We start from the raw sequence: 56,673 nt of genomic DNA, 5'->3' as shown, positions 1-56,673 counted from the left end.
CATGCACATCGACAACCCCGCCTACTCCGAGGCGAAGGTCGGGGTCGCCACCAGCTCCACGCCCTGCGGTCCGTACACCTACCGGGGCAGCTTCCAGCCGCTGGGCAACCAGAGCCGTGACGAGAGCCTCTTCCAGGACACGGACGGGACCGCGTACCTGCTGACCGAGGATCGCGCGCACAGCAGGACGCACATCGAGCGGCTCTCGGCCGACTACCTCACCGTGGCCGCCGACGTCGCCGACGTGGCCGGATACGAGGCTCCGGCGATGATGAAGGCGGGCGGCCGGTACTTCATCCTCGGCTCCAGCCTCACCGGCTGGAGCACCAACGACAACATGTACGCCAGCGCGACCTCGCCGAGCGGGCCGTGGAGCGCGTACAACACCTTCGCTCCGGCGGGCACCTCGACGTACAACTCGCAGACGGCGAACATCATCCAGGTCAGCGGCACGGCGGGCACCACCTGGATCTACGCGGGCGACCGCTGGAACCCCTCCGACCTGGCGAGTTCGCAGCTCATCTGGCTGCCGATCACCGTCTCCGGCAGCACCCTGAACGTCGGGTGGTTCACCTCCTGGTCGCTGGACGTCTCCGCGGGCACCTGGACCGCGAACTCGTCCGTGCCCACCGCTGCCGACCACGTCCTGACCAGCGCCCACGACGGGCAGGCGATCGACGTCAACGCGGCCTCCACCAGCGACGGCGCCGCGATCGTCCAGTGGCCCGCCAACGGCGGCGCCAACCAGAGGTGGAACCTGCGCCGTGCCTACGGCAACGTCTTCAGCCTCGTCAGCGCCGCCTCCGGCAAGTGCCTGGACGTCTCGGGCGCGTCCACCGGCCCGGGCGGGGCGCTCATCCAGTGGCCGTGCTCCGGCGCGGCCAACCAGCTGTGGGCGTTCGACGCGGTCGGCGACTACACCTCCTCGTCCGACGCCTCCTACGTCCTCAGGAGCCTGAACAGCGGCCTGGTCGTCGACGTGCCGGACAGCTCCACCACCGCGGGCACCGCGCTGGAGCAGTGGACGGGCAACGGCGGCCCCAACCAGACCTGGCGCGTCTCCTGACCTCCCGCCCGGGGCGCAGCGCGCCACGGCCTTCCGCACCCACCACCCCCCACGCACAGCGAAGGAGAGCACATGAGCGTCAAACGAGCCGCGATCGTCGCGGCGACGGCAGCCGCGCTCGGCACGGGCGTCACGCTGCCCGCGGCGGCCGGCGCGGCGACGCCCCAGCCGCAGTCAGCCGCGGCGCCCGCGTCACTGCGGGTCATGCCGCTGGGCGACTCGATCACCTGGGGCGTCGGCAGCCCGTCCGGCAACAGCTACCGCGGCTTCCTGTGGAACGAGCTGGCAGCCGAGGGACACGCCCTCGACTTCGTGGGCTCCGGCCGCAACGGACCCATGTCCGACCCCGACAACGAGGGCCACTCCGGCTGGCGGATCGACCAGATAGCGGGCATCGCCGATGCGGTCCTGGCCCAATACCGGCCCAACGTGGTCACCCTGGAGATCGGCACCAACGACCTGAACCAGAACTACCAGGTGCCCACCGCCACCGACCGGCTCAGCGCCCTGATCGACCGGATCACCGCCGACGCCCCCGACGCGACCGTCCTGGTCGGCACCGTGATCGTCTCCACCAACGCCACCGAGGAACCCAACCGCCCGGCGTTCAACGCCGCGCTCCCCGGCATCGTCCAGGCGAAGCAGGCCGCGGGCAAGCACGTCCGGCTGGTCGACATGAGCGCCCTGACCACCGCCGACCTGTCCGACCAGCTGCACCCCAACGACAACGGCTTCAGCAAGATGGCCGACGCCTTCAACGCCGGCATCCAGGCCGCCGACAGCGCCGGGTGGATCAACCCGCCGGTGGCCGTCGGCGGTCCGGTACGGTCCGGCGTCGCCGGAAAGTGCCTGGACGTGAACACCGGCAGCAGCGCCGGCGGCACCGCCGTCCAGATCTGGGGCTGCAACGGCACCGGCGCCCAGTCCTGGACCGCCGTGCCGGACGGGACCCTGCGCGCCCTGGGCAAATGCCTCGACGTCACCGGCGCGGCAACCGCGAACGGCAGCAAGGTCGAGATCTGGGACTGCAACGGCGGCGCCAACCAGCAGTGGCAGCCGTACAACGGCGGCTACCGCAACCCGGTCTCCGGCCGCTGCCTGGACGACCCCAACGCCTCCACCACCGACGGTACGCAGGCCGTGATCTGGGACTGCAACGGCGGCGCCAACCAGAAGTGGACCGCCCCGGGAGCGTGACAGGCCCGACGCTCCCGACCCCTGACCGGCGTCCCCGCCGTCCCGTGACACGTACCGCTTCCGGTCCGGTACCCGTTGCCCATCCCCCCACCAGGAGGTGACGTGCGCCTCGCACGGAAACCACTGACAGCATTCCTCGCCGCGGCCCTCGCCGCGGCAGGAACGACCGCACTCGCCACCGCGCCCGAAGCCCGTGCGGCGGTACCCGACACCATCCCCCTGACCTACACGAACAACTCCGGACGCGCTGAGCAGATCTACATCTACGACCTGGGGACCCAGCTCTCCACGGGCCGCCAGGGCTGGGCCGACGCCGGCGGGACCTTCCACGCCTGGCCGGCCGGCGGCAATCCCCCCACCCCGGCGCCCGACGCGTCGATCGCCGGCCCGGCGAACGGTCGGTCGACCACCATCCGGATACCCAAGTTCTCCGGCCGGATCTACTTCTCCTTCGGCCGGAAACTGGACTTCCGGCTGACCACCGGCGGCCTGGTGCAGCCCGCGGTCCAGAACCCGTCCGACCCGAACCACGACATCCTGTTCGACTGGACCGAGTACACACTCAACGACTCCGGGCTGTGGATCAACAGCACCCAGGTCGACATGTTCTCCGTCCCGTACACCGTGGGCGTCTCGGGTTCCGGCGGCACCAGGACCACCGGCACGCTGAAGCCCGGCGGCTACAGCGCCTTCTTCAACTCCTTGCAGAACCAGCCCGGCGGCTGGTCCGGCCTCGTCCAGAAACGGGCCGACGGCACGGTCCTGCGCGCGGTGAACCCCGGCCACGGCATCGAGTCCGGCGCCCTTCCGGCCGGCGTGATGGACGACTACGTCAACCGCGTGTGGTCGAAGTACAGCACCTCGACGCTGACGGTCACGCCCTTCGCCGACCAGCCCGGCACCAAGTACTACGGGCGGGTCTCCGGCAACACGATGAACTTCACCAACTCCTCGGGCGCGGTCGTCACCAGCTTCCAGAAGCCCGACTCGGACAGCATCTTCGGCTGCTACAAGCTGCTGGACGCCCCCAACGACCTGGTACGGGGCCCGATCTCCCGCACGCTGTGCGCCGGCTTCAACCGCACGACGCTGCTGACCGACCCCGACCAGCCCGACGCGTCCTCCGCAGGCTTCTACCAGGACGCGGACACCAACTTCTACGCCAAGTACCTGCACGCGCAGATGGCCGACGGCAACGCCTACGCCTTCGCCTTCGACGACGTCGGCAACCACGAGTCCCTGGTGCACGACGACAACCCGTCCTCGGCGTCGATCACCCTCGACCCGCTGAACGGGGGCGGGGGGACCACTCCCACCGGGCCCGTCGACACCTCCGCCTGGTACAGGCTGGTGGCCGCCCACTCGGGCAAGTGCGTCGACGCCTCCGGCGGCGGAACGGCCAACGGCACCCCGCTGCTCCAGTGGACCTGCGGGGGCCAGGCCAACCAGCAGTGGCAGTTCACCGCCACCGACAGCGGCTACTACACGATCACCAACCGCAATTCCGCCGCCGCCAACCAGGTCATCGACGACCCGGCGAGCTCCGGCGCGGACGGCACCGCCCTGGACACCTGGGGCCGGGACGGCGGCGCCAACCAGCAGTGGCTGCCGGTGGCCCAGCCGGACGGCCGCTCCCACCTCGTCAACCGGGCCAGCGGCAAATGCCTGGACGTCACCGGCGCCTCCACCGCCGACGGCGCCCTCGTGGAGCAGTGGACCTGCAACGGCGGCGCCAACCAGTCCTTCCAACTCGCCGCCGGCTGAGACGGCACGTGCTCCGCTGCCCGACCCGGTACTCCCTCGGCTGCCGCCACGAGCGACGGCGGCAGCCGGGGGCACCGGGACGGTTGCTCGACCTCCCATCCCCCTAAGACCTCGGCGATCGCCGGACGCCGGACCTCCCGGCCCGACGTCTGACATGCCCTGGTCATCATCCTCGACAGGCGGACAAACATGAGACACCTCCTCCGAAGGGCGGCGGCATCGGCCGTGGCGGCCGGAATCGCCCTCGTGATCCCACCCGCAGCCCACGCAAGTGCCTCCTCCGAGGCCGCGGCGGACGGTCCGGCGACGAGCACACCCGCATCGTGTGCCACGCCTCTGCACCGGGGATCGCCGGTCTGTTTCGCCCGGATACGCACGGACGTCCGCGCGGTGCGCGACAACGCGCTCGCCCCCCTCGCGACGCCCTCCGGGTACGGCCCCGCGGATCTGCGCAGCGCCTACGGCATCGCCTCGGCCGCCGCGGCGAACGGAGCCGGGGCGACCGTGGCCGTCACCGAGCTGGCGGACAACCCCAATCTCGAATCGGACCTGGCCACCTACCGGTCGCAGTACGGGCTCCCCGCCTGCACCACCGCCAACGGGTGCTTCCGCAAGGTCAACGGCAGCGGCCAGCAGGGCAACTACCCGGCGCCGGACTCCGGCTGGGGCACCGAGGCGTCACTCGACATCGACGTCATATCCGCGGTCTGCCCGCTGTGCCACATCCTGGTGGTGGAGTCCGGCAACCTGGACACGGCGCAGAACACCGCGGTCTCGCTCGGCGCGCACTTCATCTCCAACAGCTGGGGCACCGGGGACAGCGCCGGCAACGCCGACTCCTACTACAACCACCCCGGCGTCGTGGAGGTCGCCAGCTCGGGCGACGGCGGCTACGGGACGAGCTTCCCGGCCACCTCCCGGTACGTGCTCGCGGCCGGCGGCACCTCGCTGCGGAAGAGTTCCGGCACCGGGCGGGGCTGGTCGGAGACGGCGTGGTCCGGAGCCGGTTCGGGCTGCTCGTCCTACGAGGCCAAGCCGTCCTGGCAGCACGACACCGGCTGCGGCGGGCGCAGCGTGGCCGACGTCTCGGCGGTCGCCGACCCCGGCACCGGCGTCGCGGTCTACGACACCTACGGGCAGGGGGGCTGGTTCGTCGTCGGCGGCACCAGCGCCTCCTCCCCGCTGATCGCCGCCGTCTACGCCCTGGCCGGAGCCCCCGCCGACCCGGCGGCCTCGGTCCTGTACGCCCACGCCGGAAGCCTCAACGACATCACGTCGGGCTCCAACGGCTCCTGCGCCACGTCCTACCTGTGCACCGCGGGACCGGGCTACGACGGCCCGACCGGCCTGGGAACACCCAACGGCCTGGGGGCCTTCACCGGAGCCGGCAGTGGCGGTACGCCCGGCGGCACGGGCCCGGTGACCTCCGGCATGGCGGGCAAGTGCCTGGACGACTACACGGGGTCCAGCGCCAACGGCACCAAGGCCGATCTGTGGGACTGCAACGGCACCCCCGCCCAGCAGTGGAGCAGCAACGGCAGCACCCTGACCGTCAACGGCAAGTGCCTGGACGTCACGGGAGCCGGTACGGCCAACGGCTCGCTGGTGGAGCTGTGGGACTGCAACGGCGGCGGCAACCAGGTCTGGCAGGCCGGCGCCAACGGCAGCCTCGTCAACCCGGCCTCCGGCAAGTGCCTCGACGACCCCGGCTTCAGCACCACCAACGGCACCCAGCTCGACATCTGGGACTGCAACGCCGGCATCAACCAGCGCTGGAACCTCCCCTAGCGGACCCCGGAGCCCGGACCCACCGGCCCGTCCGCGCGTGTCGCGGGCGGGCCGGTGCGATCGGACCTAGCCCCGCAGCCAGGCGGCCGTGTCCGCGGGCAGGCGGCCCCCCACGAGCGGCCCGCTGGTCAGGAGGATCTCCGTGTGCTCCGGCAGCTCCGCCGGCGCGTCCGCGAGGTTCAGGACGCAGACGAACTCCGCCGAGCGGCGGAACGCCAGGACCGACGGGTCGGACTCCAGCCATGCGAACGTGCCGTCGCCGAGGCCCGGCTCGGCCCGGCGCAGGCGCAGCGCCTCCCGGTAGAGGGAGAGCATGGAGTCCGGGTCCGATCCTTGCGCCTCGGCGGTGCGCGGCGCCCAGCCCGCGGGCTGCGGGAGCCACGGCTCCGCGGTGGAGCCGGCGGGGCTGAAGCCGAAGGGCGGCTCGGAGCCGCTCCACGGCAGCGGCACCCGGCAGCCGTCGCGGCCCGGGTTGGTGTCCTCCGAGCGGAGGTACATCGGGTCCTGGAGCTTGTCCAGCGGGATGTCCTCGACCTCGGGCAGGCCCAGCTCCTCGCCCTGGTAGAGGTAGACCGAGCCGGGCAGCGCGAGCGTGAGCAGGGCCGCGGCGCGGGCGCGGCGGGTGCCGAGCTCCAGGTCGGTCGGGATGCCGAAGGCCTTCGTGGCGAAGTCGAAGCCGGTGTCGGCGCGGCCGTAGCGGGTGACGGTACGCGTCACGTCGTGGTTGCACAGCACCCAGGTGGCGGGCGCGGCGACCGGCGCGTGCGCGGCGAGCGTGACGTCGACGGAGGTGCGCAGCCGGTCGACCTCCCACGGGCAGGACAGGAAGTCGAAGTTGAAGGCGGTGTGCATCTCGTCGGGCCGCAGGTAGCGCGCGAAGCGCTCCGCGTCGGGCAGCCACACCTCGCCGACCAGGATGCGCGCACCCGGGTAGGAGTCGGCGATGGCGCGCCAGCCGCGGTAGACGCCGTGCAGCTCGTCGCGGTCGATGTACGGGTGCGGCGCGCCGGGCTCGTCGGTGAGGTCGGGCAGCTCCGGGTCCTTCATGACCATCGCGGCGGAGTCGATGCGCACACCGCCGGCACCGCGGTCGAACCAGAACCGCAGGATGTCCTCGTGCTCGGCGCGGACCTCGGGGTGGTTCCAGTTGAGGTCGGGCTGCTCGGAGTCGAAGAGGTTGAGGAACCAGTCGCCGGGCGTGCCGTCCGGGTTCGCGGTCCGGGTCCAGGCGGGGCCGCCGAACTGCGAGGGCCAGTTGTTGGGCGGCAGCTCGCCGTTCTCGCCGCGCCCGGGGCGGAACCAGAAGCGCTCGCGCGCGGCCGAGCCGGGCCCGGCCGCCAGCGCCTCGCGGAACCACGGGTGGGCGGCCGAGATGTGGTTGGGCACGATGTCGATGATGGTCCTGATGCCCAGCGCGAGGGCTTCCGAGATGAGCTTCTCGGCCTCCGCGAGGGTCCCGAAGACCGGCTCGACGTCCCGGTAGTCGGCGACGTCGTAGCCGCCGTCGGCCATGGGCGACGGATACCACGGGCAGAACCACAGAGCGTTGACGCCCAGCTCGGCCAGGTACGGCAGCCGGGACCGCACGCCGGCCAGATCACCGGTCCCGTCACCGTTGCTGTCGGCGAAGCTCCGCGGATAGACCTGGTAGATGACCGCGCCGCGCCACCAGTTCTCGTCGGCCTCGGGCTGAGGGGTGTCTGCCACGTCAACGTCCTTTCGGGCAGGTGGGACCCCGCCGCCGGCCCCGGATGGCGGGGATGTGGGCATGAGGGCCGGCGGCGGAGTGCTGTGGGGTGGAGCGTTACGGAAGGCTGGGGCAGCGCCTGTGCGGGCCGGTCAGCCCTTGAGGCTGCCGGCGGTCAGGCCGGACATGATGTTGCGCTGAAAGAGCAGGAAGATCAGCAGGGTCGGCAGCGCCGAGATCGCGAGCGCGGCGATGAGGACGTTCTGCGGGACGCCCTGCGAGAGCGAGTTGATGCCGATGTTGATCGGCTGCTTCGTCGGGTCGGGCTCCACCAGCATCGGCCAGAGGAAGTCCTTCCAGACGTTGACCACCGCGAAGATCGACACGACGCCCAGGATCGGCCGGGACATCGGCAGCACGATGGACATCAGGGTGCGCGTCGGCCCGGCCCCGTCGATGGCCGCGGCGGCCATGAGGTCGTTGGGGATCGAGTCGAAGAACCTCTTGAGCAGGAAGATGTTGAAGCCGTTGGCCACCGTCGGCAGCCAGATCGCCCACGGGTGGTTGATCAGGTTGACGTGCAGCAGCGGCAGGTCGAGCACCGTCATGTACTGCGGGATGATCAGCACGGCCGACGGGATCATCAGCGTGGCGAGCATGCCGCCCAGCACGATGTTGCCCAGGACCGGGCGGAGCTTGGACAGCGCGTAGGCGGCGGCGACGTCGAAGACGAGCTGGAAGGCGAGCGCGCCGAACGCGTAGTAGAAGGTGTTCCACAGCAGCTTGGCGAGCTTCAGCTGCGTCCAGGCCGTCTTGTAGTTCGACGGCTCCGGGTGGTGCGGGAAGAGCGTCGGCGGATTCTGCACCACCTCGTGCACACTCTTGAAGCCGCTGGTGACCATCCAGTACAGCGGGCCGACGAAGACCAGCGTGAAGACCACGATGACGAGCGTCAGCACGGTCCAGTAGATACGCCTGCCGCGCGGCCGGGCGAGCGTGGCGGACGATATCAGCGTCCGGTTCTGCGGAGTGAACTCTGCCATGACCTGTGATCCGTCCTAGTCGCTGTTCCGGTTGAGCCGCGCGTACACACCGGAGAATCCGACGAGTACCAGGAGCAGGAAGAGGCCGAGGGCCGCTGCGCCGCCGAAATTGTTGTAGCGGTAGCCGTACTGGTAGACCATGTAGACGACCGTCATCGTGGAATTCTCCGGGCCGTTGCCGCCGGCCATCAGGTACACGTTGGTGAATTCCTGCATGGTCGCCACGACCTGCAGCAGCAGCATGAGCGAGAGCACCAGCCGGGTCTGCGGGACGGTCACGTGCCAGATCTTGCTCCACAGGCTCGCGCCGTCCAGGTCGGCGGCCTCGTACAGCTCACCGGGGATGTTCTGGAGCGCCGCCAGGTAGATCAGGGTGGCGCTGCCCATGCTCATCCAGGTGGCCGCGATGACCACCGAGATCAGCGCGGTGTTCGACGAGTCCAGCCATTGCGACGTCGGCAGGTGGAAGAAGTGCAGAATGCGGTTGAAGAGACCGTATTCCGGGTTGTAGAAGTATTTGAAGAGCAGCGCTCCGGCCACCGGCGGAAGCATCACCGGGAGATAGACCAGGACCCGCAGGTACGCCCGTGCGTGCCGCAGTTCGTTGAGCAGGATCGCCACGAAGAAGGGCACCGCGAAACCGATGACCAGCGCGTAGAGCGTGAAGAGTCCGGTGTTCTTCCAGGCCGTCCAGAAATACGGGTCGTGGTAGACCGTCTTGATGTTCTGGAAGCCGACCCAGCTGGTCACACCGCGCTTGGTGTGCTGGAAGCTCATGATGAACTCCCGGACCATCGGGTACCAGGAGAACAGCCCGAAGCAGATGATCGCGCCGATCAGGAATCCGTAGGCGCGCAGGTTCTCGCTGACCTTGCGGCCCAGGCCGCCCCGGCCGCCCGCGGAGCGGGGACCGGAGGCCCGCCCGGCGTGGCGCCGTGTTGTCTTGTCGGGGACGGTCGTCGTCGCCGCCATGGGAAGCTCCTCGGCTGGAAGCGTGCGTGGTCGAGGGTGGGAGTCGGGGGCCGGTGGCCCGGTGCGGGGCCGCGCCCGCGGGGCCGGTCGGTGACCGGCCCCGCGGGGGCTGCGGTGTTACTGGCTGGCGGCCAGCAGCTGGTTGGCCTGCGTCTCCGCGGAGGACAGCAGCTTGTCGATGTCGGCGTTCTTGTTGCTGAGGACGCCGGACATCACGGTGTCGAGCACGGTGTAGAGCTTCTGCGCGTTCGGCGGCTCACCCTTCACCGGCACCTGCGCGTCCACGTAGGACTTGTAGTTCTCGACCGGCACCGTGGCGTACTGGGTCTTGTCCGCGGTGTCCGTGGCCTTGGACTGGCCGGTGAAGAAGAAGGGCTGCGGCAGGCCGACGGGGATGCCGTCCGCCTTGTTGCGCGCGTAGTTGAACTGGCCCTTCTTCAGGGTCAGGAACTTGAAGTTGATCCAGGCGATGCCCGCCTTGATCTGGTCCGGGGTGTCCGACTTCTTGAAGAAGTAGTCGTTGCCGCCCATCAGCGAGGTCTTGCCGCCGGGGATCGGCGCCATGCCGAGGTCGTCGAAGTTGGCGCCGTACTGCTGGACCATGAGCTGGATGTCGTCGGGAGCGGCGAGGTACATGCCGATCTGGCCGGCGCCCATCGCCTTCTGGCTCTCGCCCCACTCCTTGCCGGCGCTCTGCGGCATGCTGTTGTCGACCCAGCGCATGTCGTGGATCGTCTGCAGGATCTGCTTGGCCTCGGGGCCGTTGAAGTTCACCTTGGAGCCGCTGTCGTCGACGACGGTGTTGCCGGCGCCGTAGAGGGCCGAGGTGAGGTGCCAGCCGCCCTGGCTGCCGGCGCCGTACTCGAAGAAGCCGTGGACGCCCTTGCTGCCCAGCTTGTCCTGGATCTGCTTGGCGTCGGTGCGGATCTCGTCCCAGGTGGTCGGCGGCTTGTTCGGGTCCAGACCGGCCTCGGTGAAGATCTTGCGGTTGTAGATCAGGCCCATCGAGTAGTTCGTGGTGGGCAGGCCGTACAGGCGGCCGTCGTCCTTGAGGATGTCGAGGACGCCCGGGTCGATGTCCTTGAGGTTCGGCACCGTCTTGTCATTGACGTAGTCGGTGATGTCCGCGGCCTGGCCGGCGTCCAGCACCTGCTGGAGGTCGGTGACGTACGAGTAGAACGCGTCGGTCTCGGACCCGCCCTGCAGCTGCGCGGTGAACTTGTCCGTCTCCTCGCAGGGGAACGCGTCCTTGCTGTTGATCGTCACGTTCGGGTACGTCTTGTGGAACTCGGCGACATCGTCGAGCCACTGCTTGCGCTCGGGCTTCTTGGTGGTCGGCGGCATGCAGTCGACGCTGATCGTCACCTTGGTCTTCGGGTCCAAGGGGGTACCGGCGCTGGAGCTGCTGGTCTTGCTGCCGCCGTCGTTCTTCTTGTCGTTGCTGTCGGAGCATGCGGCGCTCGTCAATCCGATGCCTGCGACCAGCGCGAATGCCACCAGTCTGCGGTAGCGGATTCCGTTCATGATCAAACCCTTCCCCTGAACCACTGCGCGTCGTTGGACTGCGATCGGGACCCCTGCGGCGCATGATGCACATGATGTCCGGCGCAGGTGCAGCGCGACCGTCTCGGGTTGGCTCAACGTACTTAACCCGATAGATGTCCGCAAGATGTCGCGCGAATTTCGCAAAGACACGACTTGGTCACGACGCCTGGTGAGCGGGTTACGCTGCGCAGACGACGGAGCGCGCATCAACCACGCACCGGCCGGCGGTGCGCGGAAGTGCGCGCTCGGTCCTGCGAGGGCCCCGCAAGGCCCGGCGGCTAGGCGTTGGTGCGCGCCTCCGGGTGCGGGATACGGGCGGGGTGCGGGGCCGGTCCGGTGGAACCGCGCACCACCAGTTCCGGTTCGAAGAACAGCTCGTCGTGGTCGACCGAGGCGCCGCTGATCTCGCCCGCCAGCAGGTCCACCGCGGCCCGGCCCATCGCCTCGATCGGCTGGCGTACGGTCGTCAGCGGCGGCTCGGTGCAGTTCATCAGCGACGAGTCGTCGTAGCCGATCACCGAGACGTCCTCGGGCACCGACAGCCGGCGCCGCCGGGCGGCCCTTATCGTGCCCAGCGCCAGCAGGTCGGAGGCGCAGATGAAGGCCGTGATGCCGCGTGCCAGCAGCCTGCTCGCCGCCGCCTGGCCGCCCTCCAGCGTGAAGAGCGCGTGCTCCACCGTGACCGAGGGGTCCACCCGGCGCGCGGCCGCGAGCTTGCGCCGCGACGGCACGTGGTCCGGTGGGCCGAGCACCAGGGCGATGCGCTGGTGGCCCAGCGACATCAGGTGGTTCATCGCCTGCTCGACCGCCACCGCGTCGTCGCAGGAGACGCGCGGGAAGTCGAGATGGTCGATCGCCGCGTTCATCAGCACGGTGGGCAGGTTGCGTTCCGCGAGGCGCGCGTAGTGGTCGTGCGGCGACTCGGCCTGGGCGTAGAGCCCGCCGAAGAAGACCACCCCGGACACGTGCTGCTGGAGCAGCAACTCCACGTAGTCGGCCTCCGAGACGCCGCCCGCTGTCTGGGTGCAGAGCACCGGGGTGAAGCCCTGCTGCGCCAGTGCGCCGCCGACCACCTCCGCGAAAGCGGGGAAGATCGGGTTCTGCAGCTCGGGCATGACCATGCCGACCAGCCGGGCGCGTTCCCCGCGCAGCTGGGTGGGCCGTTCGTAACCGAGCACGTCAAGAGCGGTGAGGACCGCGGCCCGGGTTGCGTCGGAGACGCCGGGCTTCCCGTTCAGCACCCTGCTGACGGTGGCCTCGCTCACTCCGACCTTCTTTGCCACCTCGGCAAGTCGTCGTGTCATGGCGTCGATTCTAGTACAGGTGGCGCAAGTTTCTTGCGGTGATTTTGCGAGATCTCTGCAAGTCATCCAAATTTTGCGAAACCTGGTCGACATATTGCTGTGTCAGATCCGGGTCCCTAGGGTGTCGGACGTCACATGAGCGACTCCCCTCACGAAGGGATCCCCCCACCGCATGGACACCAGACGTCACAGCACCCGGTGGCTCGGCGCCGCCACCGCCGCGGCCCTCGCCGCCGGCGGTCTCGCCTTCGCCACCCTCGCCCCACAGGCCAGTGCCGCGCCCAGCGCCCAGGCGGTGTCACCGTTCGCGGTCAGCGGCGGTGCCACCGTACCGTTCACCGAGTACGAGGCCGAGGCCGCCTCGACCAACGGATCGCAGCTCGGCCCCGACTACACCCAGTCAACGGTCGCCTCCGAGGCGTCCGGGCGGCGCGCGGTGACCCTCGCCGGGCAGGGCAAGTACGTCGAGTTCACCCTCAGCAAGCCCGCCAACGCCGTGGACGCCGCCGTCAACCTGCCGCGCGGCGCCTCCGGCAGCGTCTCCGTCTACGTCAACGGCAGCAAGATCGCCGGCAAGCTCGCCGTCACCTCGCAGTACTCCTACGTCGACACCGGCTGGATCGCCGGCGCCAAGACGCACCACTACTTCGACGACTCCCGGCTGCTGCTCGGCCAGGACGTACCGGCCGGCGGCAAGGTCAAGCTGCAGCTGGACGCCGGGGACACCGGCAGCGCGACGATCGACGTGGCCGACTTCGAGCAGGTCGCGGGCGCCGCCACCCAGCCCGCGAACTCCGTGTCGGTCGTCGCCGACGGCGCCGACGCCTCCGGCGGCGGCGACTCCACGCAGGCCTTCCGGCAGGCGATATCCGACGCCAAGGCGCAGGGCAAGGAGGTCTGGATCCCGCCGGGCACCTTCAAGGTCACCTCGCAGATCCCGGCCGACGGCGTCACCCTGCGCGGCGCCGGGAACTGGTACTCGGTGGTGCGCAGTTCGCACTTCATCGACCAGACCTCGGCGAGCGGCAACACCAAGCTCTACGACTTCGCCGTCTTCGGCGACGTCAGCGTCCGCAACGACAACTCGCCCGACAACTTCGTCACCGGCAGCCTCGGCCCCAACTCCGTGGTCTCCGGCATGTGGATCCAGCGCGAGAAGGTCGGCCTGTGGCTGACCGGCAACAACGACAACCTCGTCGTCCAGAACAGCCGCATCATCGGCACCACCGCCGACGGCCTCAACCTCGACGGCAGCGCCCACAACGTCACCGTCAAGAACAACTTCCTGCGCAACCAGGGCGACGACTCGCTCGCGATGTGGTCCCTCGGCTCGCCCGACACCGGCAACACCTTCACCGGCAACACCATCGTCCAGCCCAACCTCGCCAACGGCATCGCGATCTACGGCGGCAGCGACAACACCGCCTCGAACAACGTGATCGCCGACACCAACGCCCTCGGCAGCGGCATCGCCATCTCCAACCAGGCCTTCCTCCAGCCCTTCAACCCGCTGTCGGGCACGGTCACCGTCTCCGGCAACACCCTCATCCGCACCGGTGCCCTCAACCCCAACTGGGGCCACCCGATGGGCGCGCTGCGCGTGGACTCCTACGACTACGCCATCAGCAACGACATCCGGATCAGCAACACCAGCTTCGTCGACAGCCCGTACAGCGACTTCGAGTTCGTCTCCGGCGGCGGCCACGGCTACACCGTCAGCGGGGTGACGGTCAGCGGCGCCACCGCGACCGGCACCGGCACGGTCGTCGTCCAGGCGGAGACCCCCGGCTCGGCGTCCTTCAGCAACGTCACCGCGACCGGCACCGGCGCCACCGGCGTGTACAACTGCTCCTACCCGGCCAACCTGCCCGCCTTCACGATCGGCAAGGGCTCCGGCAACAGCGGCTGGGACGGCACCTGGGGCGACTGCGCCAGCTGGCCCCAGCCCGGCAGCGGCCCCGGCACCACCACCGGCGGCACCACCACCGGCGGCGGTGACGGCGGTACGACGACCCCGCCGTCGAACGGCAACCTCGCCCTGCACCGCCCGGCGAGCGACACCGGCCACGCCGACGTCTACGGCGCCGGCAACGCGGTCGACGGCAACGCCGACACCTACTGGGAGAGCACCAACAACGCCTTCCCGCAGTCGCTGACCGTCGACCTCGGCTCGGCGCAGAAGGTCGGCCGACTCGTCCTCAAGCTGCCGCCGGCCGCGGCGTGGGCCAGCCGCACCGAGACGCTGGCGGTGCTCGGCTCCACCGACAACTCCTCCTGGAGCACGCTGAAGTCCGCCGCGGGCTACACCTTCTCCCCGGCGAGCGGCAACACCGTGACCGTGACGCTGAACGGGGCGAGCACCCGCTACCTGCGGCTCACCGTCACCGGCAACACCGGCTGGCCCGCGGGCCAGCTGTCCGAGCTGGAGGCCTACACCTCGTAGCCGGACCGTCCGTGCGACGGCGGGCGGCGGCGCTTGGGGGGAGCGCCGCCGTCGCGCAGGTGCAGGGCGCGCAGCGCGATCTCGGTGGCGAAGCGCTCGTCGGGGCGGGTGAGCTGGTCGCCGAAGGCGCGCTCCAGGATGCGCATCCGGTAGCGCACCGTCTGCGGGTGGACGTCGAGCTGCTCGGCGATCTGCGCGGCCGTCCCGCGCGTGGTCAGCCAGATCCGCAACGTCTCGACCAGCCGCGCCTGCTGGGTGGGCGTCAGCGCGGCGAGCGGGGCGAGGAAGCGGGCGGCCATCTGGTCGGCGAGCGCCGGGTCGCCCAGCAGCCACAGCGGCAGCAGATGGTCCTCGCACCGCAGCAGCGGGCCGCCCGGGACGGCCCCCGTCCCGGCCAGCGACAGGGTCTGCCGAGCCCAGCGCAGCGAGTCCGCGGCCTCGCCGAGCCCGGTGGTCAGCCCGACCGCGGCCCGGCAGCCGCCGAGCGCGTCGTCGAGGCACGCGCGGCGGGCCCCGGTCAGCGGCCCCGGCACGAGCAGATGCGGCTCGGGGTCGGCGAAGTCCTGGAGCATGTCCGGGTCCAGCGCCTGGCGGCGCGGGTGGGTGCCCGGGGCGAGCGCCACCATGGTGACCTCGTCCGGCAGCCGCCACCCGCAGTGCTCGGCGAGTTCGGCGAGCGCGCTGCGGGCCACCGCGGTGCCGCCGAGGATGCGCCGCAGTAATCGGCGCCGCCGGTTGTCCGGCTCCTCGCCCAGCTCGGCCAGCGCCTGGACGTAGCCCTCGCGGGAGAGTTCGGCCAGGTCGCCCATGTAGGCGAAGAGCGCGTCGGCGAAGGTCAGCATGAAGGCGGCCGACAGGTTGTAGCGGCGGCTGACGGCACGGACCCGGCGCAGCGCGACCTGGCAGCCGATGCGGTAGGCGGCCTGGAGGTTGTCCAGACTGCGCCCCTCGTACGCCTCGTAGCGCCCGAAGCGCCGGCACAGGTCGTCGCGCTGGGCGGTGGTCGCGGTGGGGGCGGCCACCCGGTCCACGAAGCTGGCGATGCTCTGCTCGATGCCGAACCGGATCACCTTGCTGTTGGGGCCTTCCAGAAGGTGCCCGTATTCAGGGATCGCGGTGACGATTTCAGCAGCCATCTCTTTCAATAGACCCGGGAGTTCCGGGCGCATGATGGCGGCGAACTCCCGGGGTATGGGACCCGTGATCTCCCCTTGATCCGGGACCTGCCGCATGACGGACATGAGCCTCCCCCTCCGTACCGCCTCATCGCGTCGGTGGCCTCGCTGCAACATAGACCAAATGTTCACGCTGCGCAGCCCCGCGGATGCGTAAACGTTGCCGGGCCCGCCGGCGGCGGCCCAGCACCGGGGCAGGCGGGGGAGCGGCACGGGACGGCCGGGCAGGCGGGGAAATACTCACTTCCCGACAAAAACGGCGGGGGTGATGTTGCCCCGGTGACAGAAAATTACCCGACGGTAAGGTTCCGGAAGGAATCTTGGACAGGATTGTTGCGCCCCTCGGTTACCCGTACGTAACGTCCAGCTTTGCAAGGGCGCCCGAGGGAATCGGTGCCCCATGTTCCAGGTAGCAGTCGCAGCCGAATTCCGCCCCCGACGTGCGGTGATGACGCACGTGAGGCGCGCGGTTCCGGTTAATCAGGTACGTCGAACTCCTCGGTTTCACGAAGGGATTCAGCCATGCGCAAGTTCACCAAGGCGTTCACGGGTACGGCGGCGACGGGTGCCGCCATCATCGCCGCGATCGGCCTGGCGGCCGGCCCGGCCTCGGCCGTCACGCCCACCCAGGTGACGATCAGCGGGAGCAACACCGACGGCTCCTTCACCGCCCTCGCGTCGAAGCCGACGCTGAAGGACAACAAGACCGGCGTCGTGCTCAACTGCTCCTCCGCCTCGGCCGCCGGCACCGCCGTGAACGGCACCCACGCCGGCACCCAGGCGGCCACGCTGACGTCCCTGACGTGGGCGTCGTGCAACATCAGCGGTATCCCCTTCGGCGTGACGTCCAACGCCAGTGCGACCGCCCCGTGGTCCCTGAACGCCACCGACGTCACCGACAGCACGGGCAAGACCCTCGGCAACATCACGGGTGTCCACGCGGTCCTGTCCGGTGCGTGCAACGCCACCGTGACCGGCACCGTCACCGGTTACTACACCAACGGCACCCACACGCTGTCGATCAACGCCGGCACCCTGACCGTCTCGGGCGTCAGCGGCCTGTGCCTCGGGCTGATCAACAACGGCGACTCGGTCACCTACACGGCCGACTACGTCACCACCCCGGCCCTCGGGGTCGTCGCGAGCTGACGACGGCGCGGACCCGCACGGCACCGCACCCCACCGCACAACACGGCACAGCACCGCACAGCACCGTCTGCACCGAGCCCCGGCGGGCACCGCTGCCGCCGGGGCTCGCTGTCCCTCCGGGGCGGCCGGTGCTCGCCCGATGACAAGTCCGGGGTTCCGCTTTGTCATCGGTTGACAAGAAAGCGGCCCGCGCGAGAGCCCGTCGAAGTCGGCCTCGTCGATCACTTGTACGGCCTTATTACCCGCCCGTAATGTCCGTGCGTCGCCGACGCGCCAGCCAGGAGGAGTCCGTTGATGCGAGGTGCAGTGAACCCGCGCAGGGTGCTGCTGACGGCCGCCACCGCGTCGGTCGCCGTGCTCGCCGGGATGCTGCCCGGCACCCCCTCCGCCGCCTCCGGCCCCGACGGCGCCGTCGAGATCGCCTACACCTGCGCGTTCACCACCGGCAGCAGCGGAACGGACAGCGCGGACGGCGCGGGCCCGGCCACCGTGACGGAGGACGCCACCGTCACCGTCCAGCAGACCTACCCCGAGAGCGCCGTGGCGGACGAGAGCTTCCGGCCCGGCGCGCTGACCGTCGAGGTCGCCCTCGGCAAGGACGCCGCCGGCGCGGTCCTGCCGGCCGGCAGTACGTCGGCCACCGGCACCGCGTCGCTCACCGCCCGCGTCACGCAGGGGCCGTCCGGCGCGGACGCCCCGTGGCCCGGCCTGCGCGCGGCGGCCGCGCCCGCCACCGACGGGCTGGACCTGACCTTCACCGGTGACGCGACCGAGGTCACGGCCACCGCGCCGGGGACCGTACGCTTCGACGCCGGGCGGCTGGACCTGGCCCTCACCGGCCTGGCCGTCCCCACCGCCCCGCCCTCCGACTCCACGCCCGGCTCCGGGAGCACGGCGGACGGGACGGGATCCGGCGCGGCGGCGGACGCGGCGGACTCGACGAACGCGGCGGACGCGGCGGACGCCGGCTCCACCGTCTCCCCGGCCGCGGGCACGGCCACCGGCGGGACGACCGCGGCCTGCACCCCGAAGGACGGCCAGGCCACCCTGCTCGGCCAGGTCGGGGTGTCCGCCCCGAACGGCTCCGGGCAGTCCGCCACCGGCGCCCCCACGCCCACCGCCACCGGCTCGGCGGCACCGGACCCGTCCTCGGGAACAGCCACCGCCACGGGCCCGGCCAGGACCCCCGCGGCCACCAGCCGCAGGGGCACCCTGGAAGTGGTCGAGCCCCCGCACTCCGGCGTCTCGGACTGCCCGCCGCCACTGGTCGGCGAACCGGACCAGGCGGTCCTGGACGCCGTGCCCCGCCCGGAGGGCGTCACCCCCATCGTGCTCCCACCGGACCAGCGGCAGGCCGAGTGCACCTTCCTGACCGGGCTGTCCAACGTCGGCAAGCTCAAGGGCGCGGCGACCGTCAACGGTCTCGACGACCACCCGGCGATGACCAACGTCACGCAGGTCGGCACCTGGTTCGGCTTCCAGCCGGACGGGTCGATCTTCCTGGAGCTGGACAGCATCGTGACGCTGGACCTGCCGCCGGCCAAGTCGACCTTCCTGACCTTCGGCTTCATGCCCACCACCGCCGTGATGACGATGAAGCAGCTCGCCCCGCTGACGCTGATCATCGCCGGCAGCAGCGGCGACGACTACATCACCTACACCGACGTCTACGGCAAGCTGGACCTGCGGCTGAGCGACATCAAGGTCAACGGCACGCCCCTGGACGTCGGCTCGAACTGCCACACCGTCAAGCCCCTGGATCTCCATCTGGTCGGCACCGACTACACCTACAAGGGCCACGACGGTGTCACCCGGCCCTCGGACTACAACGAGATCGTCGGCGGCCCGCTGCACCAGGACCAGCTCACCATCCCGCCGTTCACCGGCTGCACCGCGCACGGGGACGACGTGGACGCGCTGCTCACCGCGTCGATCTCCGGCCCGGACAACTCGCTCAACTTCGTCCAGGGCGGGCTGTGCATCCCCTCCTCGCGTGACTACAGCCACTGCGACCCCGAGATCCCCTACCCGACCCCGCCGCACCGCTGAGCGGACCCGACATGCCATCCGAACACAACGTCCTGCCGCTGAGCCATTGGAGGAGAGCGGTGCCATGGGAATCGAAGTGACCGTCGAGGGCCTCACCAAGTCCTTCGGCAAGCAGACCGTCTGGCAGGACGTCACGCTCACGCTGCCGCCCGGCGAGGTCAGCGTCATGCTGGGCCCGTCGGGCACCGGCAAGACCGTCTTCCTCAAATCCGTGATCGGCCTGCTCAAACCCGAGCGCGGCCGCGTCCTGGTCAACGGCGTCGACATGGTCAACGGGCCGGAGCGGGACATCTACGCCACCCGCAGGCTCTTCGGCCTGATGTTCCAGGACGGCGCCCTCTTCGGCTCCATGAACCTCTTCGACAACATCGCCTTCCCCTTGCGCGAGCACACCCGCAAGAAGGAGTCGGAGATCCGCCGCGTCGTCATGGAGCGGATGGACATGGTCGGCCTGGTCGGATCCGAGGGCAAGCTGCCCGGTGAGATCTCCGGCGGCATGCGCAAGCGCGCGGGCCTCGCCCGCGCGCTCGTCCTGGACCCGCAGATCATCCTGTGCGACGAGCCGGACTCCGGCCTGGACCCGGTGCGCACCTCGTACATCTCGCAGCTGCTCATCGACCTCAACGCGCAGATCGACGCGACGATGCTGATCGTCACCCACAACCTCGACATCGCCGCGACCGTGCCGGACAACATGGGCATGCTCTTCCGCCGCGAACTCGTCGCGTTCGGGCCCCGCGAGCTGCTGCTGACCAGCGACGTACCCGTCGTACGGCAGTTCCTCAGCGGGCGCCGCGAGGGCCCGATCGGCATGGCGGAGGAGAAGGACGAGGCGACGCTGGCGGCCGAGCAGGGGGCGGGCGGCAGCGCCCTGCCGCCCGCGCCCGGCGTGCTCGCGCCGCAGCTGGAGCCGAGCCCCGGACTGCCGCCGCGGCAGGCCGTGCAGCGGCGCCGGGCGCGGGTGCTGGCGATGTGGGACCAGCTGCCGGCCGCGGCCCGGACCGCCGTGCAGGCGGGCCTGGCGCCGGTGCAGGGGGAGCCGGCATGAGCGCGCCCGTACGGCTGCGCGAGCCGGCCGAGCGCCGGCCCCTCCCCGGCACGGGCGCGCTGCGGCAGACCGGCCAGCTCATGACGCTGGCCGCCACCACGGTCCGGGACACCTTCCGGCGGCCCTTCCAGGTCCGCGAGCTCGTCGAGCAGTTCTGGTTCGTGGCGAGCGTGACGATCCTGCCCGCCGCGCTGGTGTCGATCCCGTTCGGCGCGGTCATCGCGCTCCAGGTCGGCTCGCTCACCCAGCAGCTCGGCGCGCAGTCCTTCACCGGCGGCGCGAGCGTCCTCGCGGTGATCCAGCAGGCCAGCCCGATCATCGTGGCGCTGCTCATCGCGGGCGCGGGCGGCAGCGCGATCTGCGCCGACCTCGGCTCGCGCAAGATCCGCGAGGAGCTGGACGCCATGGAGGTCATGGGCGTCTCACCGGTGCAGCGGCTGGTCGTGCCGCGGGTGCTCGCCACGATGCTCGTCGCGGTGCTGCTCAACGGCCTGGTGTCGGTGGTCGGCACGGCCGGCGGCTACTTCTTCAACGTCATCGTCCAGCACGGCACCCCGGGCGCGTACCTGTCGAGCTTCTCCTCGCTCGCGCAGCTGCCCGACCTCTACATCAGCGAGATCAAGGCGCTGGTCTTCGGCTTCATCGCCGGCATCGTCGCCGCCTACCGGGGCCTGCACCCGCGCGGCGGGCCCAAGGGCGTCGGCGACGCCGTCAACCAGTCCGTGGTCATCACCTTCCTGCTGCTGTTCGTCGTCAACGTCGTGCTGACCGCGATCTACCTGCAGCTCGTCCCGCAGAAGGGGGCCTGACCGATGGCATTCCCGGACCGCCCCCTGCGCTGGCTCGACGAGACCGGCGACCACTTCATCTTCCACGTCCGCGCGGTGCTGTGGATCCCGCGCACCCTGCGCCGCTACCTCAGGGAGGTGCAGCGGCTGCTCGCCGAAGTCGCGTTCGGCAGCGGCGGGCTCGGCGTCATCGGCGGCACCGTCGGCGTGATGATCGGCATGACGCTCGCCACCGGCACCGTCGTCGGCCTCCAGGGCTACGCGGCGATGAACCAGCTCGGCACCGCCGCCTTCACCGGCTTCATCTCCGCCTACTTCAACACCCGCGAGATCGCCCCGCTCGTCGCCGGCCTCGCCCTGTCCGCGACCGTGGGCGCGGGCTTCACCGCCCAGCTCGGCGCGATGCGCATCAACGAGGAGGTCGACGCCCTGGAGGGCATGGGCATCCGCTCCATGCCCTACCTGGTCAGCACCCGCATCATCGCCGGCGTCGTCGCGATCGTGCCGCTGTACGGCATCGGGCTGCTCAGCTCCTACGCGGCCTCGCGCGCGGTGACCGTCTTCTTCAACGGCCAGTCACCGGGCACCTACGACCACTACTTCGGCATCTTCCTGTCGCCCACCGACGTGCTGCTGTCGACCCTGAAGGTGCTGATCTTCAGCGTCATCGTGATCCTCGCGCACTGCTACTACGGCTACACCGCCAAGGGCGGGCCCGCCGGGGTCGGCATCGCGGTCGGCCGGTCGGTGCGCAACGCCATCGTGATCATCGCGGTGACCGACTTCTTCCTGTCGCTGGCGCTGTGGGGCGCCACCACCACCGTGCGGGTCGCCGGATGACCGCCACCGAGACCCGCACCCCCGCCCCCGTGCCGCCGCCCCCCACGGCGACCCGCCGCCGGCGCGGTCCCGGCAGGGCCGGGCGCCGCACCGCCGGGATCGTCTTCCTGCTCGTGCCCGCGCTGCTGGCGTGGCTCGCGGTCGCCGTCTACGACAAGGACTTCAGCGACGACGCGACCGTCACCGTCATGACGAGCAGCGTCGGCAACGAGATGCACCCCGGCGCCGACGTCAAGGTCCGCGGGGTCGTCGTCGGCCGCGTCAGCTCCATCCACGCCGACGGGCAGGGCGCCCGGCTGACGCTGGCCATCGACCGCGACCAGCTGCGCCGCATCCCCGCGGGCGTCACCGCCCAGATGCTGCCCACCACGCTCTTCGGCGCCCGCTACGTCGCGCTCGTACCGCCCGAGGGCGCCCGGTCCGGCGGGCCCTCGCTCCAGGCGAGCAGCACCATCGCGCAGGACCGCTCGAAGGACGCGATCGAGCTGCAGCAGGTGCTGGACAACGTCCTGCCGCTGCTCACCGCCGTCCAGCCGCAGAAGCTCGCCGCGACCCTCAACGCCGTGGCCACCGCCTTGGACGGCCGCGGCGCCCAGCTCGGCAGCACCCTCGTCCAGCTCGACGGCTACCTGCGCAAGCTCAACCCCGAACTGCCCGCGCTCACCGACGACATCAAGCAGCTCGTCACCGTCAGCCACGTCTACGACGACGCGGCCCCCGACCTCGTGCAGGCGCTCACCGACTTCACGAGGACCAGCAGCACCATCGCCGCCGAGCGCGCCAACCTCGACACCCTGTACGGCACCACCACCGGCACCGCGCAGGACGTCACGACCTACCTCCAGCAGAACAGCCCCAACATCATCCGGCTCGCCGCCGACAGCCGCGGCACCCTGGGCCTGCTCGCGAAATACTCCCCGTCCTTCCCGTGCACCTTCCGCACCCTCGCCGACTTCGTCCCCGTCATGGACAAGGCGCTCGGCAAGGGCACCGGCGAGCCCGGCCTGCACGTCAACCTCACGACCGTGGCCTCCCGCGGCAAGTACCTGCCCGGCAAGGACACCCCGGTGTACGGCAAGAGCGGCGGCCCGAAGTGCTACGCCGTCCCCTACACCGGCGGCAGGGGCACCACCCCGCTGGCCAACTCCCCGCAGGAGAACGAGCTGATCAACGAACTCCTCGCGCCGGGCACGCAGACCGCCCCGAGCGCGCTGCCGGACTGGAGCAGCCTGCTGACCGGGCCGGTCTTCCGCGGAGCGGAGGTGACCGTCAAGTGAAGCGCCGCAGTCTGACCGGGCCGATCGTCAAGTCGATCATCTTCATCCTGGTCACCTCGCTGGCCACCGCCGTCCTCGCGATCAGCATCGCGGGGGCGGGCGTCGGCGACACGTACGGCTACAACGCCCTGTTCACCGACACCACCGGCCTGATGTCCGGCGACAGCGTACGGATCGCGGGCGTCAAGGTCGGCACCGTCGACTCGGTGTCGGTGTACAGGCACAACCTGGCCAAGGTGCACTTCTCGGTGCAGCGCGAGCGGACGCTGCCGAAGTCCGCGACGCTGACGATCAAGTACCTCAACCTCGTCGGCCAGCGCTACATCGACCTCGCCCAGGGCACCGGGCCGGTCGGCGAGACACTGGAGCCGGGCCAGACCGTGCAGCTGGACCACACCACCCCGGCGCTCGACCTCACCCAGCTCTTCGCCGGATTCCAGCCGCTGTTCGAGGGCCTGTCACCGCCCGAGGTCAACCAGCTCTCCGGCGAGATCATCCAGGTGCTCCAGGGCGAGGGCGGCACCGTCGACTCGCTCATCGGCTCCATCGGCTCGCTGACGACCACGCTGGCCGCCAAGGACCAGGTGATCGGCCAGGTCATCGACAACCTCAACACCGTGCTGACCACCGTCAACACCCGCGAGGCCAACTTCAACGACCTCGTCGACACCCTCCAGCAGCTCGTCACCGGCTTCTCCGGCGACCGCGAGCCGATCGGCCAGTCCATCACCGCGATCTCGCAGCTCACCAACAGCACCGCCGGGCTGCTCACCCAGGGGCGCGCACCGCTGAAGGAGTCCATCGGGCAGCTCGGCCGGCTGTCGTCCAACCTCGGCGACGCCACCCCGCAGATCCAGAGCTTCCTCACCAACGCCCCGAAGAAATTCCAGGCCCTCGGCCGCGCCGCCTCCTACGGCTCCTGGCTCAACCTCTACCTGTGCCAGGCGACCGTGAACGGCGCGACCACCACCGACGGCAGCACCCCGCCGACCGGGATAGCGATCAGCGAAGCGAGGTGCCGGTCATGAACCGCCCGAGACTGAGGCTCGGACGCGCGCGAGCCGACCGCGGCAGGCCGCTCTTCACGCCGCTGCGCGACCGCAACCCGGTCGCCGTGGGGGCCGTCGGGCTGCTCGTGCTCGCCCTCGTCGGACTGCTCGCCTACAATGCCGACGCGCTGCCGTACATCGGCGGCGGCACCAGCTACTCCGCCGACTTCACCGAGGCCGCCGGGCTGCGCGCGGGCAACGAGGTGCGCGTCGCGGGCGTCAAGGTCGGCAAGGTCACCGGGGTCTCGCTGGACGGCGCGAAGGTCAAGGTCACCTTCAAGGTCCGGCACACCTGGATCGGCGACGCCAGCACCGCCGCCATCGGCATCAAGACGCTGCTCGGCGAGAAGTACCTCGCCGTCGACCCGCTCGGCAGCCGCAAGCAGGACCCGCACCAGCGCATCCCCAAGAGCCGCACCACCTCGCCGTACGACGTCACGCAGGCCTTCGAGGGGCTCGGCAGGACGCTCGGGGCCATCGACACGCAGCAGCTCGCCACCAGCTTCCAGACGATCTCCGACACCTTCAAGGACACCCCCGGCTCGGTGCACAGCGCCGCCACCGGGCTGTCCGCGCTGTCGCAGACCATCTCCAGCCGGGACGCCCAGCTCGCCCAGCTGCTCACCGGCAGCAAGCAGCTCACCCAGACGCTCGCCGACCAGAACGGGCACTTCCAGACCCTCATCTCGGACGGCGACCTGCTGCTCGGCGAGATCGAGAAGCGGCGCACCGCCATCCACGGCCTGCTCACCGGCACCCAGGACCTGAGCACCCAGCTCAGCGGCCTGGTGGCCGACAACAACAAGCAGCTCGGTCCGACCCTCGACGCGCTGGACCGGGTGACGGCCGTGCTGCTCACCAACCAGACCAGCCTCGACCAGGCCCTCGCGCTGGCCGGCCCCTACTACCGGGTCATCGGCAACACCATCGGCAACGGGCACTGGTTCGACAACTACCTGTGCGGGCTGCTGCCCGACAGCTACCTGCCGGCAGGCACGCCGCCGCCCACCGACGGCTGCATCCCGCCCAAGGCGACGGGAGGAGCGCAATGAGGATCCCGCGCCCGCGGCTGACACTCCCCGAGGGGAGGCGGCTCCGGCTGCCCCGGCGGGTGATCGTGACCGTGCTCGTCCTCGCGGTCGTCGCCGCCGGGGCCGTGACAGCGGGCTTCGCCGCCTTCGGAGGGCCCGGCGGCAAGCACGTCACCGCCTACTTCGACCGTACGGTGGGTGTCTACAAGGGCTCCGACCTGCGCATCCTCGGGGTGAAGGTCGGTACGGTCGAGGCGGTGCGGCCCAAGGGCAAGCAGGTCGAGGTCAGCCTGCGGCTCGACCGGGGCGTCAAGGTGCCCGCGGACGCCGGGGCGGTCATCGTCGCGCCCAGCGTCGTCGCCGACCGCTACGTCCAGCTCACGCCCGCCTGGACCGGTGGCCCGCAGCTCGCCGACCACGCCGTCATCACGGCCGCGCACACCGCGACGCCCGTCGAGATCGACCAGCTCTACACCAGCGTCACCCAGCTCAGCGACGCCCTCGGCCCGAACGGCGCCAACACCACCGGGGCGCTGTCCGAGCTGCTGAACGTCGGCGCCGACAACCTCGACGGCAACGGCAAGGCGATCGGCGACAGCATCACCCAGCTCGGGCAGGCCTCCAAGACGCTCAACAGCCACAGCGGCGACCTGTTCTCGACGCTGGCCTACCTCCAGTCCTTCACCACGATGCTGAAGAACAACGACGGCAAGGTGAAGGCGGCCGCCGACCAACTGTCCACCGTCACCGGCTTCCTGGCCGCCGACAAGCAGGACCTCGGCGCCGCGCTCCAGCAACTGGCCACCGCCCTGGGGCAGGTGAAGAGCTTCATCGACACCAACCGCGGCCGCCTCAAGACCAGCATCGACCAGCTCCAGCCCCTCACCCAGACGCTCGTCGACCAGCGGGCCTCGCTCGCCGAACTCCTCGACACCGCACCGCTCGCGGCCGACAACCTGCTGGGCGCCTACAACCCGGCCACCCACACCATCGACGGCCGCACCGACATCAACGAGCTGAGCCTGAGCGGCGGTTCGACCACAGCGAAGTCCGGGGCCGCGAAGCCGGGGGCCACGTCCCCCGTCGCCGACCTCCCGCTGCCCTTCCCCGCCACCGGCAAGTCCACGACCCAGGGGGCGGCGCGATGAGCCGACGCCGTACGACGCGCGGCGCCGCGGCCGCCGCGCTGCTCGGGCTGGCCCTGACCGGCTGCTCCGTGGGCGGGGTGCAGAGCCTGCCGCTGCCCGGCGGGGCGAACCTCGGCAGCCACCCCTACACCGTCAAGGCGCAGTTCGCCGACGTCCTGGACCTGGTGCCGCAGGCGTCGGTACGCGTCAACGACGTCGCCGTGGGCCGCGTCACCTCCGTCAAGGTCGCCTCCGACGGCTGGTCCGCGCTGGTCACCATGAAGGTCAACGGCAAGGTGGACCTGCCCGCGAACGCGTACGCGCACCTGGAGCAGTCCAGCCTGCTCGGCGAGAAGTACATCCAGCTCTCCGCGCCGCCCGCGAACGAGGCCGCCACCGGCACACTGCGCGGCGGACCGGTCATCCCGGTGTCGCACACCAACCGCAACCCGGAGATCGAGGAGGTCTTCGGCGCCCTGTCCCTGGTGCTCAACGGCGGCGGGGTGCAGCAGCTCAAGACCATCAACACCGAGCTGGGCAAGGCGCTCACCGGCAACGAGCCGCAGGTCCGCGACATGCTCACCCAGGTGGACACGCTGGTGGGCGACCTCGACGCGCACAAGGCCGACATCACCGCCGCGCTCGACGGGGTCAACCAGCTCTCCGCCACCCTCGCCGCCCGCGACACCAAGATCGGCACCGTGCTGGACGGCCTCAGCCCCGGTCTGAAGGTGCTGGACGAGCAGCGCGGCTCCCTCGTGACGATGCTCCAGGCCCTCGACACCCTCTCCGGCGTCGCCGTCGACACCGTCAACCGCAGCAAGGACGACATGGTCGCCGACCTCAAGGCCCTCGCGCCCACCCTGCAACGGCTCGCCGACTCCGGCCAGGACCTGCCCGACTCCCTCCAGGTGATGCTCACCTACCCCTTCACCGACGAGGTGCTCAACGGCGTCAAGGGCGACTACCTCAACGTCTACCTCGACCTCACCGCCGCCCCCGGCACCTCGCTCACCCCGATCCTGGAGGAGAAGGACAACTCCTACCCGCCGACGTACCCGCCGACCGCCGACCCCGCGAAGGGCGCGGCGAAACTGCCGCTGCCGCTGCCCTCGGTCACCACCACGACGAGGGGGCGCTGATGCTCACCAAGGCCACCGTCACCAAGAACATCGCCTTCCTCGTCGTCGCCGTCCTCGTGCTCGGCTACCTCGGCGTCAACTACGCCGACCTCGGGCGCTACGTCGGAATGCGCGGCTACTACACCGTGACCGTCGAACTCCCCGCGACCGGCGGCCTGTTCGAGCACTCCGACGTCACCTACCGGGGCGTGTCGGTGGGCCGGGTCGGGCCCATCTCGCTCACCTCGGACGGCGTCGAGGCGAAGCTGCGGATCAACAAGAGCGCGCCGCACATCCCGCAGCAGCTCAAGGCCGTCGTCGCGAGCCTGTCGGCCGTCGGTGAGCAGTACATCGACCTCCAGCCCAGCACCGACGACGGCCCCTACCTGCACGACGGCTCGCGCGTCGACCAGGCGAACGCCGAGATCCCGGCGCCCGTCACCAACCTGCTCACCAGCGTCAACGACCTCGCCGCCTCGGTGCCGCTGGAATCGCTGCGCACCGTCGTCGACGAATTCGGGCTGGCCTTCAACGGGCAGGCCGACAACCTCCAGTCGCTGCTGGACACCAGCGGGCAGTTCATCGACGCGGCCGACACCAACCTGCCCACCGACACCCAGCTCGTCGTGGACGGGCAGACCGTGCTGAAGACGCAGGCCGACGAGGGCGACGCCATCCGCTCCTTCGCGGACAGCGCCAACCAGCTCGCCGCCCAGCTCAACACCTCCGACGCCGACCTGCGCCGCCTCATCACGACCGCACCGGAGGCCGCCACGCAGGTCAGCGCGCTGCTGCGGGACGTCGGACCGCAGCTCAGCGTGGTGCTCGCCAACCTGCTCACCACCTCCGACATCGCCGTCACCCGGCAGCGCGGCATCGAGGAGTACCTGGTGACCGTGCCCGCGGTGGTCGCCGCCGGATCGTCGTCCGTCGACGCGAGCGGGATGCACTTCGGGCAGGCGGTCACCTTCTTCTCGCCGCTGCCCTGCACCTCCGGCTACGGCGGTACGACGTACCGCACCGGGCTGGACACCGGCACCCCGAAGACCGCCTTCAACACCGCCGCCCGCTGCACCGCGCCCGCCTCCAGCGGCATCGACGTCCGCGGCTCGGCGCACGCGCCCCAGGGCGGCGCGCTCCCCAAGCCCGCCGAGCCCGGCTCGGTGCTGCCGACGAGCGGTACGTCGGACGGCACGCTCGTGCCCGCGGCCGCACCGACCGTGGGGCCGCAGCTGCCGGGGGCGCTGGCGCTGCCCGCGCTGCCCGCGGGCGGGCCGACGACGATGGCCGGGCTGCTGGGGGTGACGGGATGACGCAGGCACCGGAGGAGGAGAAGCCGGTGCAGGAGCCTGCCGAGGCTTCGGACAGGGGGCCGTACGTGCTCGTGCTGCCCTCCCCGCGGGGGCTGCTGCGGGCGCTGCGCCGACAGCCGCGGCGTCTCGCGTGGGCGGCGGCCTGGACGGTCGCGGCCGTGGTGTGCGCGCTGGGGGTGTGGTCGTACGCGGACACCAGCGGGGACGGCGCGCTGAGCTACGGCAAGGCGCGGGACGCCGCCCTCGCGGACGGCACACGCGACATCGCTCGGCTCAACACGGTGGACGCCGCGCACGCCGCCGACGACCTCGACCAGTGGCTCACGGCGACGACCGGCCCGCTGCACGACCGGCTGAGCAGCACGCACACCGCCGACACCACGACCGTCAAGCAGTCGGGCACCTCCACGCGGGGCAAGGTCACCGACGCGGCGGTCACCGAGCTGGACACCCGGGCCGGTACGGCGAAGCTCATCGCGACCGTGGAGGTCCAGGTCACCCCGGCGTCGGGCACGGCCACCACCGACCGCAAGCGTTTCGAGGCGGGCCTGTCGCGCACCGGGGACGGCTGGAAGCTCACCGCGCTCACCGCGGTGCCGGTCGGGGCGAGTTGAGAGCGGAGGACGAGGCAGAGGTGACGACGACCGAGCAGAAGGCCGCGCAGGACGCGGCACCGGATTCCGCCGAGCCGGAGACGGAGCCTGAGCCGCTGGACGCGCCGGACGAGGACGCGGCTCCGGACGCGGAAGCGGGTACGGACGCGGGGGACGGCTCCGGCGACCGGGCCGCCCCCCGGTGGCGCGCCCGGCTGCGGCTGCCCGGCTTCGTACGGCGGGACCCGCGCCGTACCGCCGCCGTGGCCGTGATCGCCGCCCTGCTGCTCACCGGCGGCGGATTCGGCTGGGCCGCCCAGCAGTTGAAGTCCCCGGCCGCGGCCCGCAACCACGCCCTCACCGACACCGACGCGACCAGCAGGCTCACCGGCGAGATCAGCAGCGTGCTCGGCCGCGTCTTCGCGTACACACCCGACGACACGCAGTCCACCGAGCAGGCCGCGCACGACAGCCTGGAGGGCGCGGCGGCCGGGCAGTACGAGAAGCTCTTCGCGCAGATCCGCGACCAGGTCGCCAGCCAGCAACTGACCCTGAGCACACGGGTGGTGCGGGCGGCGGTCGTCTCGCTCACCGGCGACCGCGCCCGGCTGCTGGTCTTCCTCGACCAGACCGCCCAGCGCGCGGGCGCCGAGCCGACCACCGCGGCGGCCCAACTGTCGGTGTCCGCCCATCTGGTGGGCAGCCACTGGAAGATCGACAACCTCACGGCCCGGTAGGAGAAGCCCCGATGGCACGCACGCCGCAGTCCTCCCGTACCGAGTCCGGCACGCCGGGCACCCCGCCCGGCGGCAGGGCCGGTACGGGCCGCCGCCCGCTGCTCGCGGTCGCGCTCGCCCTCGCGGTGGCCGCGGCCGTGGCCGCCGCGCTCAGCGGCTGGTCCTGGTACGGCGCCGCGCACGACGACGACGCCTCCTTCGCGCGCACCCGCGACACCGTCCTGGCCGCGGCCGAGCAGGCGGTGCAGAACCTCAACACCCTGGACCACAGCGACCTCGACCACGGCCTGGACATCTGGGAGTCCTCCACCACGGGCGACCTGCACACCCAACTCACCCAAGGGCGGGCCGACTTCGCCAAGCAGGTGCAGCAGGCGCAGACGACGACCACCGCGAAGGTGCTCTCCGGCGCCGTCACCGAGCTGGACACCAGGACGGGCAAGGCGAGCGTGATGGTCGCGCTGCGGATCACCGTCCAGGCACCGAAGCAGCAGCCCGCGGTCAAGGAGTCGAGGATGCTCGGCGAGCTGACGCGTACGGCCTCCGGCTGGAAGCTCAGCGCGCTCGGCCAGGCGCCGACCGGCGAGAGCGACTCCGGCACCGTTCCCTCCGGCACGGCCACCCCGGCCCCGACGGCCACCACCCCGAAGCCCACCGCAAGCCACTGACGGCCGTACGTGAGAGGACCGACGCGCCATGTCGACCACCCGTCATCTGATCAACCGGCAGCGCAGGCTGGCAGCGGTGTCCGCGGCGGCGGAGGAGCGTGCGGCGGACCGCGAGGCCGAGCCCGCGGGCGCCGTCCGCACCCAGCAGGCCGCCCGCGCCCGCACCCGTACGGCCGTACGGCCCCGTCCCGACGAGCCGGAGCGCGAGCCCGCGGCGAAACGCCCGCCGAAGACCTCGCCCAGGACCTCGCCGAAGGCCTCGGCGAAGAAGGCGCCCCACCGGCCCTTCCCTCTCGCGCTCGCGCTGCTCGCCGCCGCGACCGTGCTGCTCGGCGGCTTCGCCGCCTTCGCCGCGAGCCGGGCGTCCGGGCTGCACGACTCGGTGGCCGCGCACAACACCGCGCTCACCGACACCGCGCGCACCAGCGAGGTCAAGGGGCAGGTCGCGGCCGCGGTCAACGCCGTCTTCTCGTACGACTACGCCGACCCGGCCCGTACCGACGACGCCGCCAAGCGGCTGCTCACGGGCAAGGCCGTCCAGCAGTACGCGACGATGCTCGCGCAGGTGCGCGCGCAGGCGCCGACCCAGAAGCTCGTGCTGACCACGACCGTCACCGACACCGGCGTCGACACGATCGACGGCGACCGCGCCCACCTGCTCGTCTACGCCGACCAGCGCAACACCAGCACCGCGAAGGCGGGGGCGGGCAGCACGTACGCCCCGGCCATGTTCGCGGTGGACGCCGTCCGTACCGGCGGCACCTGGAAGATCGCCGCGATCGACACCTTCGGATGAGGGCGGGGGAGTAGGGGCGCGGGCCTCGCAACCGGCACTATGGACAGTGAGCCGTCCCTGCAACGCACCAGAAACGGTGTGATGCAATGCTCATGATCCCCCGCCCGGACCAGGCGGGGGAGCGGTGCCTGACCGGCGAGGATGGATGGATATGGATAAGCAGCAGGAGTTCGTGCTCCGGACCCTGGAGGAGCGGGACATCCGCTTCGTGCGGCTGTGGTTCACCGACGTGCTGGGCTATCTGAAGTCGGTCGCCGTCGCCCCCGCCGAGCTCGAACAGGCCTTCGACGAGGGGATCGGCTTCGACGGCTCCGCGATCGAGGGCTTCGCCCGGGTCTACGAGTCCGACATGATCGCCAAGCCCGACCCCGGCACCTTCCAGATCCTGCCCTGGCGCGCCGACGGCCCCGGCACCGCCCGGATGTTCTGCGACATCCTCATGCCGGACGGCTCGCCGTCCTACGCCGACCCGCGCTACGTCCTCAAGCGCGCCCTCGCCAAGACCTCCGACCTCGGCTTCACCTTCTACACGCACCCCGAGATCGAGTTCTACCTGCTCAAGGACAAGCCGCTGGACGGCACCAGCCCCACCCCCGCCGACAACTCCGGCTACTTCGACCACACTCCGCAGGCCGTCGGCATGGACTTCCGCCGCCAGGCCATCACGATGCTCGAATCCATGGGCATCTCCGTGGAGTTCTCGCACCACGAGGGCGCCCCCGGCCAGCAGGAGATCGACCTGCGGTACGCCGACGCGCTGTCCACCGCGGACAACGTGATGACCTTCCGGCTGGTGATGAAGCAAGTCGCCCTGGAGCAGGGCGTGCACGCCACCTTCATGCCCAAGCCCTTCTCGGAGTACCCGGGTTCGGGCATGCACACCCACCTCTCGCTCTTCGAGGGCGACCGCAACGCCTTCTACGAGTCCGGCGCCGAATTCCAGCTCTCCAAGGTGGGCCGGTCGTTCATCGCGGGCCTGCTGCGGCACGCGGGCGAGATCTCCGCGGTCACCAACCAGTGGGTCAACTCCTACAAGCGCATCTGGGGCGGCTCCCAGCGCACCGCGGGTGCGGGCGGCGAGGCCCCCTCGTACATCTGCTGGGGCCACAACAACCGCTCCGCCCTCATCCGGGTGCCGATGTACAAGCCCGGCAAGACCGGCTCCACCCGCGTCGAGGTCCGCTCCCTCGACTCCGGCGCCAACCCCTACCTCGCCTACGCCGTCCTCCTCGCGGCCGGCATGAAGGGCATCCAGGAGGGCTACGAACTCCCGGCCGGCGCCGACGACGACGTGTGGGCCCTCACCGACGCCGAACGCCGCGCCCTCGGCATCCAGCCCCTCCCGCAGAACCTCGGCGAGGCCATCGACCTCATGCAGCACAGCGAACTGGTCGCCGAGACCCTCGGTGAGCACGTCTTCGAGTTCTTCCTGCGCAACAAGAAGCAGGAGTGGGAGGAATACCGCTCCCAGGTCACGGCCTTCGAGCTGATGAAGAACCTGCCCAACCTGTAGGCCCGCCAGGCCGGTCGCACCGACCGCACCCGGCCCGGTCCTCGCGACCGGGCGGGGCGCGGTGCGGCGGTGTGCCCGCCCTGTCAGGTTTTGGTCACAGCTCGCCCGGAACGGGAGCTTCCTCCTGCAACGGACCTACGCTGGCAGGTATGACCATGGGGGACGAACTGCTCCTGCTGGCGATCACGCCGGGCAGGCTGCACAGGGGGTTGCGGATCCGGTCGCCGCAGCGGCTGCGGCTGGCGTTACGGGCCGCGGAGCTCGCGGAGCTGGTGCTCGCCGGGCGGGTCGACGTGGGGGCGCGGCGGATCGCCGTACGGGACCGCGCGCCGGTCGACGCGCCCCGGCTCAGCGGCGTGCTGCGCGTCCTCGCCGGTACGGAGCCGGCGCCCACGCTGGAGGAGTGGCTGCGCGCCGCACCCCGCTCGCTCGTGCCGGAGTACGTCTCCCGGCTCCAGGACCGCAAGGTGATACGCGTCCGGCGGTGGCGCGGCCGGGACGGGCGCACCCGCAACGACATCCTGTCCGCCGACCTGCCGCGCCGCCGCGAGCTGGTGGCCCGGGTGGGCGCGGCGGTCCGCGCCGCGCCGGGCTCCGCGGACGGCGACCCGGATCTCGCGTACGGCCTCGCGCTGGCCGTGCTCGCCCGCAGCGCGGGCCTCGCCTCCGCCGTCCACCCGGGCCCGCGCGGCTGGGCGGCCCGGCGCAGGCTGGCCGCGCTCACGGCGGATCCCGGGGCGCTGGGCGGCGCGGTGGCGGCCGCGTACGCCGCGGAGGCGGCCGCCGCGCGCATCTCCGCCTCCTACGCCGACCGCGGTGGGCTGGGCGGCGGCGGGATGGGCGACATGAACCTGCTCGAAGGAGGCACCCCGGGCGGCGGCACCTGGTGACCCGCCGCAGGCCCGCCCCGTACGCCAACTGCCCTGGTGCGCAAGGCCAGTAGAGTGGGCGCGGCCGGCACCGGCCGGCTCCTTGGGGGAGGAAACAGGGATGAGCATGTCCGAACGGCTGCGGCTCAACCAGCTGGTCATCGACGAATTCCGGTCCGCCGCAGGTGTGGTCGGCGGCGACTGGGCGGGCGTCCCGCTGCTGCTGCTCACCACCACCGGCCTGCGCAGCGGCGAGCCGCGCACCGCGCCGACGACGTATCTCGCGGACGGCGAACGGCTCGTCGTCTTCGCCGCGAACGGCGGGCGCCCCGCGCACCCGGCGTGGTACCGCAACCTGCTGGCCGACCCCGCCGTGCGCGTCGAGGTCGGCGAGCAGTCGTACGAGGCGACCGCCGCCACCGCGGACGGCGCGGAACGCACCCGGCTGTGGCAGCTCCAGCTCGCGGCGGCCCCGTATTTCGCGGGCTTCCAGGAGCGCGCCGGGGACCGCCTCATCCCGGTCGTGGTCCTCACCCGCGCCGCGGGCTGAGGCGGCGGGCCCCCGTCAGCAGGCCCCCGCCCGGCGGCCCCCGTCAGCAGGCCCCCGCCCGGCGGCCCTGAAGCAGCCCTGTCAGGCCGCGGCCGGCTCGGACGCGTCCGCCGGGGCGACGTCCCCGGCGGCGGGCCGCGGGCGGCGCGACGGGATGAAGGACGCGAGCAGCAGGGCCAGCAGCGCGGTGCCCGCGCCGATCGCCATGACCGTGCGGAAGCCGTTCTGCGACGGGACGTGGAGCGGCCCGTACGCGATCGTCATCTGGGCCAGCACCACACCGGCGACCGCGCTGGACACCGAGGTGCCCACGGCCCGCATGAGGGAGTTGAGGCTGTTGGCCGCGGCCGTGTCGGACACCGGCACCGCGCCCATCACCAGCGCGGGCATCGCGCCGTAGCCGAGGCCCACACCCGCGCCGATGATGCAGGACACCAGCACGAGCTGCCACACCGCGGACATCAGCAGGATGTTCACGACGTAGCCCGCGGCGACCGTGGCCGCGCCCAGCATCAGCGTCGTCTTGGGGCCGCGGGCCTGGGTGATGCGGGCGGAGAAGGGTGCCACGACCATCATGACGAGCCCCTGCGGGGCCAGCACCAGCCCGGTGACCAGCAGCGACTTGCCGAGCCCGTAACCGGTGTCCTTCGGGAGCTGGAGCAGCTGCGGCAGCACGAGCGACATCGCGAACATCGAGAAGCCGTACGCCACGGACGCCAGGTTGGTGAAGAGCACCTGCGGGCGCGCGGCGATCCGCAGATTCACCAGGGCGTACGGCAGCCGCAGCTGGAAGGCGCCCCACACCAGCAGGACGAGCACGCCGCCGCCGAACAGGCCCAGCGTGGTGCCGCTCGCCCAGCCCCACGCGGCGCCCTTCGACACGCCCAGCAGCAGGCACACCAGGGCGGCGGAAAGACCGAGCGCCCCGGGTATGTCGAAGCGCCCGCCGGTGCGCACCTCGGACTCCGGCACCAGCACCGTGACCAGGGCGGTCGCCACCAGGCCCGCGGCGGCGGACACCCAGAAGAGCATGTGCCAGTCGAAGTGGTCGGCCACCAGCGCGGCCAGCGGCAGGCCGAGCGCGCCGCCGACGCCGAGGGAGGCGCTCATCACGGCGGTCGCGGAGGCGAGCTTCTCGGTGGGCAGCTCGTCGCGCATGATGCTGATGCCCAGCGGGATCACCCCGGACGACACGCCCTGGAGGGCGCGCCCCACGATCATCGGGCCCAGCGAGTCGGACAGCGCGCACACGACCGACCCGGCCGTCAGCAGCACCAGGCTGGCCAGCAGCATCCGCCGCTTGCCGTGCATGTCGCCGAGCCGCCCGAAGACGGGTGTGGCGACGGCGGAGGCGAGCAGGGTCGCGGTGACGGCCCAGGTGGCGTCGGAGGGCGAGGCGTTCAGGAGGTCGGGCAGCTCCGGGACCAGCGGGATGACCAGCGTCTGCATCAGGGAGACGACGATCCCGGCGAAGGCCAGCACGACGACGACGGCGTCGGCGCGGCCGGAGGCGACCTTCCCGGGAGGTGCGGGGGTCTCGGACATGGCGGCTCAGGCCTCCGGTCTGGACAGCGGGTGCGCGGGCGGATAATTTAAATAAACCGATTGATTTAAATGTAGGGAGCGGTGTCCGGCCCGTCAAGCGACCGCAGGTCGGGCGGGGTACGCGGGTCCGCGCTCGGTAAGGTCGTAGCCATGCCAGCCAGGAGCGTCCGCGCGGAGAAGGTCGAGGCGACGCGGGAGGCGATCCTCGCGGCGGCCGAGCAGCTCTTCGCCGAGCACGGCGTCTACAACATCTCCAACCGGCAGATCAGCAACGCCGCGGGGCAGGGCAACACCGCCGCCGTCAACTACCACTTCGGCAACAAGACCGACCTCGTACGGGCCATCGCGCGCCGCCACACCGAACAGATCGAGCGCAACCGCGCCCGCCTCATCGCCCGCACCGAGGGCTCGACCGAACTGCGCGACTGGGTGGGCTGCATGGTCCGCCCGCTCACCGAGCACCTCGACGCGCTCGGCAGCCCCACGTGGTACGCGCGCTTCAACGCCCAGGTCTCCGCCGACCCGGCCCTCTACGAGGCGGTCGTCCCGGAGATCGCCGCGTCCCCCACCCTGCGCACCCTCCTCGACGGCCTCAACGCGTGCCTGCCCGGCCTCCCCGACGACGTCAAGGCCGACCGCGGCGTCATGGCCCGCCACCTCATCGTCCAGATGTGCGTGGAGCGCGAACGCGCCCTGGCGACCGGCACCCCGCTGGCCCACCCCACCTGGTCCGACCTGGCCGCCAGCCTGGTCGACGCCCTGACCGGCCTCTGGCACGCCCCGGTCACCCGCTGAGCGGCCGCCGTCTATCCTGGGCGCGCACCGCCCGGCGCCGGCCGCCACCGCCCCGGAGACGCCCCTTCTTTCCGGCGCGCCGCGCCGCCCTGACGAAAGGCCCCCGGGTCCCCTCATGCGCACCTCCAGAGCCGGCGCCCCTGCCCTGCTCCTCGTCCTGTCCGCAGCAGCCCTGTTCGCCACCGGCGCCTGCGGCAAGGCCGGTTCGGGATCCTCCTCCGGCGGATCGCAGCTCCCGGCGGCGACCACGCTCGCCGGGGCCGACCAGCAGCTGCACGCCTATCTGGAGAGCGCGATGCCGGTCGGCGGCGGCGAACCCGGCGTCCGCGCCGGCGCCGTCCTGCCCAGCTCGCTGGCCCGTACCCACACCCCCTGCGACGCGGGGCAGGCCACCCATCTGGTCACCGAGGTCGTCGTCGGCGCGAGCGACGGCTACGCCACGAAAGTCCTCGGCACACTGCGCACCCGCGGCTGGCTCCTCCCCGACTGGAGTTCCGACGCCCCGACCCCCGGCACCCGCTTCACCTCCGGCACCAAGTCCGGCTACCGCATCCAGGTCGAGGAGCAGGGGGACACGGTCACCCTCACCGCCGAGACGCCCTGCCTCACCGGCGCGCCCGCGCCCCGGCGCTCGGACTTCCCCCTCGACCCTCCCGGCGACGACGCCTGACAGCCCGTCACCCGTATCGCCGCTGGTCAGAGCCGGTGGACGGCAGGCCGTGCGGGCTTCCGCACCCGCGTGTGAGTTTTTCATGCCGCGGGGAGGGCGGACTCACGCGGGACTGGTGACTGTGGGACTGTCGCGGGGTTCGGGCGAGTCCGCATCCTGGGGTGGGTCCGGCCGGTGTGCCGGAAACGGTTGCCGGTGACGGCTGTTGACTGCGGGGTGATGGGTGTGTATCAGGCTCAGCGGGGACGGAGCGGCGCTCACGAGACGGTGGTCGAGCAGACCGCCGAGGGGGGGTACTGCTCCGGGTTCGACGCGCTGGGTGGGCACCGGCCACGGCGGCTCATGACGGGGCTGCGGTCCTGCCGGGCGTGCGGTGACCGCGTGGGAGTGTCCTTACGGGCGCTGCCGCGTCTGTACGCCGCGTGCGAGCACGCGCTGGGGCCGGTCACGAGCGGCTTCCGGCAGCGGGTCAGCGGGAGCAAGAACGTGGGCATGGCGCTCAACGAGCGCGCGATGGAGGCCCGCAGCGAGATGGTGGGCGTGCTGGCGTCCTGGGCCGACATGGTGGTGGGCGAGCGGAGCGCGTCCGCGCCGCGCGGGCGGACGGTACGGGACCTCGCGGGATTCGTCGCCGGCCATCTGGACTGGCTGCTCGCGCACCCGGCCGTCGACGACTTCGTGAGCGAGATCGTGATGGTCGAGGAGGCCGCGCTGCGCGCCGTCGAGGGCGGCCGGACCTCCCGCGAGCTGGGACGCTGTCTCGAACCCGGGTGCGACAGCGCGGTGCAGTCGGGCGTGCTCCCGGGCGGGGACTTCGCGGTGAGCTGCGGCACCGGCCATGTGCTCACCCCGCAGCAGTGGCTGCTGCTGGGCCGCCGGGCGGCGTCATGAACAGGGCCCGCAAGGTGCCGCCGCGCGTCGTGCCGACGGAACTCGCCGCGCTGGCCCTCGGGGTGCCGCCCGCGACGATCCGCAAATGGGCCAGCCGGGGGAAGCTGACCCGCTACGGGCGGCCCGGACGGGCGGAGTACGACCTCGACGAGCTGTTCGCGCTGGCCGAGGCGCGTACGGGCGCCGCGGGCGCGCGCGGCGCGAGCGGCGGCCCGCAGGAGGCGGGCGCCGCCGCGGAGTCCGGGTGAGCCGCACGGCCCCACCACGACAGCGCGCCACCGGCCGCGGCGGTCCGGCCGCCGCGGCCGGTGGCGCGCCTGCCGTGCCCGGCGCCGGGCCGGAGCACCCCGCGCGCGGCGCCGCGTCAGATGATCCAGCCGGTGTCGTGGGCGATACGGATCGCGTCGATGCGGTTGCGCGCGTTGAGCTTGGTGACGCTGGTGGTGAGGTAGTTGCGGACGGTGCCGAGCGAGAGGCAGAGCATGTCGGATATCTCGTGCGGCTCGGCACCGGTCGCCGCGAGTTGCAGGACGCTGAGTTCGCGGTCGGAGAGCGGACACTCCCCGGCGTCCCACGCGGCGAGGGCGAGTTCGGGGTCGATGGTGCGCTGCCCGGTGGCCACCCGGCGCACGCTCTCCGCGAGCTGGTCGGGCGGCGAGTCCTTGAGCATGAAGCCGGTGACGCGCGCGTTGAGCGCGCGGCGCAGCGTGCCGGGCCGCCCGAGGCTGGTGAGGATGAGGGTCCGGCAGGTGGGAAGCCGCTGCTGGAGCTGGGTGACGGCGCTGAGCCCGTCGAGCCCGGGGAGGTCGATGTCGATGACGGCCACGTCCGGGTTGTGGTGAAGGGCTGTCGGGAGGATCTCGTCGCCACGGCCGATGTCGGCCACGATGGTCAGGTCGTCCTCGAGTTCGAGAAGGGCGACGAGCGCTCCGCGGACCATCGTCACGTCTTCGGCTAAAAGAATTCTGAGCTGCCTCATTGCCGCCCCCATAGATCGACAGTGTCCGGTGTCCAGCCGTGCAGTGGTCAGGTTCTGCGGCCTTTACAGCGGTCGTGGCGTTTACGCGGAGCGCCGGTGCCCGACGCTGTTCCGCAGGACGGATACGACGAGATGGAAACGGCCGTCCTCCGCGATTCTGGTCGTGACGGTGCCGCCCACGGAGGACACCCTGCGTTCGATGCTCTCCAGCCCCGTACCGCGCCGCGCGGGGACGAGGGTGGGCAGCCGCAGCCCGTCGTTGACCAGTTCCAGCCGGACGGTGCGGCCGTTGTCGACGGCCGAGATCTCGCATGCGCGGACATCCCCGTGGCGCAGCATGTTGGTGACTCCCTCGCGCAGCGCGCTGGCCAGGACGGTGTCCTGGGCCTGGGGCAGCGGCCCGCACTCGTTGGACACGGTCGTCTTGATGTCGGCCGCGGTGAGCAGCGCCTGGGCGGCGGTGGTCTCCTCCGCGAGCGACAGGTCGCGGTAGCCCTGCGCGATGGTGCGGACGTCGGTGATCGCCTGGCGGGTGATGTCCAGGACGGAGTCGATCTCGGTGAGCGCGCGGTCGGGATGGCGGGTGACGAGGCGACCGGCGAGTTCGCATTTGAGGGCGATCGCGGAAAGGCTGTAGCCGAGCAGGTCGTGGAGGTCCGAGGCGATGCGCAGCCGCTCCTCGGTGACGGCCTTGCGGGCGGCCTCGCGCTGCGTGGTGCCGCCCTGGCCGCGGGCGGCCAGATGCGCCAGGCGGGCCAGCGCGTAGACGGCGAGGCCGGTCAGGACGGTGGTGGCGGTGTGGGCCGCGGTGGTCGGCCACGGCGTGCGGGCGTACAGGCCGCCGGTGAGCACCAGCGCGGCCGGCAGGGCCGACATCGCCCAGGCGGCCGGGCCGGAGAAGAGCAGCAGACAGGATCCGGCCAGGAACCCGGCGTCGGGGTTCCAGGCGTGGCCGGAGACGGCAACCGGAATCAGGACGCACAGCCCCTGGGCGCTCAGGGACAGGAGCTTGCGGACCCGGCCCCAGTGGGCGGCGCGGGGCGAGGAGTGCAGGTGCTGGGTGGCGAAGACGCCCGCGGCGGAGAGGGCGGCGGCGGCCACCTGGGCGCCGGTGGACTGCCCGGCACACACGGTGACCAGGAAGATGAGCAGCCAGCAGGCGAGCACCGTGGACGTGATCGCGCGGACCTGGCAGGCCGGGGCGTCCGCCGGGGATGAGCCGGGGCCGGGTGACGGGCCGCCGTCACGGTCTGCGGCGAAGAGCATCACAACCTCCGGGAGCGGTGGGTACAGGCGCGGATGCGGAACGGCTCGTGACCGGGCTTGTCGCTGTTCTTCCGGCAGGTCCGGCAGGTCTGCCGGGAGGGGACGGGGGAGCCCCGGACCCTGTTGTCCGGGTGGGGCGCAAAGCTGCCAGCGGGTCGCCGGTGAGGCGCGGAGCAGACGGCGGATCGCCGGGTGGGGCGCGGAGCTGCCGGCGGGGACGCCGGTGGGGCACGGAGACGGCGGCGGGGACGCCGGTGGCGCACGAGCGGGCGGTGCCGCGTCGCCCGTCCCCCCGCGGTGGCGCGGCGGGCCGGGTGCGGACGATCTGCTCGCCCGCTGTCGCGGCCTTCCGGGACGACGGTCTCTCCACGTTTGATTGTCCGCAGTATGCGTGAGGCTCCCGCCCTACGGTAGTCGGGTTCTCGCATACGGACAGCTATTCGAGGCCTTCCGCGGCGTGTCGCGGAACGCCCCGGAAGGTGACGTGGCAGGTCAGCCCGCGCGATTCCGGATGCCTCGCGCACCGGAGCGCGGAGCGGGCGAATCCCGCCCGGCCCGCGGCGATTTCCCCCCACCGTCCCCACCAATCCCAACACTCGCACCAGCCCCGCGCGGCGCCGGTGCGGCCCGGTGCCGGCGCCGCCTCCGTCGCCGGGGCCGGAACCGCAGGTCCGGCTTCTCCGGATTGCGGTGGCGGTGGGATAGGTGGTGCGGCGGTGGGCGGGAGGAGTGTGCATGGGCGGGTTTCCTGGAAGAACCCAGTTGTCGATACACGAATCCGGTACGGTCCCCGCGGCCCGCCGGGCCTTACCAGGGAGCAGCCATGACCACTGGTCCGATTCTCGACCCGCGAGTCCTCGGCCGTGCCGAGACGGCCCACCGGGCGCTGATGGAAGCCGTCCTGGGGGAGGCCGGGGCGTCGCACCACCAGTGGATCGCGCTCAACATCAGCACGCTAGGCCAGGCCGAACTCGACCGGGACCGGCTGGTGGCGCGGCTGTCCATCGCGACCAAGACCGACCGCCACGCGGCCGGCGCCGTGGTGGCCGAGATGCTCGCGGCCGGGCTGCTGGTGGCGCTGCCGGGGGCGAGCTGCCCGGTGCGGGCGACCGCCGAGGGGCTGGCGCTGCAGCGCCGGATCCGGGAGGTGTTCGACGAGGCGATAGACCGGCTCTACCTGGGAATTCCCGCGGAGGACCTGAGCGTCACGAGCCGCACCCTGGTGGAGGTGACCGCCCGGATCGACGCCGAGCTCATGGAGCGCCCGGCCGCCCCGCGGTCGTACCGGCGCTTCCCGCGGGGCGGCCGGCCCGTCCCGCCGGGGGGCCCGTCATGAGGGCCGCCGCGGCGCCCGCGGTGCGGGCCGGGCCCCGAACGGCAGGGTGCCGGGCGGGGATTGACGCCGCGTTCCGGCGCGTGTCACGATTCCGGCGGCGCCAGATCTGTGTCCTGACCCCGGATCGGCCCACTCCTCCCGAACACTCCCGACCGGCCGTGCGGCCGGTGTGACGGCGTGTCCGAGCACTGCCGCGGCGCTCCTCGCGCCGCTTTTTTCATGCCCTGGCGCAGGGGGAGTTGACATGGTTCGTCCGGCTATGTCACGCTACTTCCGGCGGTCGAGCTGTGCCCGGAAACAGACCGGGCAGCTCCCGCCGATTCCCTCACTGCCCAGCCCGTCGCCCCGGCCCTTTTCCTCCGGCCGGGGCGCGGGCATTTCGTGTTCCCGCTGCCGAAAGGAATCCGCCGTGAGTTCCATTGCCGGAACCTGGGACGTGACCGTGAAATCGCCGGTGGGTGATCTGGCGGTCGTCTACATCTTCACCGACTCGGCGGGCACGGTGGCCGGTACGGCCTCCAGCGAGGCCGAGACGGTGCCGCTGGCGAATGTCGTCAGCAAGGACACCGCGGAAGGCCGGCGGCTCACCTGGAAGCAGTCGGTCACCAAACCCGCGAAGCTCAACCTCGAATTCGACGTCACCTTCACCGGAGACACCCTCTCCGGGCATTCGAAGGTCAGCCGGCTGCTGCCGAAGATCGGCGTGACCGGATCGCGGCGCGCCTGAGCGGCATGGACGTGACGAGTGTGGACACGGACGTCGTCGTGGTCGGCGCCGGCCCGGTCGGCCTGATGCTCGCGTGCGAGCTGCGGCTGGGCGGGGCCCGGGTGACCGTCCTGGAGCGCCTCGCGGCGCCGACGACCGAATCGCGCGCGTCGACCCTGCACGCGCGGACGATGGAGTTCTTCGACCAGCGCGGCCTGCTGGAGCAGCTGGGCTCGCCGCCCATCCAGCGCTCGGGCCACTTCGGCGGCATCCCGCTGGACTTCAGCACGCTGCCGACCCGCTTCCCGGGGCAGTACAAGGTGCTCCAGGCGCAGGTCGAACAGATCCTGGCCCGGCGCGCCACCGAGCTGGGCGCCGACATCCGCCGCGAGCACGAGGTGTGCGCGCTGGAGGACGTCCCCGGCACCACCGGCCGCGACGCCATCGGCCCGGACGCCCCCGGCGCCGGGGCGGTGCGGGTCCACGCCCGGACCCCCGCCGGCCAGGTGCGGGTGACGGGCCGCTACGTCGTCGGCTGCGACGGCGAGGACAGCACCGTCCGGGTGCTGTCCGGTATCGACTTCCCCGGCACCGCCGGCACCCACGAGCTGCTGCGCGCGGACGTGGCGGGTGTCGACATCGCGGAGCGGCGGTTCGAGCGGCTGCCCGACGGGCTCGCGATCTCCTCGCGGCTGCCGAACGGCGCCACGCGGGTGATGGTCTCGGTCTTCGGCGCCCCGGTCGGACCGCGGCCGGGGCCGCCGGAGTTCGACGAGATCTGCGCGGTGTGGGAGAAGGTCACCGGCGAGAGCCTGCGGCACGGCACACCGGTGTGGCGCAACGCCTTCGACGACACCAGCCGGCTCGCCCGGCGGCTGCGCGCGGGACGGGTACTGCTGGCCGGCGACGCCGCGCACGTCCAGATGCCCTCGGGCGGCCAGGCGATCAACCTCGGCCTCCAGGACGCGGCCAACCTCGGCTGGAAGCTCGCCGCGGTCGCGACCGGCACGGCCCCGCGGTCGCTGCTGGACACCTACCACGACGAGCGGCACGAGGTCGCCCGGCGCGTCCTGGGCAACATCCGGGCGCAGGGCCTGCTGCTGCTGGGCGGCCCGGAGGTCGACGCCACCCGCACCGTACTGCGCGAGCTGATCGGCCACCAGGAGGTCAACGACCGCCTGGCGGCCATGATCGCCGGTGTCGACATCCGCTACCCCGTCCCCGACGACCCCGCGCCACCCCCCGAATCCCGCCACCGTCCCGACGGCGCCTCCCCGTACCGTCCGGACGGCGACGGCGGCGGCGACGGTGGCGGCGGCTCCCGCCCGGCGGGGGCCGCCGTCCCGCACGCGGCCCTGACCGTGGACGGCGCGGTGACGAGCACGACCGCCCTGCTGCGGCGCGGCCGCGGGGTGCTGCTCGACCTGGCCGCATGCGCCGGCCGGCACGACTGGCTGTCCGGCCGGACGGCCCCGTTCGCGCAGCGGGTGGACCTGGTGGCGGCCACGGCGCCGCCCGGCGGTCCGCTGGACGGGCCGGAGACGCTGCTCCTCCGCCCGGACGGCTACGTGGCCTGGGCCGGTGACCGCTACAGCGATCCCGGGCCCGCGGTCGCCCGCTGGTTCGGCGCCGCATCCCCCGCGGTGGCCGGTGCCATCCCCGTACGAACCCAAGTCTGACGATGGGAGAATCTCATGGCGACCAAAGCCCCGCCGCCGGCTGCCTCAGGAGCGGACCTCAGCAAGGCGCAGCACTGTGACGTGTTCGTGCTGGGTTCCGGCCTGGCCGGCTCGACGATCGCCACGGTCCTCGCCGCGCAGGGCGCCAAGGTGGTGCTCGTCGACGCGGCCCAGCACCCCCGGATGGCGATCGGCGAGTCCCAGACCCCGCAGCTGGCCGAGTGGCTGCACATCCTGGCCGAGCGCTACGGGGTGCCCGAGCTGGCGTCCCTGGCCAAGGTGGGCGTCACCAACAAGGTGGTCGGCCCGACCCACGGGGTGAAGGTCCACTTCGGGTTCGTCCGCCACGAGGCGGGCAAGGAGCCGAACCCGGCGGAGTCCACGCAGTTCGCGATCCCGCGGCTGCTGGCGCAGAACAGCCACATGTTCCGCCAGGACACCGACTCGTGGATGTTCCACGTCGCGGTCAAGTACGGCGTGCAGGTCCGCCAGATGTGGCGGGCCGCCGACATGGACTTCGACGACGACGGCGTCACGATCAGCGGCACCAACGGCGACGTCTACCGCGCCCGCTACCTGGTCGACGCCAGCGGTTTCCGCTCGCTGCTGGCCGAGAAGTTCGACCTGCGCGAGAAGCCGGCCCGCTTCAAGCACCACTCGCGGTCGCTGTTCAACCACTTCATCGGGATCAAGCCGTTCGACGACGTCGTCGACTTCCCCGCGGAGCACCGCCCGCCCATCAAGTGGCACAAGGGCACCATGCACCACATGATCGACCGCGGCTGGCTGTGGATCATCCCGTTCAACAACTACCGCAAGTCCAAGAACCCGCTCGTGAGCGTCGGCCTCCAGCTGGACGAGCGGGTCTACCCCAAGCCGAAGGACCTGACCCCGCAGCAGGAGTTCGACGCCTTCCTGAACAAGTACCCGGCGATCAAGCGGCAGTTCGACGGCGCCCGCCCGGTCCGCGAGTGGGTCTCCACCGACCGGCTGCAGTATTCGTCGCGCAAGTCGGTCGGCCCGCGCTGGTGCCTGATGTCGCACGCGGCCGGCTTCATCGACCCGCTGTTCTCCCGCGGCCTGTCCAACACCATGGAGGTCGTGGACGCGCTGGCCTCCCGGGTCCTGGCGGCGCTCAAGGACAACGACTTCTCCGAGGAGCGCTTCTCCTACGTCGAGCAGCTGGAAGCCGGTCTGCTCGACTTCAACGACGAGCTGGTCAACAGCGCGGTGATCTCGTTCTCGCACTTCCGGCTGTGGAACGCGGTCTTCCGGGTGTGGGGCTGCTTCATCACCCCCGGTGTCATGCGCCTGACCGGTGCCCGGCTGCGCTACGTCGTCGACAACGACGACTCGCACTTCACGTCGCTGGAGAAGACCGAGAACCCCGGCCTGTGGTGGCCGGAGAGCAAGACCTTCCAGCGCATCCTGGAGGTCACCGCGGAGACCTGCGAGAAGTTCGAGGTCGGCGAGCTGACCGGGGACCAGGCCGCGGACATCATCCTGAAGGTCGTCCAGGACAGCCCGGAGGTCAACCCGACCTTCGGCTGGAAGGACCCTGCGACCCGCTTCGTGGCGCCCAGCACCTGGGACCTGGCCAAGTTCGTGCGGTGGGGCCTGATGTCGGCCGGACCCGACATGCGCAAGCTGACCCGCTTCGTGGTCTCCGGCGGGCTCAAGGCCGGGCCGCGCGCGCGAAAGCTGATGTAGCGGTGCCGGCGGCGGACACCGCACGCCCCGGCGGGCACCTCGACCCGCCCGGGCCCACGCACCAGGTCTTCCCGGTCGACGGCCGGTCCCTGCGGACGGTGAGCGGGCTGTTCGTCACCGGTGTCACCGTCATCTCCACCGGGGACGGCGAGCAGGGCGACGGCACCACCGTGAACTCCTTCACCTCCGTCTCCCTGGATCCCCCGCTGATCCTGTTCTGCATCCACCGCGACTCCCGGCTGCGCGACGAACTGGCGCGCACCGGGCGCTTCGCGGTCAACCTGCTGGCCCGACGGCACGAGCAGCTGGCGACGACCTTCGCCGGCCGGCAGGTGCCGGCCAGCGAGCGGGTGTTCTCCGGCCGCAGCCGGCGGGGCGTGCCGGTGCTCAGCGAGTCGCTGGCCTACATGGACTGCGACATCCGGGCGGAGCACCCCGGCGGCGACCACGTCATCGTGCTGGGCGAGGTGGCCGAACTGGGGGTGCACCGCCAGCGGCAGGAACCGCTGACGTTCTTCGAGGGGTCCTTCGGGCGCCTGGAGGAGGAGCTGCGAGCAGCGTACGCACGGTGGGACGGCTGAGCCAAGGGGACGCGCGCCGGCTGGCGGGAAAGCGCCGCCCGGACCACCCCCGGTGGGACCGTTGGGCTCCCGCCACTGTCACCCACACCCCTGCCTCCGGGAGGAGCACCCATGACACTCGGCCGCGGATGGGCGCGTTTCAACAAGTCCGTGGGCAACCGCATCGCGGGCCCGCTCTTCGGGCGGATGCCGGGCTTCGGCCTGGTCCTGCACCGCGGGCGCAAGTCCGGACGGGAGTACCGCACCCCGGTGAAGGTCTTCCGCCACCAGGGCACTTACGTCATCACCCTGCCGTACGGCCCGCAGACCGACTGGGTCCGCAACGTACGCGCGGCCGGCGGCTGCGACCTGCTGGTACGCCGCCGCCGGCTGCACATGGCCGACCCCGTGGTGGTCACCGACGACAAGTCGGTGCGCATCCGCTGGGGCCTGCGGCTGGCGCTCTCGGCGCTGCGGGTCACCGAGTTCCTCGTCCTGGTCCCCACGACCGAACCCGTGACATCTCCGACGAAAGACGCACGACCGACCTCACAAGCGAAGGGAAACTGACATGCCCGCTCTCGGCGGAATACACCACGTGAAGTTCGCGGTCAGCGACATCCAGCGGTCCATCGACTGGTACGGCCGGGTCTTCGGCTTCACCACCACGATGGAGTTCAAGGACGACGAGGGCATCGTGCGCGGCTCGGTGGGCAAGCTCACCGGCCTCGACAACACGCTGCTGGCCTTCCGCGAGAACGCGGAGCTGTCCGAGTCGCTGTCCGGGTTCGACCCGGTCAGCTTCGCGGTCCAGGGCAAGGCCGAGGTCCAGTCCTGGGTCGACCACCTCAACGCCGAGGGGGTCGAGAACTCCGGCCTGCGCATCGCGGCCATCGGCTACATCGTCTTCTTCCACGACCCGGACGGCATCAAGCTGCACGTCTACTCCTTCGACACCCCGGCCCCCGACGAGATCGAGGCCTGACCCGCCTGCGGCGCCGCCGGCCGCGGCACCACCGTGCCGCGGCCGGCGGCGGGCCCGCCCCGCGTCACCCGGCGGCCACCTGTTATGCACCTTGACGGTTACCTGGGTGTGCGGTTAGGCAAATCATTAGTTGTTGGGGTTGATGGTTGTCGGTGTTTCCCGTAGTGTGGACACCGGAGAGAGGAGCTGTCCCATGAGCGGCGAGTACAAGCTCGACATGACGATGATGCTGACCATCCACGACGCCTTCCGCCGTGAGCTGGACCGCATCGCCAAGGTGGCCGACGGCGTCAGCGACGACCCCCGGACCGTGATGCGGACCGCGCTGGGCTGGAAGCTGTTCAAGACCTATCTGCACATCCACCACACCTCCGAGGACGACACGGTGTGGGGCCTGATGGAGGAGCGGCTGGCCGACGCCCCCGACCTCGCGCTGCTGCACGCGATGGAGGCCGAGCACGCCGCCATCGACCCGCTGCTGGCGAGCATCGACGAGGCGCTGGCCGACCCCGAGAAGGGTGCGGAGCGGCTCGGCGGCCTGGTCGGCGACCTCAACAGCAGCCTGCGCGGGCACCTCAAGCACGAGGAGGCCGAGGGCCTGTCCCTGGTCGACTCCACGCTGACGCAGGAGGAGTGGAGCCGCTTCGCGGCCGTCCACCTCAAGAAGGTCGGCGAGGACATCGGCACGTACATGCCCTGGCTGCTGGACGACGCCGCCGCGGACTGGGTCGAGACCGTGCTGGGCCGGCTGCCGGGCTGGGGCCGCGTCAAGTACGAGGGCGAGTGGAAGGCCGCGTACGACCAGCTCTCTCTCTGGACGCCGGCAGCCGGCACCGCCGGCTGATCTTCGAGCTCATCCCGGGAGGACCCCCGACATGTCACAGTACGAAGGAGCCACGGCCGATCCGCCGGTGGACGCCCCCGCGCCGGCCCCGGAGGCGGGTGCCCGGCTCGGCGTCGCCACCATGGTCATCGCCCTGGCGCGGTTCATGGTCGTGCTCGACGGCACGATCATGATCGTTGCTCTCCCGAGCATCCAGAAGGCGCTGAAGATCTCCCCGGGAAACCTGAACTGGGTGATCAACGGGTACTCGCTGACGTTCGGCGGTCTGCTGCTGGTCGCCGGGCGGGTGGGCGACGTCTACGGCCGCAAGAAGGTCTTCACCACCGGACTGGTGCTGTTCGGCGCGGCCTCGCTGGCCGGCGGCCTGGCACCCAACGGCGGCTCGCTGATCGCCTTCCGCCTCGTCCAGGGCGTCGGGGCCGCGGTCGCGACCCCCGGCGCGCTGTCGCTGCTGGTCGCGACCTTCCCCGAGGGCAAACCGCGCACCAAGGCCCTGGGGATCTACGGCGGGGTGACCGGCCTGGCGTCGGTCATGGGCCTGGTCCTGGGCGGCGTGCTGACCACGTACGCCAGCTGGCGCTGGGTCCTGCTGGTGAACGTCCCCGTCGTGGTCGCCATCATCCTCGGCGTCAACGCGCTCAACGAGGGCGAGCCCGCCCGGCGGACCAGGATCGACATCCCCGGGGCGATCACCGCGACCCTCGGCGCCGGCTCGCTGGTCTTCGGCGTCAACCGGGTCAGCGACCACAGCTGGAGCGACGGCACGGTCATCGCCTGCCTGATCGCCGCGGGCGTCCTGCTGGCCGCCTTCGCCTTCATCCAGCGCACCGCCGCCGAGCCGATGATCCCGCGCGAGGTGCTCAGCGACGGCGGCCGTACCGGAGCGAACGTCGTCACCCTGCTGATGTCGACGGGCAGCTTCGCCACCTACTACTTCCTGACCCTCTTCATGCAGCAGGTGCTGGGCTACTCCGCGCTGCGGACCGGCCTGATGTACCTGCCGCTCGCGGTGGGCTTCGGTATCGCCGCCGGCGGTGTCGGACCGGTGCTGATGGCGCGCGCCCCGGAGCGGATCGCGCTGTCCCTGGCGCTGGCGATCGCCGCCGCGGGCTCCGGCTGGTTCACCTTCCTGACCAAGGACTCCAACGTCTGGGCCATGGTGATGCCGGCGTCGCTGATCACCGGTATCGGCCTGGGCGCCACCACGGTCGTCGCCACCACGATCGGCGTCCGCGGCATCGACAGCTCCGAGGCCGGCATCGGCTCGTCGCTGCTGACGGCCAGCAGCCAGATCGGCGGCGCCCTCGGCCTCGCCGGGCTGGCCACGGTCGCGGCGACCACCACCCGGCACGCCGCGGCGGGCACGGCCCTGCCGGACGCGCTGGTCAACGGCTACACCGCGGGCTTCAAGGTCGCCGTCGCCCTCTACGTGGTCGGCATCCTGGTCGCCCTGGTCACCGTCAAGCCGTTCAAGGGCGGCGGGGAGGCATCGGCACAGAAGGCCTGAGCGCGCGAAGAACTCGGCGGCACCATCGGCACTGGGAGCGGACATGACCGGACTGACGTACACCGACGCCATGAGCGGGGCGCTCGACCGGCTCCGGAGCATCGGCTACGAGCACGGCACGATGCTCGTCAACCACGCGCCGATGGCCGCCGAGGCCATGGCCACCCTGGGCTACGCCGACGACGTCGCGACCTGGGTCGAGGACAACCTCGCCCACCGCCGCTACAAGGACCTGCCCACCCCCCGCTTCCCGCTGTCCGCGCTGGACGAGAGCGACTGGCGGCCCGCCCTCGGCGACTTCGACCGGGTCACCGACTGGTGGGAGCTGTTCGACCGCGAGCTGGCCGACAAGCCCTGGCAGGAGGTGCTGAACCTCTGGTGGCCGCGGCTGGTCTCGGGTATGTCCGGCGTCATGACGCACGGGGTGATCCGCACCGCCCACGCGGTGCGGGCCATCGCGCAGGCGAGCGACGCCGACAACGCCCTCTACCGCAAGGAACTCGCCCACGGCCTGGGCTACTGGGCGGCCCGCTACTCGCTCAGCGACGCCCAGGCCATCGACGCCGAGCTGCGGGGGGCCACCCCCGCGGCCCGGCCCGAGGGCGCCGCCTTCACCGCCCTGGACGAACTGGTCGCGGACGCCTGCGGCCACTACGCGACCGTGCAGACCGGCCACCCCGTACCGCTGATCCACGCGATCACCGGCCCGGCGGCCGTCCGCCTGGTCCTGCCGCACCTGCCCGCCGAACAGCAGTGGACCTCCTTCCTGGCGGCCCGCCACTGCAGCGACGGTATCCGCGGCTACTACAGCTCCTCCCGCGGCCCCGCCACCGCCCCCGCCGCGGCGGTGCCGCGGGAGGACCAGCTCATCGCCGAAGCCGTCGAACTCGGCGACGAGCACGCGATCAAACTCGCCGAGGTCGCCGTACGCCACCAGGCGCTGCTGCCCGACGACCGGTACGCTGCCGCGGCCAACGCGGCGACGACACGACTGCGGAAGTTCCTCACCTCGCACTCGTTCTATGATTGATCACGCAGCCCGGACCGGCCGGAAGGAGGCGCACGCTCATGGCGGAGCCGCACGGCCACGGGCGAGGGTCCGCCGAGCTGGTCGGCGCGAAACTGGCCCCGGAGCTCACGCGCTACCTGCCCTATCTGATGCGCCGGGCGTTCGCCCATGTCGCGGCCGGCGCCGACCGGAGCACCCAGGCGCGTGACTACGCGGTCCTTGCGGCCCTGGCCGCCGGGCACGGCACCTCCCAGCAGGCACTCGCCGAGCGGCTGGAGATCAACCGGACGATCATGGTCAAGCTGATCGACCGGCTGCAGGGCGCCGGGTACGTCACCCGCACCCGCAACCCCGACAACCGCCGCTCCTACCTGCTCGCGCTCACCGACGCCGGCCGCGGCGAGCTGGCCCGTATGCAGCCCGCGGTCCTGGAGCGCGACCGGACGCTGACGGCGAACCTGACCGACGCCGAGCGGGTACGGCTCAACGAGCTGCTGCGCACCGTGCTCGGCGAGCCGCCCGGCACCCCCAGCGGCCTGAGCACCGAGTATCTGATCACCCAGGTCTTCTACCTGCTGCGGCGGCGCGGCGACGCCCTGGTGGCGGACGAGGGCCTGCGGGTGCGCGACTTCGGCGCGCTGTCCGCGATCGGCAAGCTCGGGCCGTGCCCGCAGCAGCAGTTCGCGCGCTATCTCGCGCTCACCGAGCCCGCCGCGGCCCTGATCGTCGACGAGCTGGTCGAGAAGGGCCTGGTCACCCGGGGTCAGGACCCCGACGACCGGCGCCGCTACGCCCTGGAGCTGACCGGCCTCGGCCGGGAGCGGCTGGCGTATCTGGCCGACGCGGTCGAGCGCATGCAGGCGGAGATCGTCCGGACCATCGGCGGCGAGCAGGCCGAGACCGAGCTGCACACGCTGATCCACAAGATGCTCGCCGCACCTGTGGCCGCCGGAGCCGACCGGACGGGCTGACCACCCGGTCCCCACCCCTTTCGCACCTTTTCCCGACCTTTTCCTGACCCTTTTCACGCAGGCGGTTCGCCCCCTTTCCCGGGGGCGGGCCGCCTTTGTGCTGCCCACGCCCACCCACGACAGCTGCAGAAAGTAGGGAAGTCATGTCCCAAGTCGTCGACGCGCCGGTCGGCCTGTGGGCCGGCACGGTCTTCTACGGCACGACGGTCGAGGAGTTCACCGTCAACCTGGAGAGCGACGGGTCCGCCCAGCTCAAGACCGCGGAGACCGGCGGTGAGGGCACCTGGCAGCGGACCGGTGAGGACACCTTCGTCTTCACCATCACCGAACGCCTCGACGAGGGCGACTCGGGTGTCTCCGGTGACACCGAGGTCACCGGCATCGACCACCTGATCATCAACATCGACGCGAAGCTCTTCGACACCGCCTTCCTGGGCACCGGCACCGCCGAGGTCTTCGACGCCGCCGGGAACGTGATCTTCTCCATCGCCGCCGAGACCCGGGCGCAGCTCTCACCGGCCACGTGACGACTTCGACGAGCCCGACAAGAGAGGTACCCATGAATACGGATGTGATCGTGGTCGGCGCCGGACCGGCCGGGTTGATGCTGGCCGGCGAGCTGCGCCTGGCCGGTGTCGAGGTGGTCGTGCTGGAGCGGCTGGAGCAGCCGACCGGCGAGTCGCGCGGCCTGGGCTTCACCGCCCGGACCATGGAGGTCTTCGACCAGCGCGGGCTGCTGCCGCGGCTGCCGCACTTCGAGCTCAGCAACGTCGGCCACTTCGGCGGCCTGCCGCTGGACTTCGGCCAGGTGGAGGGCGCGCACTTCGCGGGCAAGACGCTGCCGCAGTCCGACACCGAGGCGATGCTCGCCGGCTGGGCGCCCGGCCCCGGCGTCACCTTCCGCCGCGGCTGGGAGTGCGTCGCGCTGGCCGCGGACGACGACGGCGTGACCGCCGAGATCCAGGGTCCCGAAGGCCGCCGGGAGGAGCTGCGGGCGAAGTACCTTGTCGGCTGCGACGGCGGGCGCAGCACCGTCCGCAAGGCCGCCGGGTTCGACTTCCCCGGCACGGCTGCGTCGATGGAGATGTTCCTCGCCGACCTGCGCGGCACCAATGTGCGGCCGCGGATGATCGGCGAGTCGTACCCCGGCGGCATGGTCATGGCCACCCCGCCCACCAACGGCGTGCAGCGCTTCATCGTGTGCGAGCGCGGCACGCTGCCCAAGCGGCGCACCACGCCGATCGAGTTCGCCGAGATCTCCGACGCCTGGAAGCGCCTGACCGGCGAGGACATCAGCCACGCGGAGCCGGTGTGGCTCAGCTCGTTCGGCAACGCGACGCGGCAGGCCACCGAATACCGGCGCGGCCGGGTCCTGCTGGCCGGCGACGCCGCCCACATCCACCTGCCGGCCGGCGGGCTCGGCATGAACACCAGCATCCAGGACGCCGTCAACCTCGGCTGGAAGCTCGCCGCGCAGGTCCACGGCTGGGCCCCCGAGGGGCTGCTGGACAGCTACCACGGCGAGCGCCACCGGATCGGGCAGCGGCTGCTGATGAACACCCAGGCCCAGGGCCTGCTGTTCCTCAGCGGCGACGAGGTCCAGCCGATGCGCGACCTGTTCACCGAGCTGCTCGGCTACGACGTCGTCGCCGAGCACCTGATCGCCATGATCAGCGGCCTGGAGATCCGCTACGACGTCGGCGCGGGCGACCACCCGCTGCTCGGCAAGCGGATGCCCAACCGGAAGGTGGCCACCGCGACCGGCCCGCGCCCGCTCTTCGAGCTGATGCACACCGCCCGCCCGCTCCTGCTGGACACCACCGGCGACGCGGAGATCCAGCGTACGGCGGCGCCCTGGACCGACCGGGTCGACGTGGTCAGCGCCCCCTTCACCGGCCTGGCCGGCGACGACCCGCTGACCGGCACCACGGCCGCGCTGGTCCGCCCCGACGGCTACATCGCCTGGACCGCGCCGGGCTCGGCCGCGGGCCTGGAGGACGCCCTGCGCCAGTGGTTCGGCGCACCGCAGCCGGCCGCCGGGGCCCGGCCGTGACGGCGCTGGACCTGTCGCTGCCGGCCGAGGCCGTCGCCGCGCTGCGCCGGCTGACCGACCGCGCGGACCTCGCCGACCTCGCCGACCGCTACCTGCGCGCCCTGGACGGCGGTGAGTTCGACCAGACGTGGGCGCGCTCGGTCTTCACCGGCGACGTCGAGCTGGACTTCCCGCCGGGCAGCCACCAGGGCATCGACGGGGTCGCGGACTTCACCCGCGGCTTCATGGGCCACTGGGACCGCACCCACCACAACGTCTCGCACTACGCCATCGAGCCGGACGGCGACCGGGCGACCGTCGCCTGGAACGTCGTCGCCATCCACGTCCACCCCGGCTCGCCGCCGCCGCCCGCCTCCGCGCCGCACTTCTACCTCGGCGGCCGGTTCGAGGGCGTGGCGCGGCGCACCGCCGAGGGCTGGCGGCTGTGCCGGCTGGAACTGCGCGTGGTGTGGACCACCGGGCCGGGCATCCGTGAGATCGCCCAGGTCATGACCGGTACCGACGGAGAACAGGTAATCACCACATGGAAGGACGGGACAGCATGACGAAGGAGATTCCCAGTGTCGAGAGGCAGCGGGAGATCATCGACATCGTCTACAACAAGGGCCTCAACGACGGCGACCTGTCGGTGGCGGACCGCTACCTGACCGCCGACTACCAGAGCCACGGCAGCTACGACGACTCGGTGCGCGGCCCGGCCTCGTTCAAGATGACGATCGAGATGCAGCACCGGTCGTTCTCCGACATCAGGTACGAGGTCCTCGACGTCGTCTCCGAGGGCGACCGCTCCGCGATCCGCTGGGTCATGAAGGGCAAGCACACCGGGCCCTTCCTCGGCATCCCGGCGACCAACAGCGAGGTCGAGCACCACGCGCTGCTCATCCTGCGGTTCGAGGACGACCGGATCGCCGAGCGGTGGGGCATCGTCGACAACTTCACGCTGATGCGCACCCTCCAGGGCATCACCGGCGCGCTCGGCGGCCCCGGCGGCCGTCCCGGCGGCCCGGGTGGCCCCGGGGGTCCCGGCGGGCGTCCGATGGGCGGCCCGCCGATGGGCGGCCCCCCGGCCGGCGGCCCGCCCGCCGGCGGGCGCCCGCAGCCCGCGGGTTCCCCCTCCTGACCCACTCCCGGGGCCGCGGCCGCGCCTGTGACGGGCGCGGCCGCGGCCCCGGGTCCCCGCTGGTCCCGAGTGAGGGGAGGAGCCCCCGTGTCCACCGCACCGATCCGGGTCGTGGTCGTCGTCGGAAGCACCCGTGCCGGACGCCTGGCGCCGCAGGTGGCGCAGTGGTTCGTCGGGCAGACCGGGCAGCGCGCCGACCTGCTGACCGACGTGGTCGACCTCGTCGACCACCCGATGCCCGACGACCTGGACGACACCGCGCCCGCGGTGGTCGCGCTGCGGCCGGTCCTGGCCGCGGCCGACGCCTTCGTCTTCGTCGTCCCCGAGTACAACCGCGGCATTCCCGGGCCGCTCAAGACGCTCATCGACAACTACAACGCGGAGTGGGAAGCCAAGCCCGTCGGGTTCGTGACGTACGGCCTGAGCATGGCCGGCGGCGTGCGGGCGGTGGAGCACCTGCGGCAGATCTTCGCGGAGTTCCACTCCGTCGGCATGAAGGACATCGCGATCTTCCCGCGGATCCTCAGCCACTTCGACACGGCCGGCGCGTTCGCCCCCGAGCTGGAGGGCTGCAACGCCGCGGCCAAGCTCATGCTCGACCAGCTCGTCTGGTGGGCCGACGCGCTGCGCACCGCGAAGGCCAAGCGCCCCTACCACTCCTGAGCACCCCTGAGCACTCCCGAGCACCCCGAGCTCTCCCGAGCCGGACCGACCGCACCCCCGTGGAGGACGAATCATGGACGAGACCGGCAAGGAGCTGGCCGACGACACGTACGACGTGGCGATCCTCGGCGCCGGCATGGCCGGCGGCATGCTCGGCGCGGTGCTGGCCCGCAACGACGTCAAGGTGCTGCTGATGGACGCCGGCACCCACCCGCGCTTCGCGGTGGGGGAGTCGACGATCCCCTACACCTCGTCGATGACGAAGATCATCGCCGAGCGCTACGACGTCCCCGAGATCGCCCCGCTGGCCAGCTTTCGCGGCGTCAACGAGAAGGTCAGCCCCATGTCGGGACGGAAGTCGAACTTCGGGTTCGTCTACCACGAGCAGGGCAAGCCCCAGCAGCCCGACCAGATCAACCAGCTCGTGATCCCCGAGTGGCAGCGCACCGAGTGCCACCTCTTCCGGCAGGACTCCGACGCGTACCTGTTCAACCTGGCCGTGCAGTACGGCGCCGAGCCGTGCCTGGACACCCGCATCACCAGCATCGACATCGACCCGGGCAGCGGCGTCGTGCTGCGCTCCGCGCAGGGCACCGAATACCGCGCCAAATACCTCGTGGACGGCGGCGGCTACCGCTCCCCGACCGCCGAGGCGTTCGGGCTGCGCGACGACCCGCCGCGGGCCCGGCACCACTCGCGCAGCATGTTCACCCACATGGTGGGCGTGACGCCGTTCGACGACGCCTCCGCCGCGCAGGCGCACAAGAACCCCAGCCCCTGGCACCACGGCACGCTGCACCACGTCTTCGACGGCGGCTGGCTGTGGGTCATCCCGTTCGACAACCACGAGGGCGCCCTGAGCACCCTGTGCAGCGTCGGGCT

At 71.6% G+C, this 56,673-nt stretch carries 53 protein-coding genes and 1 pseudogene (2 of these 54 running past the window's edge); 45 read left to right on the top strand and 9 right to left on the bottom strand.

All coding sequences use genetic code 11. The annotated features are described in order from the left end of the window. From ACH4SL_RS33355 to ACH4SL_RS33335, 5 genes and pseudogenes are all read left to right on the top strand, one after another. Positions 1-1,066, top strand: partial view of an RICIN domain-containing protein gene (locus ACH4SL_RS33355; RefSeq protein WP_398452879.1) — the 3' portion only. The gene continues 413 nt to the left of window position 1, outside the view; 1,066 of the gene's 1,479 nt are visible here — the last part of the coding sequence; its start codon lies beyond the left edge, outside the window; it ends in the stop codon at positions 1,064-1,066. 72 nt (positions 1,067-1,138) lie between these two features. Then, positions 1,139-2,263 (top strand): ricin-type beta-trefoil lectin domain protein, encoded by a 1,125-nt coding sequence (locus tag ACH4SL_RS33350; RefSeq protein WP_398452877.1) that lies wholly within the window; start codon positions 1,139-1,141, stop codon positions 2,261-2,263. A 102-nt stretch (positions 2,264-2,365) separates the two neighbouring features. After that, positions 2,366-3,556, top strand: a pseudogene (locus tag ACH4SL_RS33345) (glycoside hydrolase family 64 protein); the annotation flags it as partial. Further along, the gene (locus ACH4SL_RS33340) at positions 3,536-4,027 is read left to right on the top strand and encodes an RICIN domain-containing protein (protein ID WP_398453177.1); all 492 of its coding nucleotides are present in this window, start codon (positions 3,536-3,538) and stop codon (positions 4,025-4,027) included. The pseudogene ACH4SL_RS33345 and the gene ACH4SL_RS33340, both read left to right, overlap by 21 nt. 390 nt (positions 4,028-4,417) lie before the next feature. Then, positions 4,418-5,815 carry a ricin-type beta-trefoil lectin domain protein gene (locus tag ACH4SL_RS33335; RefSeq protein WP_398452875.1) on the top strand — a complete coding sequence of 466 codons (1,398 nt, stop codon included), beginning with the start codon at positions 4,418-4,420 and terminating at the stop codon, positions 5,813-5,815. 66 nt (positions 5,816-5,881) lie between these two features. Here the strand turns inward: ACH4SL_RS33335 and ACH4SL_RS33330 are convergent, their stop codons facing one another. From ACH4SL_RS33330 to ACH4SL_RS33310, 5 genes are all read right to left on the bottom strand, one after another. Beyond that, a complete protein-coding gene (locus ACH4SL_RS33330) occupies positions 5,882-7,522 on the bottom strand; it encodes a glycoside hydrolase family 13 protein (RefSeq protein WP_398452873.1) in 1,641 nt (546 codons plus the stop codon). Positions 7,523-7,654: 132 nt separating this feature from the next. Next, the gene (locus ACH4SL_RS33325) at positions 7,655-8,545 is read right to left on the bottom strand and encodes a carbohydrate ABC transporter permease (RefSeq protein ID WP_398452870.1); all 891 of its coding nucleotides are present in this window, start codon (positions 8,543-8,545) and stop codon (positions 7,655-7,657) included. Between the two features lie 15 nt (positions 8,546-8,560). Further along, positions 8,561-9,517: a carbohydrate ABC transporter permease gene (locus ACH4SL_RS33320; protein ID WP_398452868.1), complete on the bottom strand. Its 957-nt coding sequence runs from the start codon at positions 9,515-9,517 to the stop codon at positions 8,561-8,563. 117 nt (positions 9,518-9,634) lie between these two features. Next, positions 9,635-11,041, bottom strand: coding sequence for an ABC transporter substrate-binding protein (locus ACH4SL_RS33315; protein ID WP_398452865.1), 1,407 nt, complete (start codon positions 11,039-11,041; stop codon positions 9,635-9,637). A gap of 299 nt (positions 11,042-11,340) precedes the next feature. Further along, on the bottom strand, positions 11,341-12,366 hold the full coding sequence (locus ACH4SL_RS33310) for a LacI family DNA-binding transcriptional regulator (protein ID WP_031518284.1): 1,026 nt from the start codon (positions 12,364-12,366) through the stop codon (positions 11,341-11,343). Between the two features lie 172 nt (positions 12,367-12,538). Between ACH4SL_RS33310 and ACH4SL_RS33305 the strand changes: the two genes are divergently transcribed. Next, positions 12,539-14,809 carry a discoidin domain-containing protein gene (locus ACH4SL_RS33305; protein WP_398452863.1) on the top strand — a complete coding sequence of 757 codons (2,271 nt, stop codon included), beginning with the start codon at positions 12,539-12,541 and terminating at the stop codon, positions 14,807-14,809. On the opposite strand, the gene ACH4SL_RS33300 is transcribed toward ACH4SL_RS33305, so the two are convergent. Continuing rightward, positions 14,797-16,050: a helix-turn-helix domain-containing protein gene (locus tag ACH4SL_RS33300; protein ID WP_398452861.1), complete on the bottom strand. Its 1,254-nt coding sequence runs from the start codon at positions 16,048-16,050 to the stop codon at positions 14,797-14,799. The two genes, ACH4SL_RS33305 and ACH4SL_RS33300, sit on opposite strands and share 13 nt — an antisense overlap. 456 nt (positions 16,051-16,506) lie before the next feature. Between ACH4SL_RS33300 and ACH4SL_RS33295 the strand changes: the two genes are divergently transcribed. From ACH4SL_RS33295 to ACH4SL_RS33210, 18 genes are all read left to right on the top strand, one after another. Then, a complete protein-coding gene (locus ACH4SL_RS33295) occupies positions 16,507-17,133 on the top strand; it encodes a hypothetical protein (protein WP_398452859.1) in 627 nt (208 codons plus the stop codon). A 294-nt stretch (positions 17,134-17,427) separates the two neighbouring features. After that, positions 17,428-19,182, top strand: a complete 1,755-nt coding sequence (locus ACH4SL_RS33290) for a DUF6801 domain-containing protein (protein WP_398452856.1) — start codon at positions 17,428-17,430, stop codon at positions 19,180-19,182. 64 nt (positions 19,183-19,246) lie between these two features. Then, a complete protein-coding gene (locus tag ACH4SL_RS33285; RefSeq protein WP_398452854.1) occupies positions 19,247-20,230 on the top strand; it encodes an ABC transporter ATP-binding protein in 984 nt (327 codons plus the stop codon). Continuing rightward, positions 20,227-21,039, top strand: coding sequence for an MlaE family ABC transporter permease (locus ACH4SL_RS33280; protein WP_398452852.1), 813 nt, complete (start codon positions 20,227-20,229; stop codon positions 21,037-21,039). The genes ACH4SL_RS33285 and ACH4SL_RS33280 overlap by 4 nt, the downstream gene beginning before the upstream one ends. A 3-nt stretch (positions 21,040-21,042) precedes the next feature. Beyond that, positions 21,043-21,858, top strand: coding sequence for an MlaE family ABC transporter permease (locus ACH4SL_RS33275; RefSeq protein ID WP_398452850.1), 816 nt, complete (start codon positions 21,043-21,045; stop codon positions 21,856-21,858). Beyond that, complete coding sequence (locus tag ACH4SL_RS33270) at positions 21,855-23,135, top strand: MCE family protein (RefSeq protein ID WP_398452847.1); 1,281 nt, start codon at positions 21,855-21,857, stop codon at positions 23,133-23,135. Before ACH4SL_RS33275 ends, ACH4SL_RS33270 begins: the two co-directional genes overlap by 4 nt. Next, positions 23,132-24,163, top strand: a complete 1,032-nt coding sequence (locus tag ACH4SL_RS33265; protein ID WP_398452845.1) for an MCE family protein — start codon at positions 23,132-23,134, stop codon at positions 24,161-24,163. Before ACH4SL_RS33270 ends, ACH4SL_RS33265 begins: the two co-directional genes overlap by 4 nt. Further along, a complete protein-coding gene (locus tag ACH4SL_RS33260) occupies positions 24,160-25,236 on the top strand; it encodes an MCE family protein (protein ID WP_398452842.1) in 1,077 nt (358 codons plus the stop codon). The genes ACH4SL_RS33265 and ACH4SL_RS33260 overlap by 4 nt, the downstream gene beginning before the upstream one ends. Next, the gene (locus tag ACH4SL_RS33255; RefSeq protein WP_398452840.1) at positions 25,233-26,363 is read left to right on the top strand and encodes an MCE family protein; all 1,131 of its coding nucleotides are present in this window, start codon (positions 25,233-25,235) and stop codon (positions 26,361-26,363) included. Before ACH4SL_RS33260 ends, ACH4SL_RS33255 begins: the two co-directional genes overlap by 4 nt. Further along, positions 26,360-27,484, top strand: coding sequence for an MCE family protein (locus ACH4SL_RS33250; RefSeq protein ID WP_398452838.1), 1,125 nt, complete (start codon positions 26,360-26,362; stop codon positions 27,482-27,484). The genes ACH4SL_RS33255 and ACH4SL_RS33250 overlap by 4 nt, the downstream gene beginning before the upstream one ends. After that, positions 27,484-28,776, top strand: a complete 1,293-nt coding sequence (locus ACH4SL_RS33245; RefSeq protein WP_398452835.1) for an MCE family protein — start codon at positions 27,484-27,486, stop codon at positions 28,774-28,776. The genes ACH4SL_RS33250 and ACH4SL_RS33245 overlap by 1 nt, the downstream gene beginning before the upstream one ends. Then, on the top strand, positions 28,773-29,390 hold the full coding sequence (locus ACH4SL_RS33240) for a hypothetical protein (protein ID WP_398452833.1): 618 nt from the start codon (positions 28,773-28,775) through the stop codon (positions 29,388-29,390). The genes ACH4SL_RS33245 and ACH4SL_RS33240 overlap by 4 nt, the downstream gene beginning before the upstream one ends. Before the next feature lie 20 nt (positions 29,391-29,410). Beyond that, a complete protein-coding gene (locus ACH4SL_RS33235) occupies positions 29,411-30,106 on the top strand; it encodes a hypothetical protein (RefSeq protein WP_398452830.1) in 696 nt (231 codons plus the stop codon). Positions 30,107-30,117: 11 nt separating this feature from the next. Then, positions 30,118-30,774, top strand: a complete 657-nt coding sequence (locus ACH4SL_RS33230; RefSeq protein ID WP_398452827.1) for a hypothetical protein — start codon at positions 30,118-30,120, stop codon at positions 30,772-30,774. A 28-nt stretch (positions 30,775-30,802) separates the two neighbouring features. Next, a complete protein-coding gene (locus ACH4SL_RS33225; RefSeq protein WP_398452824.1) occupies positions 30,803-31,570 on the top strand; it encodes a hypothetical protein in 768 nt (255 codons plus the stop codon). A gap of 151 nt (positions 31,571-31,721) precedes the next feature. Next, positions 31,722-33,083, top strand: coding sequence for a type I glutamate--ammonia ligase (gene glnA, locus ACH4SL_RS33220; RefSeq protein ID WP_398452822.1), 1,362 nt, complete (start codon positions 31,722-31,724; stop codon positions 33,081-33,083). A 149-nt stretch (positions 33,084-33,232) separates the two neighbouring features. Beyond that, positions 33,233-33,973 (top strand): GPP34 family phosphoprotein, encoded by a 741-nt coding sequence (locus ACH4SL_RS33215; protein WP_398452820.1) that lies wholly within the window; start codon positions 33,233-33,235, stop codon positions 33,971-33,973. A gap of 100 nt (positions 33,974-34,073) precedes the next feature. Further along, a complete protein-coding gene (locus ACH4SL_RS33210; RefSeq protein ID WP_398452818.1) occupies positions 34,074-34,502 on the top strand; it encodes a nitroreductase/quinone reductase family protein in 429 nt (142 codons plus the stop codon). A gap of 81 nt (positions 34,503-34,583) precedes the next feature. On the opposite strand, the gene ACH4SL_RS33205 is transcribed toward ACH4SL_RS33210, so the two are convergent. Beyond that, a complete protein-coding gene (locus ACH4SL_RS33205; RefSeq protein WP_398452814.1) occupies positions 34,584-36,047 on the bottom strand; it encodes an MFS transporter in 1,464 nt (487 codons plus the stop codon). 150 nt (positions 36,048-36,197) lie between these two features. Here ACH4SL_RS33205 and ACH4SL_RS33200 point away from each other — a divergent pair, with 150 nt between their 5' ends. The 4 genes from ACH4SL_RS33200 (at position 36,198) to ACH4SL_RS33185 (ending at position 38,651) form a co-directional block, all read left to right on the top strand. Further along, the gene (locus ACH4SL_RS33200) at positions 36,198-36,842 is read left to right on the top strand and encodes a TetR/AcrR family transcriptional regulator (RefSeq protein ID WP_398452811.1); all 645 of its coding nucleotides are present in this window, start codon (positions 36,198-36,200) and stop codon (positions 36,840-36,842) included. 115 nt (positions 36,843-36,957) lie between these two features. Then, the gene (locus ACH4SL_RS33195; protein ID WP_398452809.1) at positions 36,958-37,512 is read left to right on the top strand and encodes a hypothetical protein; all 555 of its coding nucleotides are present in this window, start codon (positions 36,958-36,960) and stop codon (positions 37,510-37,512) included. Positions 37,513-37,893: 381 nt separating this feature from the next. After that, positions 37,894-38,403, top strand: coding sequence for an OvmZ protein (locus tag ACH4SL_RS33190; protein ID WP_398452806.1), 510 nt, complete (start codon positions 37,894-37,896; stop codon positions 38,401-38,403). Continuing rightward, positions 38,400-38,651, top strand: coding sequence for a MerR family transcriptional regulator (locus tag ACH4SL_RS33185; RefSeq protein ID WP_398452803.1), 252 nt, complete (start codon positions 38,400-38,402; stop codon positions 38,649-38,651). Before ACH4SL_RS33190 ends, ACH4SL_RS33185 begins: the two co-directional genes overlap by 4 nt. A 116-nt stretch (positions 38,652-38,767) precedes the next feature. On the opposite strand, the gene ACH4SL_RS33180 is transcribed toward ACH4SL_RS33185, so the two are convergent. Both ACH4SL_RS33180 and ACH4SL_RS33175 read right to left on the bottom strand, forming a co-directional pair. Further along, positions 38,768-39,382 carry a DNA-binding response regulator gene (locus ACH4SL_RS33180; RefSeq protein WP_398187981.1) on the bottom strand — a complete coding sequence of 205 codons (615 nt, stop codon included), beginning with the start codon at positions 39,380-39,382 and terminating at the stop codon, positions 38,768-38,770. An 81-nt stretch (positions 39,383-39,463) separates the two neighbouring features. Further along, the gene (locus ACH4SL_RS33175) at positions 39,464-40,648 is read right to left on the bottom strand and encodes a sensor histidine kinase (protein WP_398452800.1); all 1,185 of its coding nucleotides are present in this window, start codon (positions 40,646-40,648) and stop codon (positions 39,464-39,466) included. A gap of 823 nt (positions 40,649-41,471) precedes the next feature. On the opposite strand from ACH4SL_RS33175, the gene ACH4SL_RS33170 reads away from it, so the two are divergent. From ACH4SL_RS33170 to ACH4SL_RS33090, 17 genes are all read left to right on the top strand, one after another. Further along, complete coding sequence (locus tag ACH4SL_RS33170; protein WP_398452798.1) at positions 41,472-41,984, top strand: MarR family transcriptional regulator; 513 nt, start codon at positions 41,472-41,474, stop codon at positions 41,982-41,984. A gap of 409 nt (positions 41,985-42,393) precedes the next feature. Beyond that, positions 42,394-42,711, top strand: coding sequence for a hypothetical protein (locus ACH4SL_RS33165; protein WP_398452795.1), 318 nt, complete (start codon positions 42,394-42,396; stop codon positions 42,709-42,711). A 5-nt stretch (positions 42,712-42,716) separates the two neighbouring features. Beyond that, positions 42,717-44,369, top strand: coding sequence for an FAD-dependent monooxygenase (locus ACH4SL_RS33160; protein ID WP_398452791.1), 1,653 nt, complete (start codon positions 42,717-42,719; stop codon positions 44,367-44,369). A 15-nt stretch (positions 44,370-44,384) separates the two neighbouring features. Next, positions 44,385-46,079, top strand: a complete 1,695-nt coding sequence (locus ACH4SL_RS33155) for an NAD(P)/FAD-dependent oxidoreductase (protein ID WP_398452789.1) — start codon at positions 44,385-44,387, stop codon at positions 46,077-46,079. 2 nt (positions 46,080-46,081) lie between these two features. Continuing rightward, positions 46,082-46,660, top strand: coding sequence for a flavin reductase family protein (locus tag ACH4SL_RS33150; RefSeq protein ID WP_398452787.1), 579 nt, complete (start codon positions 46,082-46,084; stop codon positions 46,658-46,660). Between the two features lie 111 nt (positions 46,661-46,771). Next, complete coding sequence (locus tag ACH4SL_RS33145; RefSeq protein ID WP_398452784.1) at positions 46,772-47,209, top strand: nitroreductase family deazaflavin-dependent oxidoreductase; 438 nt, start codon at positions 46,772-46,774, stop codon at positions 47,207-47,209. A gap of 1 nt (position 47,210) precedes the next feature. Continuing rightward, positions 47,211-47,624, top strand: coding sequence for a VOC family protein (locus tag ACH4SL_RS33140; RefSeq protein WP_031518317.1), 414 nt, complete (start codon positions 47,211-47,213; stop codon positions 47,622-47,624). 193 nt (positions 47,625-47,817) lie between these two features. Further along, on the top strand, positions 47,818-48,468 hold the full coding sequence (locus tag ACH4SL_RS33135) for a hemerythrin domain-containing protein (RefSeq protein WP_398452780.1): 651 nt from the start codon (positions 47,818-47,820) through the stop codon (positions 48,466-48,468). Positions 48,469-48,499: 31 nt separating this feature from the next. Continuing rightward, positions 48,500-49,975, top strand: coding sequence for an MFS transporter (locus ACH4SL_RS33130; RefSeq protein ID WP_398452777.1), 1,476 nt, complete (start codon positions 48,500-48,502; stop codon positions 49,973-49,975). 43 nt (positions 49,976-50,018) lie between these two features. Continuing rightward, positions 50,019-51,005 carry a hypothetical protein gene (locus ACH4SL_RS33125; protein ID WP_398452775.1) on the top strand — a complete coding sequence of 329 codons (987 nt, stop codon included), beginning with the start codon at positions 50,019-50,021 and terminating at the stop codon, positions 51,003-51,005. Between the two features lie 38 nt (positions 51,006-51,043). Continuing rightward, a complete protein-coding gene (locus tag ACH4SL_RS33120; protein WP_398452773.1) occupies positions 51,044-51,955 on the top strand; it encodes a MarR family winged helix-turn-helix transcriptional regulator in 912 nt (303 codons plus the stop codon). Between the two features lie 143 nt (positions 51,956-52,098). After that, positions 52,099-52,482: a hypothetical protein gene (locus ACH4SL_RS33115; protein WP_398452771.1), complete on the top strand. Its 384-nt coding sequence runs from the start codon at positions 52,099-52,101 to the stop codon at positions 52,480-52,482. A 32-nt stretch (positions 52,483-52,514) separates the two neighbouring features. After that, complete coding sequence (locus ACH4SL_RS33110) at positions 52,515-54,008, top strand: FAD-dependent monooxygenase (protein ID WP_398452769.1); 1,494 nt, start codon at positions 52,515-52,517, stop codon at positions 54,006-54,008. Continuing rightward, the gene (locus ACH4SL_RS33105; protein ID WP_398452766.1) at positions 54,005-54,553 is read left to right on the top strand and encodes a nuclear transport factor 2 family protein; all 549 of its coding nucleotides are present in this window, start codon (positions 54,005-54,007) and stop codon (positions 54,551-54,553) included. The genes ACH4SL_RS33110 and ACH4SL_RS33105 overlap by 4 nt, the downstream gene beginning before the upstream one ends. Beyond that, on the top strand, positions 54,550-55,128 hold the full coding sequence (locus tag ACH4SL_RS33100; protein WP_107060205.1) for an ester cyclase: 579 nt from the start codon (positions 54,550-54,552) through the stop codon (positions 55,126-55,128). Before ACH4SL_RS33105 ends, ACH4SL_RS33100 begins: the two co-directional genes overlap by 4 nt. An 87-nt stretch (positions 55,129-55,215) precedes the next feature. Continuing rightward, entirely contained in the window at positions 55,216-55,791 is a 576-nt protein-coding gene (locus ACH4SL_RS33095) for an NADPH-dependent FMN reductase (RefSeq protein WP_398452763.1), read from the top strand. 73 nt (positions 55,792-55,864) lie between these two features. Then, positions 55,865-56,673 carry the start of an NAD(P)/FAD-dependent oxidoreductase gene (locus ACH4SL_RS33090; protein ID WP_398452761.1) on the top strand. The gene runs 811 nt beyond the window's last position, so 809 of the gene's 1,620 nt are visible here — the first part of the coding sequence; it begins with the start codon at positions 55,865-55,867; the stop codon falls past the right edge of the window.

Source organism: Streptomyces sp. NPDC021020, from assembly GCF_044333285.1.
Classification (GTDB): domain Bacteria; phylum Actinomycetota; class Actinomycetes; order Streptomycetales; family Streptomycetaceae; genus Actinacidiphila.
The sequence above is the reverse complement of the archived record's forward strand: the minus strand, read 5'-3'. Positions and strand labels throughout refer to the sequence as shown.

What these genes read in the sequence shown, in the direction of transcription:
- ACH4SL_RS33115 (WP_398452771.1), top strand. Translation starts at nt 52,099, where the DNA reads ATGTCCCAAGTCGTCGACGCGCCGGTCGGCCTGTGGGCCGGCACGGTC.
- ACH4SL_RS33225 (WP_398452824.1), top strand. Translation starts at nt 30,803, where the DNA reads ATGTCGACCACCCGTCATCTGATCAACCGGCAGCGCAGGCTGGCAGCG.
- ACH4SL_RS33275 (WP_398452850.1), top strand. Translation starts at nt 21,043, where the DNA reads ATGGCATTCCCGGACCGCCCCCTGCGCTGGCTCGACGAGACCGGCGAC.
- ACH4SL_RS33310 (WP_031518284.1), bottom strand. Translation starts at nt 12,366, where the DNA reads ATGACACGACGACTTGCCGAGGTGGCAAAGAAGGTCGGAGTGAGCGAG.
- ACH4SL_RS33180 (WP_398187981.1), bottom strand. Translation starts at nt 39,382, where the DNA reads ATGAGGCAGCTCAGAATTCTTTTAGCCGAAGACGTGACGATGGTCCGC.
- ACH4SL_RS33255 (WP_398452840.1), top strand. Translation starts at nt 25,233, where the DNA reads ATGAGGATCCCGCGCCCGCGGCTGACACTCCCCGAGGGGAGGCGGCTC.
- ACH4SL_RS33175 (WP_398452800.1), bottom strand. Translation starts at nt 40,648, where the DNA reads ATGCTCTTCGCCGCAGACCGTGACGGCGGCCCGTCACCCGGCCCCGGC.
- ACH4SL_RS33320 (WP_398452868.1), bottom strand. Translation starts at nt 9,517, where the DNA reads ATGGCGGCGACGACGACCGTCCCCGACAAGACAACACGGCGCCACGCC.
- ACH4SL_RS33350 (WP_398452877.1), top strand. Translation starts at nt 1,139, where the DNA reads ATGAGCGTCAAACGAGCCGCGATCGTCGCGGCGACGGCAGCCGCGCTC.
- ACH4SL_RS33240 (WP_398452833.1), top strand. Translation starts at nt 28,773, where the DNA reads ATGACGCAGGCACCGGAGGAGGAGAAGCCGGTGCAGGAGCCTGCCGAG.
- ACH4SL_RS33260 (WP_398452842.1), top strand. Translation starts at nt 24,160, where the DNA reads ATGAACCGCCCGAGACTGAGGCTCGGACGCGCGCGAGCCGACCGCGGC.
- ACH4SL_RS33210 (WP_398452818.1), top strand. Translation starts at nt 34,074, where the DNA reads ATGAGCATGTCCGAACGGCTGCGGCTCAACCAGCTGGTCATCGACGAA.
- ACH4SL_RS33285 (WP_398452854.1), top strand. Translation starts at nt 19,247, where the DNA reads ATGGGAATCGAAGTGACCGTCGAGGGCCTCACCAAGTCCTTCGGCAAG.
- ACH4SL_RS33230 (WP_398452827.1), top strand. Translation starts at nt 30,118, where the DNA reads ATGGCACGCACGCCGCAGTCCTCCCGTACCGAGTCCGGCACGCCGGGC.
- ACH4SL_RS33170 (WP_398452798.1), top strand. Translation starts at nt 41,472, where the DNA reads ATGACCACTGGTCCGATTCTCGACCCGCGAGTCCTCGGCCGTGCCGAG.
- ACH4SL_RS33135 (WP_398452780.1), top strand. Translation starts at nt 47,818, where the DNA reads ATGAGCGGCGAGTACAAGCTCGACATGACGATGATGCTGACCATCCAC.
- ACH4SL_RS33305 (WP_398452863.1), top strand. Translation starts at nt 12,539, where the DNA reads ATGGACACCAGACGTCACAGCACCCGGTGGCTCGGCGCCGCCACCGCC.
- ACH4SL_RS33195 (WP_398452809.1), top strand. Translation starts at nt 36,958, where the DNA reads ATGCGCACCTCCAGAGCCGGCGCCCCTGCCCTGCTCCTCGTCCTGTCC.
- ACH4SL_RS33140 (WP_031518317.1), top strand. Translation starts at nt 47,211, where the DNA reads ATGCCCGCTCTCGGCGGAATACACCACGTGAAGTTCGCGGTCAGCGAC.
- ACH4SL_RS33200 (WP_398452811.1), top strand. Translation starts at nt 36,198, where the DNA reads ATGCCAGCCAGGAGCGTCCGCGCGGAGAAGGTCGAGGCGACGCGGGAG.
- ACH4SL_RS33315 (WP_398452865.1), bottom strand. Translation starts at nt 11,041, where the DNA reads ATGAACGGAATCCGCTACCGCAGACTGGTGGCATTCGCGCTGGTCGCA.
- ACH4SL_RS33280 (WP_398452852.1), top strand. Translation starts at nt 20,227, where the DNA reads ATGAGCGCGCCCGTACGGCTGCGCGAGCCGGCCGAGCGCCGGCCCCTC.
- glnA (WP_398452822.1), top strand. Translation starts at nt 31,722, where the DNA reads ATGGATAAGCAGCAGGAGTTCGTGCTCCGGACCCTGGAGGAGCGGGAC.
- ACH4SL_RS33130 (WP_398452777.1), top strand. Translation starts at nt 48,500, where the DNA reads ATGTCACAGTACGAAGGAGCCACGGCCGATCCGCCGGTGGACGCCCCC.
- ACH4SL_RS33145 (WP_398452784.1), top strand. Translation starts at nt 46,772, where the DNA reads ATGACACTCGGCCGCGGATGGGCGCGTTTCAACAAGTCCGTGGGCAAC.
- ACH4SL_RS33160 (WP_398452791.1), top strand. Translation starts at nt 42,717, where the DNA reads ATGGACGTGACGAGTGTGGACACGGACGTCGTCGTGGTCGGCGCCGGC.
- ACH4SL_RS33270 (WP_398452847.1), top strand. Translation starts at nt 21,855, where the DNA reads ATGACCGCCACCGAGACCCGCACCCCCGCCCCCGTGCCGCCGCCCCCC.
- ACH4SL_RS33185 (WP_398452803.1), top strand. Translation starts at nt 38,400, where the DNA reads ATGAACAGGGCCCGCAAGGTGCCGCCGCGCGTCGTGCCGACGGAACTC.
- ACH4SL_RS33100 (WP_107060205.1), top strand. Translation starts at nt 54,550, where the DNA reads ATGACGAAGGAGATTCCCAGTGTCGAGAGGCAGCGGGAGATCATCGAC.
- ACH4SL_RS33245 (WP_398452835.1), top strand. Translation starts at nt 27,484, where the DNA reads ATGCTCACCAAGGCCACCGTCACCAAGAACATCGCCTTCCTCGTCGTC.
- ACH4SL_RS33155 (WP_398452789.1), top strand. Translation starts at nt 44,385, where the DNA reads ATGGCGACCAAAGCCCCGCCGCCGGCTGCCTCAGGAGCGGACCTCAGC.
- ACH4SL_RS33300 (WP_398452861.1), bottom strand. Translation starts at nt 16,050, where the DNA reads ATGTCCGTCATGCGGCAGGTCCCGGATCAAGGGGAGATCACGGGTCCC.
- ACH4SL_RS33120 (WP_398452773.1), top strand. Translation starts at nt 51,044, where the DNA reads ATGGCGGAGCCGCACGGCCACGGGCGAGGGTCCGCCGAGCTGGTCGGC.
- ACH4SL_RS33325 (WP_398452870.1), bottom strand. Translation starts at nt 8,545, where the DNA reads ATGGCAGAGTTCACTCCGCAGAACCGGACGCTGATATCGTCCGCCACG.
- ACH4SL_RS33215 (WP_398452820.1), top strand. Translation starts at nt 33,233, where the DNA reads ATGACCATGGGGGACGAACTGCTCCTGCTGGCGATCACGCCGGGCAGG.
- ACH4SL_RS33290 (WP_398452856.1), top strand. Translation starts at nt 17,428, where the DNA reads ATGCGAGGTGCAGTGAACCCGCGCAGGGTGCTGCTGACGGCCGCCACC.
- ACH4SL_RS33110 (WP_398452769.1), top strand. Translation starts at nt 52,515, where the DNA reads ATGAATACGGATGTGATCGTGGTCGGCGCCGGACCGGCCGGGTTGATG.
- ACH4SL_RS33205 (WP_398452814.1), bottom strand. Translation starts at nt 36,047, where the DNA reads ATGTCCGAGACCCCCGCACCTCCCGGGAAGGTCGCCTCCGGCCGCGCC.
- ACH4SL_RS33125 (WP_398452775.1), top strand. Translation starts at nt 50,019, where the DNA reads ATGACCGGACTGACGTACACCGACGCCATGAGCGGGGCGCTCGACCGG.
- ACH4SL_RS33295 (WP_398452859.1), top strand. Translation starts at nt 16,507, where the DNA reads ATGCGCAAGTTCACCAAGGCGTTCACGGGTACGGCGGCGACGGGTGCC.
- ACH4SL_RS33250 (WP_398452838.1), top strand. Translation starts at nt 26,360, where the DNA reads ATGAGCCGACGCCGTACGACGCGCGGCGCCGCGGCCGCCGCGCTGCTC.